Here is a 57,671-nt window from a genome sequence, read left to right on the forward strand (position 1 = left end):
ACGTAATAAAAGTCCTGCCGTACAGCTCTCTCTGGAGTTGTGACGCAAGAGGGTAGGATTTTAAAAGAATAAAATAGAGATTGATAATAAGCAAGTTATAAGAATAATCCGACTAATTTTATTTTTAGTCGGTTAATAGTGAATAAATTTATCTTTCCTGAAATGGTGCGTACCGGTTCTTTTTCTTTCACAAATGAGATATCCATGTTTATATTATTGGCGTCGAACAGTTTTGCTGCTTCATTTTCAGGAATGGAATCCGCCACATAATGAATTTCAATGATACCCGGTTTGATCTGTTTTACCTGAATAAATTTCGAATAATTAAATATTTCATGGTGCCGCCCAAAAATTAATCCCGTGAGATTAATTCTCTTGCCGTCCCTGTCAATCACAACTTCACCCGATCGGCCTCCTTTCATCTGGAAGCTTTTTAATATTCCGTTCTCAATGACCGGTTGTGTGACTTCATCGTTAGTGTTGTATCTGATCAAAGGAGACGCCTGGTTATAATAACCGGTAGCGACTAATTCATCTATTCCATTCTTATTAACCACCTCGGTATAGCCATACGTTTGAAATGGTTCGTATACGAATTTTTGCTTTTTCTCATACGCTAATATACACCTTTCGGTGTGCCCGTACCACGATATAGTATCAATGCCGAATACATTTTCAATGACCGCCCTGTAATGCGGATGTGGAAATTCTGACCCCATGAAAGCGCCTTTTAACTGTGTTGAAAGTAAGTCCTGTAGTTCCTTATCCTGTTCTTTGCAGAAAATCGAGAAATCATAGATAGAAGAGGGGTATCCGTGCAAATATTTCACCGTATGTGTTTTTAGAATCTCCTTCAGTTTTTGGGAAACCTTTTTGTAATCGGAATAAAGATCCAATCCAAAGGTGTTCCTTACAGGGTCATAATCCACATAATTGCGAATATTGCTTCTGCCACCGAAACCCAATTTAAAATCGGACACTTTATAACCCAGTTTGTTCCAGATGGTATGCATGTGCGCCCACTCATGTCCTATAGAGCTTGGCTCAATATAAAAACCGAATGGGGTTCCGGAGGAACCTCCCGTATTGACAATATATCTTCCTTGTTTGGGAAACGATCTCTCTTCCAAAGGATACTTATTCAATATACTCTTGCTTGTCAAAGGGATTTTTCGTAAATCTTCAAAACCCCTTAGTTCTTCAGGACGGAAACCTTCCTGATCATAATACCTCTTATAGGCGGGGACATTTTGATAAGCGAAATCCACAATTTCTTTCATACGTTGAAAGATAAATGATTGTTTCTCTTCGGCAGAAAATGCTTCGTACGATGTAATTTCTTTTTCCCTTCGGCTGTAAATCGCTCCGATTCCCGGCCTGTACTGGTATGGAAGTCTGTTGATAAAACGTCCCATACCGGGCGAAATATTTTTCAGGTTGTTTTTTAAATATACTGCTATGCTCATCTGTCTTTTTAACAAGTAATCCTATCGTCGTATTAATTGTCTAACCCCAACTTGTCTTTCATCTTCGTTATAGTGGGAGATGCGGATATTTTTTGATCGATTTCTCTGCTTAAATCACCATTCAGTGTTATATAAAGAGGAATAGCACTTAATTCTTCTCGCAGTTCTTGCAGTCTATCGACTTTGTTCTTCTCTGATTCAATTGTCTCGTCCGCTTCAATTTTTATTTGCTCCACCTCCTCTTTTATTTTGAGCATTTTATCTAATAACGCACCTAACCTGGCAATGAGTGTGTCCCGGTTTAAGTTTTTCCAGCGCGGGTCATTGACCTGAATATCTTTATATCCATTATTCTTGTATAATCTCCACACAGTACGGGCTTTATTTACTCCCGTAAGTTGGTCTTTATCGTGTGCGAATAAGTACTTTTCCAGTTCTTCAGGATTTTTTTGAAAAACTGGCTCCCAAGAAGTTGACGGGAAAATATTGATTTCATTGTTTATAATAAAAACCGACATATATCCTTGGGAATCAATATCTACAAGTTCCCTCAACTTGGCTGACGCTTTGTCATTCCATAAGAATTTCTGGGATGTTGGTTCAATATCGGCACAATTTACAAACAAGGTTATGCAATCTTCATCCACCATTCCTTTTTCAGCATATTTCATAAAATAAGAGAGTTGCACTTCCTTGAGTAGCGTTTTTTCGAGCACCAAAGGAGAATCGTTGTCCGGATTTGTATAATCGTTGAGTAAATTCGACATCCGGGTCAAATTCTTACATTCTCTAAGGAATTCCTCTATTTTATGTAAACCATCTTGGGTTATTTCTCTCCTGATTTTAGCTTGCAAATTCCCTTTAAACAGTATTCCAGAGATAATGGCAGAATCTCTGACAACTTCAAAAGATGGAATTTTATCCCATAACTGCAATATCTCAAGGTAATAATCCAAGTTCCCATATATCGATTGGGTGAAAATAGGGGAACATGCAGCGGTTACTTCCTCTATCAATTCCTTTTTCTCACTATTCATTACCGCGGATAAAAAAGCCAAGATAGTTTTGTAATAAAATGGTAACTGTTTTTCTTCTTCTTTAGGTGTAGCCTCCCACTTAGAAATAAAGGACTCCACCATGTGAAAAATCTCTCTTTCTCTTTTGTTCGAATAATAATCCTCTATCTGCTGCAACTGTTTTGTAGCATTACTTTCTTGGAGGAGGAGAATCGCCTCCGATACAGTAATATTCTTCTCATCGTAGCGGTACCGGAAATACTGGTCGAATGCTCTTAATCTGGAAATTGAATTATAATCCAGTAACGGTGTTTTGGGAAAGAGATTATCCATACAAACTGAGACCACATTTTCGGGACTTATATATTTGTGCCTCTTATCCGGAAGAATTTTGCTTTCTACAGGAATCTTCTGTAATTTTTCATTTAATGCTGATTGCTCATTCTCTTTTATCTGTCCCTTTTTATATCGATATGTGTCATTATAGATGCCTAATTCCGACAAAGGATCTTGTGAAAGAAGATCATAATAAGCCGGATACCTGTACCTGATTAATTCCAGTTTGAATAAGTCCAGTATATTTATCTCTTGAAGTGATTTAGACAAAGCCTCTATATTTATAATAAATGCATTGGTAAAACGGATTACGTCTCTACGTGTCCTGATTAGTTTCTCGACAGGGAATTCATCTTCAAAACTCTGGAGGAAGCCTCTAATAACATCTTTATATGCCTGTTTATATGCCTGGTTTATTAACTTGGAATTCACTTCCTCCCACAGGAACTCTCGGATAACCCCGGAATCGAATGTGGGCAATGTAATTTCCAGATTAAATATCTTTTCCATATACTTCTCTGGATTGGCAACCTTCAAAGTTTTGATTAAATAATCACGGTCGTATGTGATTACAAATTGCAGATAAGGAAAGTTGGCCGTATTCCTTACTAACCGGAATAATTCAAGTATCTCCTCTTCGGAAAGCCTGTCGGTATCATCTACAAAAATGAGCGTTTTTAGTTTTGACTTTTCAAGTATTTCTTTGATTTTTTCGTACCGGTTTACTGTTGATTCGGATAATCCACGTCTTATTACTTTAAGACCGTTATTGAATATCGGCTCTGTGGCGGTCAAATCAGACAGCGCATCAACATACTTAGTCAATTGATTAGTAAAATTGGGGATATAACCAGATACATCCTTGGATAGTTGTGCAAAAAAATCGGTGATGATATTGTTAGCGGAAGAAGAGAGCCAAGGCTTGAATTCAAATATCACATTCATTCCACTGTTATTATCAGCCGCCGCCCCGACGTCATGATTATCAACATCCGGATGTCCTAATTTTAGTTTTATTAGATTAAGGAAACTGGTCTTTCCTGAACCCCAGTTTCCCGTTATGCCGATTACAAAAGAGCCCTCTTTATGGAAATTATCATTTATTTTCTGTGCCACTATCTCTGCGTATTGTCTCCTTTTGTAAGAGTCCTCTTCTTCTTTTTTAACGGGCGTCTCATAAATCAAAGAACAATTAGAATCCTCTCGTCTTTGTAGAGTATGTCTTCTTTTATAAAGGTACAATTCACCTATCAGGGAAATTGCATATAATAGTGTTACATAATAGGTCAGCATGTTTTTTGAATCGTTGAACGATTTATAGAACCAACCATGCTCATTACTTGTACAACTGTAAATAACACTGGACAAATAAATTATAAACAAGGTACCAAGAATGAGAATACGCGGCTTGGATATAACTCTTTCCCGACAGCAGGATATGTAATATATAATTAACACCAGAGAAGCAGCAATAGAATAGCATAATGCATCTTCGTACATCTTAGACATAAACGGTTTAACCCATATTTTATCGAGTATATCAGCCATAAAGTCTCGTGTGACAATGACAAATATAAGCAACAAAAAAAATATCAGCCAATTATTCCTGTTTTTTAAAAGCCATTCCCGAATAATTTTCAGCCTCTTATTTAAAACCGTAGCGTCCATTATTTCCCTTTCTTAAAACTCACTTTCAGCATCTTGTCCCTTGTCTTGTTCCATTAGATTTCGATCATACTCAAAAAAATGGGAATCGATATTTATCAATTTTAAAGTCCTATTCCAATGCTAATTATTTCAGCAAAGAGACTCATATATTTTTCAGCCCTGCTCTCTGATGTCTCAAAATCTAATATCTGTTTCTTTCCATTTTCAACCAAAGAAGTATATAGCTCTTTATCTTCTGTGAGCTGTATTATTTTATTAGCAATATCCTCAGGATTTAACGGATCAAAATAAAGTGCCGCATCTCTGCAAATATCTTTTGCAAAATCTAAGTCCGACGTAAGAATTGGTTTTCTCATAATCATCGCTTCAGGATAATTAGCACTAAATGTTTCAAGTAATGTGGGTAGAAAGAGAGCATCTGACTTGTTATATAATTCTGGACAGTTTTCGATTTTTTGTGGTCCAAGATTAATGATGTACTCCGATTTTGAAAAATTATTCTTAAAATCCTCCTCTTTTATCGTAAGATAAAAAGTGAATTTCTTTTCTGATTTTTCCTTCAATAATGGAATAACATTATTAATTATCTCAAGGTTTTTATGAGGATAAAATGCGCTCAGTACAAGCAATCTAAAAGTTTTATCAACTAAGTTTTCACCATTCTCAAGTTTATTCCTATACTTAGCATATACCGGATGATAAGTATTACCCACAACAAAAATTTCAGAAGTTGGAATATGAAGGAACTTATTAATTTTATATTTGGCATCCTCTGTCTCAACAATCAGAAAATCAGCTTTTTTAATCTTATGGTTTTTGATTATTCTCGAAAGACGACTATTAATTCTTCTTTTTAAGCTCAAACATCTAAATGCGATGGAGTTAGGGTTATAACACCATCCATTAGCAAAACCGGAAACATGAATTGATTTCGGCTTCCAATAGGCAGGACCAAAAACGGTGAAAACTAAATCCGGCTTAATCTTATTTTCAAGATAGTTTAGTCTTTGCCTAATTTTATATCCTTTTGCGATACTCGCTGGGGAGCAATTAAAGTGATAAAATTTAAAATTATCCGGATATTCATTTTCTTCAATTTGACGAGCTACTGCTTGAGATAAAAAAAGATGATACTCGTTACCTTTGAATTTTCTTAGTTCCTCTATAAAGGAAAGGCTGACCTGAATTCCCCCACCAACAACAATGTTAGAGGTATTAATTATAAGTTTCATTTTATTTTTTTCTTATGAGACAAAAAATACCGAATGTAAGATTTAGGGAAAAAAGATTCTATATGTCTTCTATTTATAACTTCTCCATCTAGAGAGCTATAAAATTTATAATTAGTCCCACTAAAAATATATTTATGATATTTCTTTGTTATCTTCAACGCATTTTCAGGAAAATGCCTTAACTGCCCATATGTCCAAGCAAAATATTCACATTGATAGTCCAATTTTTGCTCTAATATCTTTTTATTTTCTCTTAATTGAAATTCCACGTCATTACTCGACAACTCACTAAAATCCACATGATCGAAATTATGCGACCCTATCAAATGTCCCCTTTCATGTAAATTTTCGACTTGCTCCCATGTCATAGGATTTTTTGTGTAAGTATTAACTCGCTGATGAAATTGTTCCTGATATCTATCGTACGAATCAATGTAATTTGCGTTGATAAAAAACGTGCCCTTCGTATTAAATTTTTCTAATAGCGGTGCAATTATGCCATAGCACTCTTCAAAACCATCATCAAACGTAAAACTTATCAAGACCTTATCATTTGGAAAATCTTTTGCAAATATTCTTCGAGTTGCTTCTTCAAGCGTAATAAAATCACCTATACTCCTCAAGAACCTTAAATATCGTTCAAAGATTTCGGCATCCCTTTTATAATCAACAACAGAAGGTGTCACGTAATGAGAATTAATAATATGAATACCCGGTTGGGGCTTTTTAATACTACCCATCAACTTCAAATAATTATCTCGTAAAAATGCTCTCATGTTCTTAATAAGTATGATAATTTATAGCACTTAATGATAAATTTTCTATATCTCCCCTTGTAATCTTCTTATCATCAATAATTTTGTAACAGATATTGGCCTGATTAGGCACTTTAATAAAAAAATGATTTAGAAGATTCTTCCTTATTGGATTATTCTTAGATATGGAAAAACTCAATATATCATATTGAAATTTCGACTTACAGAGTTTCAGAAAAGAATTCATCTTGAATGAAGCCTTGTTTTTTTCATTCATGAAAAGGACTTGTCCTTCATTTAGATTACCCCTTTTTCCTACTCTGATAACAGCATGGAAATTTTCATTTTCTATAACACGATACTCTGAAACAGGATAAGTGAAAAAGCGCCATTTTAAATACTCCGGAGTAATTACAGAAGTGAGTTGCTTCTTAGGAGATTGGATAAAATCCATTGGAAGGATTAAATTTGTCAAGTTAGATTGATTGGGGTGAAAACCTTTTTTTAAATATTTAAACCCGAGTGGAATTGTATATACATTTCTCCCTTTAATCCAATAATCCGGATTATCAATACTTTTCCATCCTTTTTTTAAAAACCCCCTCAAGCTATTTGAATTAGGGAAATTCAGCATAAAATCAATTTTCTTGGATATTACCTCTTTTTCCCCCAATTCAATCAAATTACTAAATATCCCCTTCCCTTGATATTGTGGGTGTACAAATGTCTCAAAAGAAAGTACTGCTTCTCTTTTTTCTCCTTTCAACCAAAATGGTTGCATGCCATAAGCCACACATCCAACTATTTTTTCATCTTCCTCCGCACAAGCCAATATTGCTTCTCCATAAGGATTATCCCTGAATTTCCATAAAAACCACTCTTTTGTTTTTTGTGGAATTTTATGTGCCAACGAAGCGGATTCCAAGAAACTATCAATTAATTGTTTATCTGTTTCATAATTAAAAATGAAGTAGTTCATATTTATATCACTTTACAAAAATTATCTTTTTAAATAGGTAATAGAAAAACAGCATACCTAAAAACATTGTTGTTGAAGTAATAGGAGAACGAACAAAGAAAAATACATAAGGATATAGCATTGCACCCATAACTATATTAAACCCTTCTTGGCTAAAAACTGCATTTTTATAATTCTCTGCATATTTAAGCAAAACACCAATAAAAAACACAAGAATCAAAGAAATTAGCCCAAAATCTGCATATAAATCTCCAGTAAACCCGAATGACGCACTATGTCCTTCAGCGAACCCTCCCCTATAGAGTCTGATAAACCAATTCCCTAACATTGTAGGCTTATCAGGCCAAATTTGACGAGGCACCCAGAAATAGAATATAAAACTACTAGAAGCTCCGTATAAATGATCATTTGTTTCAAAATGTTTAAACATCAGTGCTGTCATATCCACAATACCCTCGGGACTCATAATAGATGAGGATAATATTGATGGTAGATCAGACCTATTGACACTATTATCAAATAAATGAAATTCTGAATCCTTTGTGGTAGAGGAGCGAAAATGTCTCATTAAGCTAGTTCCATAGCTTAAGGTGATTAATATCAATAACACATAAAAAAAATGCTTTAATGACATTTTATTAAAATGTTTAGCTTGAGTCACGATAAAAAAGCCTAATAAAGAAAACAATAACGGGAAACGAGTACCTTTTAAGAATAAAATTACAAATATCGGTACCGATAAAAAAATCGGAATTAATAAAGATTTCTTTTTGATATAAACGTAATAGTAAGCTAAGACAGCAGGCAAAATAAATCCTATCACACTAAATATAGTATTTACAAAAGAGCCACCTTCTCCTTCTCTAATTACAACATTTCTCCCAACCGTGAAGGTATAAAAAGCTTCTTTAAAATTCATCAAAAAATAGACAATGACTATTCCTATGATTACCGGGGTAATTAATAATTGACTCCTATTTCGAATATCAGGAAACGAAGTTTCAATTATTATTTCCTTATTAGGAAGGAGTGCGTATCCAATATTAACGATATTATTAGCTATTAGAAGATATTTAGAAGCATTGATAAAATATTTATCGGAAGTGTCTAAAAGAATAATTTCAGATAATATAATAAACACAAAAGCTACATTCCACACATCTATTAATTGAATCCTCTTGTTAAGAAATATAGATATTCCTATATAAACTACTATCACATAAAAGTATATTTGTCCAAGTAAGTTACAATCATCTATTAATAATATAATGGATGAAAAAATTAAAAAAAATGAAATAAAAATCAAATCCTTAAACTTCATTTGATTGAATTTACTATTAGTTTTATGCAAATAGAGATGATCATGTTTACTTTCATGAAATAATTGCAGACATTAGTGAAGCAGCCGATATAGGAGTTGTTATCCGATGCCCCAAGCTTAAGCTGTTTTTTTTCATTTGTCTAATTTCCTCTTCTTTTAAATTAAGAATAAATTCCAATTTATCTGCTAAATCTTTCACATTTCCTGTTTGAAAAGTAAAACCATTATATCCTGAAATTAAAAAGTAAGGTATAGCCCCCACTTCATCAGAACATATAATTGGCAATCCAGATAAAGTAGCTTCGTGCATTACCACGCCCCACTGTTCTCTTTTACTTGGTAATATAAGAAAACCTGAAGATTTCATAGCATCATGAATTTCTATGTTTTCCAAATAACCTCTGTAGACAATATCCGGTGCAATGGTATAATTAAAAAACTTACCCTGTCCGATTAACTCTAATTTCCAACCATTTTTCTCTTTTAAAGAAGACCAAGCCTCTAATAAAATATGGGTACCCTTCACCTCTTCCAGGTTACCGACATATAGAATAGTTTTACTATAATCATTGTCTATCTTAATTGTATCATATACATTTGTATCAGCACTTAAATTATTGAATAATATGTCCTTTTTTGAGAAACCAATTCTTCTTGCATATTCAAACTGATATGGTCCTGCAACCATTATTTTTGAAAAAGAGTTTTTTATGTATCTACCTATTAAAAATGCTCCTAATGTCTGCTTAAAATTATTTTTCCACTGAGTATCAGAAACAGCAACAACAATATTCTTTCTTTTCTTTAAACCCCTTGAAATTCTCAAATATTCTTTATCCATCCAACCTGAAGTTCTGATTAAGACAAGTTCTAATCTTAAAACGTATGATTTTAAAGCTTTAAAATCATCAAAACTACTTTTTCCAATAAATTCAACACCATCCAATTTGGGTGGCACATAAGGCGTTTGGGTGTTTTTGTCTTTATATATTACAATAATATTATACCCATAAGTATCCACTATCTCTTTTAAAAGCGAAATATGATAATTATGAATTTCTGATTGAAGAAACAATATTTTTTTTTTCATTTTCTAAACTTCATTAATGTTGCCTTTAAAGGAATATATTTAAATAAAAAATAAATCAAGCATGTATATAGCAGACTGAAGACAACTGTTTGCAATCCCCAAAAGAAAATTTTATTTTCGATATCCAGAAACACAATTCCATATGCTCCACAAAGACTCAAAAGGAATATAGAGAAAAAGGGAAATATAGTTGAAAAAATATTTCCAATTGAGTAATCATATTTTTTATGAATTTGAATAACTGCGTATAAGAACATCAGCAATTGAGATAAGGAAAAAAAATATACTAAATATGTGAAACCTAAAAAAGAAGAGAGAAGAACTAAAACAGTGGAGAATATTCTCGTATACACTATTAGTTTCGAATATAAGTGGGAATCTCCTTGAACCTTAAATACATCAATGCATAAAAAAAAGGGTGCATAAAAAATCATGCCGATCGATAATATCCTAAAAATTGGGACCGATTCCACCCATTTATCACCCATCAAAGAAGTAATTATAAGTTCAGAATTAATAAAAAAAACACCAACTATAAAGATCGTTATATAATTTACAACCTTCAAAATTTTCATTAACAGCTCTTTTGTTTTTTCCAAATTATTACCTTCTTTGGAAGCAATGGGCAAAAAAAGTCTTCTACTTGCTCCTGAAATAAGTCCAACAACTCCATCTATTAACCGCTTTGATTGGAAAAATAATCCTGCATCATGGGGAGAATATAATTTTGCAATTACAACGGGAAATGCATGGTTGTACACAGCTTCCACTCCACTCGACACCAAAAGATTCTTTCCAAAATAAAAATGAGGTTTAAAGTCAGAAAAGCTAAAACGTTGTATTTTAAACATTGGTGTAAAGATAATATATAAAAGATTCTTTATGAAGGAAGATATTATATTAAATACTACCACAGCCATAATGCCATAATTAAATTTTAGCATAATAAAACACACAACCCCCGAAATAATAATTGATATTAGATTTATGATACTTAATAATTTAAAGTTCATCTTTTGTTCAAGTCTAGCATAACGAACAAAAGAAAATGCATTAAAAAAAAGAATTAGAGAAGAAATATTTAAGAAAAAAGATAAATTTTCTACTTCAAAAAAGAATTCGATCGAGTTCGATGTGAATAATGTAAGAACAATTAAGAATATGCTTATTATAAGATTAAATACAAAGATTGCGGAAATTTCCCTATCCGAAATATTTTGATTTCTAATGATTGAAATAGTGAGACCACTATCTACAAAAATATTGAGAAAATAAATATAAGCAGTTATAATTGCTATTGTTGATAACTCGGCAGGAACAAGATATCTTGCTATTATAATGGTAATTGCAAAATTTATGAGTTGAACTAAAATTCTATCAAAGATACTCCAAAAAGCCGCTTTAATCATTCTTATAAAAATACTTCGAATTTACATTTTAAAACTGATGGGCGAGAAATATTTTAGTTATCTAATTCTATGAGTCTCCTCCGAAAATCCCATTTTTCCAATTTCACCCACCTTACAGGGTATTGTAGAGGGGCTATTTTTATAGAAAACGACTTATCGGAGTGGACTCATTCTATTAAATTAAAAATCTCAAAATACACTTACATGCTTCTCCATCCCCATAAGGATTATTGGCTTGCGCCATCATATTGTAATATATTTGGTCATCCAATAATTTGGAAACTTCCGAGACGATAAGGTTATAATTAGCTCCTACCAGTTTCACGGTGCCAGCCTCTAATGCCTCGGGGCGTTCTGTTGTATCCCGCATCACCAATACGGGCTTGCCTAATCCGGGGGCTTCTTCCTGTATGCCGCCACTGTCAGTTAAGACCAAAGTGCTTTGCTCCATTAGGAAGACAAAAGGGAGATATTCCAACGGCTCTATAAAGAAAATATTCGATTCTTCATTATTCACTCCCGATACAACTTCTTCTCCAAATATTTCTTTGATGGGTTTGCGCACATTGGGATTGAGGTGCATAGGATATACAAAGTCCACCTCAGGATATTTCTCCGTAAGAGTTTTAATCGCATTACACATATTGATAAAACCATCTCCGAAATTTTCTCTTCTATGCCCGGTGATTAAGACGAGAGGGCGAGGAGATTGGGAGAGGGGGAGATTGGGAGAAATTGAGATGATGCGTTCAGGAAGACCACTCTGGAGTAATGTCTCCTTTATTTGTGCCTGCAAAACGGCATCACTCTCGATTTTGTCCACCACAAGATACAGAGCGTCGATCACCGTATTGCCGGTAATGGTGATACTCTCTTCTTTTACTCCCTCGGCCAATAAATTCTGTTTGCTTAACGGGGTTGGTGCAAAGTTGTAGGTGGCAATACGGCTGGTAATTTGCCGGTTCATCTCTTCCGGCCAGGGGCTGTAGATATTATGGGTTCGTAAACCGGCCTCAACATGGGCGACCGGTATTTGCTGATAAAAGGCGGCCAGAGCGGCAGCCATCGAGGTGGTGGTGTCACCATGCACAAAGACGATGTCAGGGTTGGCCTCTTTCAATACATCCCGTAACCCGACCAATACACGGGAAGTGACATCGTATAAATCCTGTCCCTGTTGCATAATATTGAGGTCGTAATCCGGAACGATCTCAAACAGGTGCAACACCTGGTCGAGCATCTCCCGGTGTTGTCCGGTGACACAGACCTGCGTTTCAAACTCATCAGCATGTTTTTGAAACTCCTTGACCAACGGCGCCATTTTAATCGCCTCGGGGCGGGTACCAAAAACCAGCATTACCCGTTTTTTATTTTCCATCATCATCTTTTAAATATACCACAAAAATCGAGAATGATCTTATCGTCGCTCCATGCCAACTCTTTGAATTCATCATGTGCCACTAAAAAAGCCACAATATCGGCTTTTTCGTAGGCTTCTTTATAATGGGTCAGTTTGAACACTTTGTGCTCTTTCACATTGGGTTCCACAATCAGGAAATCACCGTTGTTATGTCCTTGCATCACTTTTGTGGCAATATATTTGGCGGGGGATTCCCGCAAATCGTCGATATTGGGTTTAAAGGCAAGCCCCATCAATGCGACAATCGGTTCACGCCCATGATCGATTTCAAACTGTTGAATGGTATTCTGTGTTTTCTCAGCACACCAGAATGCCTTGTAATTGTTTATCTCACGTGCTTTGCCTATGATCTGCGATTCCATGGGGAAATCGGAAGTGATGAAATAGGGGTCTACCGCGATACAATGCCCTCCCACTCCACTTCCCGGTTGCAGGATATTTACACGGGGGTGCTTATTGGCGAGTGCTATCAGTTCCCATACATTGATGCCGGCCTTGTCGCATATCAGCGAAAGTTCATTGGCAAAAGCGATCTGCACATCACGGGAGGAGTTTTCCGTCAATTTGCACATCTCTGCCGTACGGGCATTGGTCTTATGCAGTTCTCCTTTCACAAAACAGCCATAGAACTCCAATGCCTTTTGGGTGGAAGCTTCATTGATTCCTCCAATGACCCGGTCGTTATGGATCAATTCATAAATCACATTGCCGGGCAATACCCGCTCGGGGCAGTAGGCGATATGGAGTTTATCTTTCAATTCAGGGCGATTGGAAAAGATAAGGTTCGCCATTTTCTCGGTAGTTCCTACAGGAGAGGTAGATTCTATAATATAGAGGTCGCCTTCTTTGAGAAAAGGAATTACGCTATGGGTAGCCGCCTCCACGTAAGAGATATCCGGCTCATGATCACCTGTAAAAGGTGTAGGTACAACGATAAGGTATACTTCGCTCTCTTCCGGCGTAAGGGTGGCTATTAATTTCTTTGAGGTAACCACTTCATTACATAATTCCTGCAGGCCGGGTTCCACAATATGTATTTCTCCCCGGTTGATTGTTTCCACCACCTTGGAATTGATATCCACTCCCGTCACATCAATACCGTGACGGGCGGCAATTATAGCCGTGGGTAATCCGATATACCCAAGCCCCATAAAACATGCTTTCATTTACTTTTTATTAATTGATATCCTATTCCTTATCGATATAGCCTGAGCCGTAACCATAACCATAGCCGTATCCATACCCATAGCCGTAGCGGGCATTTTCACGATCGGTGCCGTTGAGGATGACCGCCATATTCTTCAACTTTCCTTCGGTATAGAGCCGCTCGACTTCGGGCAATAAGGCTCTGTCGAGCAGACCCGCACGGACAATGAAGAGGGTCATATCCACCAGCTTGGTGATGATGGAGGTATCGGCCACAATTTCTACCGGCGGACAGTCGATAAAGATATAGTCGTATTCCGCGCTTAACGTTTCAACCAATTGTTCCAACCGCTCATCGAATAGCAATTCGGTGGGATTGGGAGGGATAGTTCCCACGGGAAGCACATCCAGATGATCATGGCTTTCACTTTTCACGATAGCGGATCGCCAATGATCTATCTGATGTCCCAAATAGTCGGCAATACCCGGTTTGGGGGAATCGGCATAAGTGCTCAACAATGCCTTGCGCATATCGAGGTCGATGGCGATCGTTTTCTTTCCTTTGATGGAAAAACCGGCTGCCAGGTTTATGGCGATAAAGGTCTTTCCACTCTGGGGATTGATGGAGGTAAGCATGATCACCTTAGCCTTGCCTTCCTTCCTGGCCATAAACTCAAGGTTAGTACGCACCACCCGGAAGGCTTCGTTGATCACATTGCGGTTTTTCTCCTTGACCACAATCTCCCGCACTGCTTCCTCATTCATCCAGCCTCTCCGTTTCCCCTTGCGGTACATCGGTATCTCGCCCACAAAGGGAACGATCGTCCCTTCCAAATCCTTCCGCCCCCTTACCGTGGTATTCGTCCTCTCCCTGATCACGAAAAAGATCAACGGAAGTAATATGCCTGCCATCAGTGCCACTAACAGGAGAAATGCACGCCGGGGTTCAGTGGGACTGAGAGACCCGTAGGGCGGCGTGATCACACGGGTGTTATAGGCAGTGAATGCCTGGGAGAGTTCATTCTCTTCCCGCTTCTGCAGCAGGTAGAGGTACAATGATTCTTTCACTTTCTGCTGGCGTTCCACCGACAACAGATACCTCGCCTGGTTGGGATTGGAGGCGATCTGTCCCGTCACCCTTGTTTCCTGCCTCTTTGTATTGGCTATCTGGGTATGCAGCGATGTGATCAGGTTATCCACCGAACGGAGTACCGCCTGCTTCATATCGGCCAGCGACTGGGTCATATCGATTACCAACGGGTTCTTTTCACTACTATTGGACAACAGACTGTTGCGCCGGAGCACCAAGGCGTTGTATTCACTGATCTGACTTTCCAAATTGACATTGTCGACGCCCGAATTGGTGGGCAACAGCCGTTCTGCCGATTCAACACTCAGGTTCCGGTGGATATTCTCGGCGATGGCGAGGCGGTTGTTGAGTTCCAGCAACTCACGCCCGCTTTCGGCATATTGCGACAGGTACATACCCGATACCGCCTGTATATCGGGCAGTATATGTTCACTCTTATAACTGGAAATATCCTGATCGACATCCCCCAGCTCACTTTCAATCACATTAAGCCTGTCGTTGATAAATCGCGAAGTGCTGACGGCGATCCGGTTTTTGTCGTTCATCCAGTCCTCATTATAGACGGTGATCAACGTATTGAGGATATCTTCCGCCCGCCGGGGGGATGCGTTTTTGATAGTCAGGTTGATCACGGTGGATTCCTTGCTTCCCAGCACAGCCTGAAGCGCGCCCGAGTACCCATTCACCACACCTTGAAGGCTACCTTTGGCAAAATGCACATTGGAATGGCCGCCCTCTTCGCTGTAAGAGGGTGTGGGGGTAATCATCAGCACTCCCACGGGCGTGGTGATGGTATCGGAGAAGGAACCTTCCACCTCACCGGAGAGCTTCTCCCCTCTCCGTACAAAATTGGAGAGTTTCAGTTTTCCTTCGGGGTGTAACGCTATATCGAACTCCAGTGAATGCTCATCGTACTCTTTAAAGGTAACCAATACCGGTGACGCTTTATAGAGGTCGACCTTCCTTAAGCCTTGTTTTACTATATATTTCTTGTCGAGATCGAGCCGCATGACCACTTCCCGCATCAGCGCCGGCGATTTCAGGGTGAGCAGCTCGTTATTGACATTGGTGTTGGAACTGAAGATCCCCAGATCGTCGAATCCGGTCACATTTACGGCTGACGATCCCTTGGAGTCGTCCTTGATCAGGATGGAGGCATTACGGGTATAGGTAGGCGGCGTCACCATCAGATAAAGGGCAACCAGTGCCAGCGCAGCCAACAGGCAGGCCACAAACCAGTACCATTTGGAGACAACTATATGGATGAGATCCTGAATGCGGATGAAATCGTCGGTCTGTTGCGGTTTTTCTGAAGACATATGAATAAATTAAAAATGAAAATGAGAAGTTGAGAAGGGGTTATTTGACAATCAGGACGGCGACGGAAGTGAGAAGTGACGCCAGCGAGATCCAGAAGGAGGTGGAACGTATGTTGTTGCCATTGACGGTGGACTGCCGTGCTCTTACCGTATTGGGTTCTACATATACCACGTCGTTCTGTTGCAGGTAATAGACCGGGGAGTTATATAATTGCCTGGCGGAAGTAAGGTCCACCCGGTAAGGTATCTGCACCCCCTGCTCGTCGCGCAACACATACACCGTTTCCCGCTTCCCGTAGATGGTAAGGTCACCCGCCATGCTGATAGCATCCAGCAGGGTGAGCCTGTCGCGGTCAATAGCAAACCTGCCCGGATTATTCACCTCTCCCAACACCGAAACACCCAGGTTCATGAACTCGACGGTCACCACCGGGTCCTTGACCAGGTCTTCTTTAATAAGCGTTTGCTTGACATGCTCGGCAATTTCAGTACGCCGCAATCCGCTTACCATCAGCTTGCCCACCACCGGAAAGTCGATATACCCATACTCATCTACCGTATAACCGGATATCTGCTGGGCAGTGCCATACAGCGACTGTTCGGAGGATCTTCCAATACGATGCGATACGATGGGGAGGTTGAAAAGGTTGGAGAGTTCCGCATCCTTGCTGTTCACCACGATGGATATCTTGTCGTTGGGACGCACCCTTATCTCTAACGGCACATCCAATTGTTCCGGCATGCCGGGAACCAGATCCTGAAAGTAACTGACTTTGTCTACAGATCCGCAGGAGCTGAAAAATGCCACCAATAACAGGAGGGGAACAAGATTACACGCTTTTATTTGTTTCATTGTTATTCAATTGTAATTCAGTTGTTATTCAGTTGTTATTCAGTTGTTATTCGATTGTTGCTGCAAATTTAGTTATTTTAATTTTATACCACTATTTTCTGCCATGGCATAATACAAACAAGACGGTTGTTATTCGGTTTTATTCCGGTTCACCTGCTCTACCGTTTTGATATTCTGCGGGGAAGCACTGTGTACCTGCCTTACTCTTCGCCTTAAAAGGAAATCGAGTATAACCCATAACAGGATCACAAGGCCCAGTATCAGGTTGACATTCAGGTAAGGCACCAGGAAGAAAGCAATTGCCCCGAAGAAGATGGCATTGGTAAGCATGATGAGTGTAACCACTTTATGAGAGAATCCCAAGTTCAACAGTTGGTGGTGCATGTGGCTCTTGTCGGGTTTAAAAGGGCTCCGGCCCTTAATCAACCTTAGCAACACTACCCTGAGCGCATCGAACATAGGCACGATCAGCATGGAGAAACCCAACACCAATGCCCGGGGCGATTGATCCGGGCCTATGGAAGCGGAATGATATACTTTCACGGCAATGGCCGCCAGCAACATACCAATAGTCAACGAGCCGCAATCACCCATAAACATCTTACTATGGTTACTCGTCTTACCAAATATATTATAATAAAAGAAAGGAATTAACATTCCCAAAGCGGCGAAAGTAAATATACTGATAACATACAGTTTGAGATAGATAAGGGTTATCCCGAAAAATAAGAAGGCAAGCATCGCTATGCCTGCCGCCAACCCGTCGATGCCATCAATAAAGTTGAAAGCATTGATCACAGAAACGATAATAATGATGGTGAGGGGAATACCTATGACGGGGCTTATCGCATACATGCCAAAGAGGCCATGCAGGTCGTTAATCCATATTCCCGATGCAGTAAACAATACTGCGGCAAGTATCTGGATCAACAATTTACTCCGGTAACGGACTTCGACCAGGTCGTCGGTAAGGCCCGTGAGATACAGCAAAATGACAGCGGAGAGCACCAGTGCCCACTCCAACAAGGAAGAGGCGTTGATAGTTGATACGAGGGAGGTTTGTAAAAGGAGGTTGGCACTCAACACCAGGAGGAAGGAAAGAATCATGGCCGGGAGAAAACCCACTCCCCCCAACCGGGGCACGATACCGTTGTGTACTTTTCTTTCATCGCATGGATCAAACAATTTTTTCCGAAAACATATCCGTTGAATTTCGGGAAGGAAAAACCATGAAAATAGTCCGCTACCAACCAATGCGGCAAAAAGGCTAATATATAGTTCCATTCTGATAAGATTTTGGAGTACTGTCGATACTCGAGATTCTATGATTGTATTTTTTCCAGCAAAGAAGGATGTATATAGTGTGTGGCAACGACCATCACTCCTTTGATTTCCACAACAACGCGCTTGTTGTTCTTTATCCTAACCAATGTCCCCTCCACTCCTTCGAACGGTCCGCCCGTGATACGGACCCGGGTGCCTATCTTCAGTCCCAGTTCACCGGGATCGAGATACACAATACCCTGGTCATAATTACCGGCCACCGTCATGAAGTGCTGCATCTCCGTCTCGGGAACGACAATGGGTTTGCCGGTACCACGATCCATCATATAACGTATGGGGAATTTCAGTTTCAACTCGTTGATGAGCAGCCGGGTGGCCTTTATGAAGATAAGATTATGGACTACAGGTTTCAACTCTTTGATTTTAACACCCTTCCTTTCACTAATTTTGTAAGCCATGGCTACAAAACTAATGATCTGATTGGCATCACAGTATCGTTTGACGATCATTTCCCGGTTATAGGTAACACGCAATGCATACCAATATGACTCTTTGTAAGGTGTCATACCTTTCGTCACACATTCATAATTGATGAAAATTCATCACAACTTCAATTAAAGACATTCCTTGGGGACACCAGAATTACGAATAACGCTGATTTTTTAAAAATTACGTAAAATAAATTCAGATTACAAATCCGAGTTCCTGCTCCAGAAACAAGGCTTTATAACTTTACAAAGATAAGAAAGTCGCTTGATATTACCTTACAAAAATTCACATTTAACAAAAATTTTGAACAACTTTTTCCTTATTTTCAGAAAGTTACAAAAAAAATATCTCAAAAGAGACAATAAGGTTAAGCAAAGCTAAACAAATATCTGGAGGAGCGTACGTAGCAGCTCCGTCGTAACCCGGTTTTGGGGAAGAATGGCCTATTCTTCCCCCTTGTTTGCTTTTTTGGCAGCGGATGACGGCGCCTTTTTGGGCGAGAGCATGATCGACATGCGTTTGCCTTCCATGATGGGCATGTATTCCACTTTGGCATACTCTTCCAGGTCGTTGGCAAAACGCAACAATAACACTTCGCCCTGTTCCTTGAACAGGATTGAACGCCCTTTGAAAAATACGAATGCTTTCACTTTTGAGCCTTCACCCAGGAAGTTCATGGCATGTTTGAGTTTAAAATTGTAGTCATGATCATCGGTTTGGGGACCAAAACGGATCTCCTTGACGGTCACCTTTACCGATTTCACCTTCTGTTCTTTTAGCTTTTTCTTTTGCTGGTATACAAATTTCTGGTAATCGATTACCCTACAGACAGGCGGCTTTGCCGTAGGAGCTATTTCCACAAGGTCTAACTCCTGCTGTTCGGCAATTTTCAAAGCCTCCCGCGTGGGATAGATGCCTTCCTGCACATTGTCGCCTACTAACCGGACTTCCGGTACCCGGATACGCTCATTGATCCGATGTTGCTCTTTTGAGTCTTTTCTCATTCAAAAACTTTAAAAATTAAAAATTAAAAAGGAAGAATTAAAAATGAAGAATGAAGAATTAAAAATGAAAAAATCACTATTCATCATTCACTATTAACTATTAACTATTAACTATTCACTATTCATTATTCATTGCCTCTCCCACTTCGCGGGAAATATCTTCGGCAAATGTAAGCAATTTTACTGAACCTTTGTCTTCCCCTCCCTGTTTTCTTACCGAAATTTCTCCATTTTCTACCTCTTTCTCACCGACAATCAGCAGGTAAGGGATACGTTTCAATTCATTGTCGCGGATCTTACGACCTACTTTTTCGTTGCGGTCGTCCACCTCGGCACGGATATCGAATTTCTTCAATGTCTTCACCACGTCGAAGGCGTAGTCGTTGAATTTCTCGCTGACGGGAAGCACCACTGCCTGGGTAGGCGTGAGCCACAGCGGGAACTTGCCGGCCGTATGCTCGATCAATACCGCCACAAAACGTTCCATTGATCCGAACGGTGCGCGGTGGATCATTACGGGACGATGCTTCTGGTTGTCGGCACCGGTATATTCCAGTTCAAAACGTTCGGGAAGGTTGTAATCCACCTGGATGGTACCCAGCTGCCAGCGGCGTCCCAGCGCGTCTTTCACCATAAAATCGAGTTTGGGTCCATAGAAAGCCGCCTCACCCAATACCACTTTCGCCGGTAACCCTTTCTCCTCGCAGGCCTCCACGATGGAACGCTCGGCTTTTTCCCAGTTTTCATCCGAACCGATATATTTTTCCTTGTCGTTGGGGTCGCGGAGGGATATCTGTGCTTCGAAATTCTCAAAATTCAATGCTTTAAAAATGATGAAGATGATATCCATCACTTTCAGGAATTCATTTTTCACCTGGTCGGGTGTACAGAAGATATGGGCATCGTCCTGGGTGAAGCCGCGCACACGGGTCAGGCCGTGCAATTCTCCACTTTGCTCGTAGCGGTAGACCGTCCCGAATTCCGCCAAACGCAACGGCAGTTCTTTATAGGAACGGGGGAAAGCTTTAAATATCTCACAGTGGTGCGGGCAGTTCATCGGTTTCAGGAGGAACTCTTCACCCTCTTCGGGGGTTTTGATCGGTTGGAATGAGTCCTTTCCGTATTTGGCATAATGTCCTGACGTGACATACAACTGCTTGTGCCCGATATGGGGTGTGATCACCTGCTCGTAATCGAATTCGCGCTGTATCTTCTTCAGGAAATCTTCGAGGCGGAGGCGCAGCTGCGTTCCTTTGGGGAGCCACAGGGGAAGCCCTGCCCCCACGGTCTGTGAGAAATGGAAGAGCTGCAATTCCTTTCCGATCTTACGGTGATCGCGCTTCTTGGCCTCTTCGAGCAGCAACAGATACTCATCCAGCATCTTCTTCTTTGGGAAGGTGATGCCGTAAAGCCTTGTCAATTGCGGACGTTCTACATCACCACGCCAGTAAGCACCGGCAGCCGACAATATTTTTACCGCCTTGATATAGGAGGTGTTGGGGAGGTGCGGTCCCCGGCACAGGTCGGTAAAACTCCCCTGGGTATAGGTGGTGATGGTGCCGTCTTCCAGTTCGTTGATCAGTTCTACCTTATAGTTCTCATGCCGGTTGGAGAACATATCGACAGCATCTGCCTTGGAAATGCTTTTACGCACAATATCTTCTTTGGCGGCGATCAGTTCCATCATCTTCTTTTCGATGGCGGGGAAATCAGACTCCTTGATGGTTACCCCTTCACCCGGATCCACATCGTAATAGAAACCGTTCTCGATGGCCGGGCCAATACCGAATTTAATGCCCGGATATAGTTCCTGCAACGCTTCAGCCATGAGGTGGGCGGACGAGTGCCAGTAGGCATGCTTACCCTCTTCATCTTCCCATTTGAGCAGACGTACGGAGGCATCGTGTCCGATGGGCCTAGTCAGGTCCCACGTCACACCATCCACGCTCGCGGCAAGTACTTCCTGTGCCAGCCTCGAGCTGATGCTGTTGGCTATCTCCATTCCCGTTACTCCCTTTTCATATTCCCTGACCGATCCGTCGGGAAATGTAATCTTTATCATATCCATATTGGTTAAGATTATAACTAAAACTTTCCGTCTGACGATATTTTGTGACCGTTTTAGTTGTAATCATACTATTCACGAAAGTTGAATCTTCAATTTTAAAAATACAAAAATAGTATTTTTGTGCAACGTAAAGAAAAAATAATGAAACTAATTCCCAGCCCTCACTGCATACGTTTGATGATACTATATGCTTGCACGATGCCGAGTTCTCCGGCTTTGCGGAGATCGTCGAGTCCCTCGCGGGTCTCGCCGATGGAGAGCCGCGCTATCCCGCGGTTGAAATAGGCCTCGGCGAATTGAGGTTCGAGTTCTATCGCCTTGGTGTAATCGGCAATGGCTGCGCGGTAATCTTTTTCAAGAGTGAAGATCTCCGCCCGGTTGTAATAGGCATACATAAAATTGGGATCCAGACGGAGAACCGTCTCATACTCCCTGAGTATCTCGTCATACTCAACCGACTTGGCAGATATCTCGGGTAATCTGGATTTCCCGGCCACCCCGCTGCCGGCAGCCCCGGGAAGATCAATCCCTATATTCCTGTCCATCATAAGCGGCTCGCTTTGCAGGCGGTCATATTCAATCTGCTTAGAACGGATCGCGGCCCAGGCAAAATGAGCCACCAACAGGTTTGGGTCCAAGCCGATAGCCCTCCTCATGTCTTTCAACGCATTTTCGTAATCCTGTATCAACATAAAGTCCATTCCCCGGCCGAAATAGAGGGAAGCATCATCCGGCTGCCGGTCGATCCGTGCGGAATAATTATCGATTGAACGGAAATGGGTCTGTACCTGGAATTCATTCAGCGGAGCATCCCTGTTTGTCATTTTCAGCAACCAGGTGAGGGCAAGCTCGCTATTGGCCTGGTCCATCCTATCGGAATAATATACCGGTCGGCGCACTTCAATATCACGTTCGTAATACGTCAACACGAATCGTGGTTCCGGTTCAATGGGCGCACTGATATTCTGTACCCGCCCCCTGCTCTGGCGCTGGTATTTTGTATTTTCCGATTCACCTTTGTCGGCGACCACCAGGAGATTGAACTTCTCAATATCACGGTCAGTCTGCTCACGGGTATCTTTGCTTTCCGATCTTTCCTTTGCCTGTTTGAAAGGTTCGGGATCTACAGTGGCCACCTTGCGGGCTTTCGATTCTTCCGCCCGCGCAAGCATATAATCCTGCTCCGCTCCCCGCAAATCATTCAACTCACGTTTCAGTTGCGAACGCATATAATAACCGGTAAAGAAATCGGGATGTTCACCCAGCACTACATTGAGATCGCTTAAGGCACCGGCCTTGTCACCTATCTCATTGTGCAGCATGGCCCTGTTCAGGTAAGCGATCGTATTTTCCGGATCCAGCTCGATTACCTTGTCGAAATCGCGTATCGCCCTGTTATTATCGGCCACTTGTGCGCGCAGCAAGCCCCTGTTAAAACGGGCAATAAGATTGTTTTCATCCATCTCGATCACCCTGTCGTAATCGGCCATCGCCCCGCGCAGATCGTTCAGATGATATTTCACCAACCCCCGGTTGATATAATTCCCTTCAAAATAAGGATCTAGGCGGATCGCCTCATCCATATCGGCAAGGGAACTGTTATAGTCTTTTTGTTGGAAATACAGCAATCCCCGGGCTGCAAAACTCTGTGCTGTATATGGATCTTTTTCTATCGCCATGTTCAGGTCGGCCATCGCCTCGGTAGTATCCTCCATCTGGATATACATATGTGAGCGGGCCAGGTAACCGGGTGTATAATCGGGAAAACGCCGCAAGAGCACATCAAAGAACTTCCCGGCAATATCATATTGCTTCATCTCGATATTTACGATACCCATGTTGACCAATGTGAGCCTGTCTTCCGGATAGAATTCGAGGCTTCGCTGGTAATCCGTGGCTGCCTCTTCATATTTCTCCTGATTCTGGCGTGCGGCACCACGAAGCTGGTAAGCAGCCGTATAGTAGGGATTACGCACCAGGCAGTCTGTTGCGTCTTCCTCCGCTCCCTTAAAATCATCAAGCATAAACTTGGCTACTGCCCTGAAATAATAGGGATCAGCCAGATAAGGCTTGGCCGTGATTACCTGGTTAAAATACTGAATGGATAGCACGTAATCTTCAAAGTAGAGCGCATTCTTCCCGATCATCATCACACGGTCGGTATTGACCTGTGCCGAAGCCGTGAACGAAGCGAGTAAAATAAAGGCAGCAACGATCGTTTTCTTCATCTTTAATCCTTTCAATGTGCGAATATATAGATTTTGAGTGATTCTTTCATCATTCGTTTAACGGAAATCACCTTATTTCATACGATTATCTTATTTATCTTCAATTTTGCCGGTTTCACTACCTATTCTCTATTATACGGCTTCCGTTGCCGGTTTCACGTATCGACAACCTGACGGTATTCTCCGGTAATACCTGTTCCACCAATTCCGGCCATTCGATAAAGCAGATATAACCACTGTAGAGATAATCTTCATAACCGAAATCAAACACTTCTTCCAATTTGTGGATACGGTAAAAGTCGAAATGATAAATAGGCTTCCCGTCGCCTCCCTTATATTCATTGATAATGGCAAAGGTGGGGCTGGCCACGGTCTCTTTCACTCCGAGCTCTTTACAGACCGCCTTGATGAAAGTAGTCTTCCCGGCCCCCATGCCCCCATAAAAGGCGAAAACGGTATGATTGCCCATTTGGCTGATGAAGTCCCGCGCTGCCGGCTGAAGTGATGCTAAATTTTTTATTTCGATTTTCATTTTTAGTTTTTAGTTTTTCATTTTTAATTCTTAATTTTTCACTTTTCACTTTTAAAGTCTTGGTTCTAAAAAAATCACCGGAATCATCATCTCCTCCATAGAGACTCCCCCATGTTGAAAACTATCTTCATAATAGGACTGATAATGATTGTAATTGTTGGGATAAACAAAAAAATCATCATTCACTGCAAAGATATAACGGGTACTCATATTGGGAGATGGCAACCCGGCATTTTCGGGACGGATAATATCGAATACTCTTTTGGGATCATATCCCAGATTCTTACCCACCTTATAACGGAGGTTAACTCCGGTCTCCCGGTCTCCCAGCACCTTTACCCCCTTTTTCACTCTTATGGAGCCATGGTCGGTGGTGAGCACCGCTTTATATCCCTTTTCCGCTATTTTCGCCAGCAAGGCAGGTAAGGGAGAATGCAGGAACCATGATCTGGTGAGCGAACGGTATGCCGACTCATCAGGAGCAAGTTCTCGGATCATCCTCGATTCCGTACGCGCATGCGAGAGCAGGTCGATAAAATTGAATACCAGCAGATTCAAATCATACTTTTCCAACTCTGCGAACCGGGCGACCAATTTTTCACCTTCCAGACTCCTGTTGATCTTATGATAGGAGAAGTTGCATTTTCTACCATGCCTTTCCAGATGCGACTTAATGAATAACTCCTCATGGAGGTTCTTGCCTTCATCCTCCGATTCATCCACCCAACAGTCCGGGAACATCTCGGATAGCCGTCTCGGCATCAGTCCTGAAAAAACAGCATTCCTGGCATAGGGTGTGGCTGTAGGCAGAATGGAGAAATAGATATCCTCCCGGCATGTAAAACACTCTCCAACAACATCTTTCACCACCTGCCATTGATCGAATCGGAAATTATCGATCAATATAAAAAAGAGCTTTTCTCCTTTATCCACCGAGGGGAATACAAACCGCTCAAACAAGTCAGTACTCAAGACGGGGCGGTCGGGACCGAAGCCGTCTGTCCCCCCTATGATCCATTGCTCATAGTTTTTCCGGATAAATTTTGCAAAGAGACGGTTTGCCTCTGCTTTCTGCACCGCCAGCATCTCCCGTAACGGGCTCTGCGTCTGATCCAGCCTCAGTTCCCAAAGTACCAGTTTCTTATACACCGATATCCAATCGTCTGGAGTGCGGCAATCCTCTATCTCGCCAATCAGGAGATTAAACAGATCGTGGTATTCCTGTGTAAGGACTTCCGTCATGCGTTCATCCTGTTCGAGTATCTTCTTGATGCTCATCAGCACCTGGTTGGGATTGACCGGTTTGATGAGGTAATCGGCGATTTTCTTTCCGATAGCACGGTTCATAATACCTTCATCTTCGCTTTTGGTAACCATCACCACCGGCATCCCGGGATAGGATGAATGAAGCTCCACAAGAGTGTCCAGGCCGGACAAGCCAGGCATCTGTTCATCCAGAAAAACAATATCAAACCGTTGTGAACGGCATAATTCAATCGCATCGCGGCCATTATTGACACATTGCGTCCCGTATCCTTTCTCCTCCAGAAAAAGGATATAAGGTTTCAGGAGATCTATTTCATCATCAACCCAGAGCAACCGTGCTTTGACCATCCGTTTGAATCCTCTTAATCTACTTGTTATCAGAATAGCGACAAATGTATCTATTTCTACTGTATCTCACAATTTTTTGACTTTTTTTGGGGAGTGTCTCCCTCAGAGAGGAAGAATTGGATTTGATGGAAGTATTTAACAGAAACGGACCAAATTATTTCTCAGATTCAACCATTTTACTTAACTTTGATACCAGCTTGGTACGGATTCAATCCGTCAAGTATTCCGGTAGGCCAAAAATGGAAAAAAATTGCCTAAAATCGTTGAATGAGTAGTATATTTTGTAAAAACGTGTAACAATGACGGAACTAATTTTAAAAAAAGAAATTGATGAGGAAAAATTGAACACATTACTCAATTTCCTCAACTCGTGGGGTGTTGAAGTAGAGGTACAATCCAAACCGAGAAAAAGATTGATTAGAAAAAATTCTTCAAAGAAAACATTCTCTCTATCAGTTGGACTTTGGGATGACTACCCTATTGACGGAAGCGCATTGCGTAATAAAGCATGGAACAGACAGTCATGATCTTAGTAGATACAAATATTCTCATTGAGATCTATCGATCGAACAAAAAGATTATCGATGTCATAAAAGAAATCGGACAAGAAAATATTACTGTTTCCGATATCACATGTGCTGAATTATATTTTGGGGCACGCAACAAACATGAATTGAATTCAATATCCAAAGATTTAACAAAGCTGACAGTTATTCCTATAAACCAAGAGATTTCTGAGACAGCTGTTTCTTTAGTTAAAAAATTTGCTCTTTCTCATAAATTATCTATTCCAGACGCACTTATTGCCGCGACCGCCATTATACATGGCCTACCCTTATTTACACTGAATAAAAAAGATTTTTCTTATTTACCAGACTTACAACTAACTTAAATTCATACAGATGCAAACGACAAAACTATCCATTGTTATTTTATTCGCACTATTGTTAATAGGTTGCGGACAACAAGCAAAGAAAATTTTCAATGGGAAAGACCTGAAGAACTGGAATTTCGTGGTGGAAAACAACGCAGTTCCCGGCGACCAGGTGTTTTCCGTCAAAGAGGGGGTGATCTCCATAAAAGGGGAGCCTCTCGGTTACATGTACACCAAAGAAAAATATGGTAACTTCACGCTTGAACTGGAATACCGTTGGGAGGGAGAAGCAACCAACAGCGGCGTCTTTATCCTGATTGAAGATCCTGCCAACCCGTTTCCCAGAGGGATAGAATGCCAACTGGCAGCAGGCAAAGCCGGTGATTTCGTATTGTTGAACGGCTCCGACCTGAATGAGTACACCCTCCCCGAAGGAATAACGGAACGTCCGAAATTTCCCGTGATCGGGAAAATGCAACCCTCAAGTGAAAAACCTACCGGAGAATGGAATAAAATGAAGATTACAGTAGTTGACGGCGCTATTTCGGTCTATGTCAATGACATCTTGCAAAATCAAGCGACCAGTAAGGTGAAAGAGGGACATATAGGGCTCCAGAGTGAAGGGGGAAAGGTTGAGTTCCGCAATCTGGAGGTTAGGTGATGATAAGTGGAAAGGTGGAAAAGCAATATGAAAGATTTATCAGACACAACAAAACAGTATATCGATCTGGAAGATAAGTACGGGGCACACAACTATCATCCGTTGCCGGTAGTGCTGTCAAAAGGGAAAGGATGTTATGTATGGGACGTGGATGGGAAGAGATATTTCGATTTTCTGTCTGCCTATTCCGCCGTGAACCAGGGACATTGCCATCCTAAGATCGTAGCAGCATTGAAAGAGCAGGCGGGGAAACTTTGCCTTACTTCCCGCGCCTTCTATAACGATTCGTTGGGACCGTTCGAAAAGTTTATCCATGATTATTTCGGATATGACAAAGTATTGCCGATGAACAGCGGCGCCGAGGCGGTGGAGACAGCGTTGAAGCTGACCCGGAAATGGGCTTACCTGAAAAAGGGAATCCCTGAAAACGAAGCGATCATTGTGGCATGCGAAGGGAATTTTCACGGGAGAACCATCTCTATTGTCTCGGTCTCCACCGATCCCGATGCCCGTGCCGATTATGGGCCTTACACGCCCGGGTTCGAGGTTATCCCCTATAACGATCCGGAAGCGCTGGCTTCGATCCTGGAAAAGAAAGCGAATTCCATTGCCGGGTTCCTGGTAGAGCCCATTCAGGGGGAAGCAGGCGTAAACGTGCCGGACGAAGGTTATCTGAAGAATTGTTATGAGCTTTGTAAAAAACACAATGTACTTTTCATTGCCGATGAGGTACAAACCGGTATTGCCCGCACGGGTCGCAAACTTTGCTGCGATCATGAAGACATCCGTCCCGACATTGTGATCCTGGGAAAAGCGATCTCCGGGGGTGTATTACCCGTTTCTGCAGTACTTGCCGACGATGAAATCATGCTCACTATCCAACCCGGGCAACATGGATCCACTTTCGGGGGATTCCCTTTGGCCTGCAAGGTAGCAACCGCGGCGTTAGAGGTGGTGGAAGAGGAGAACCTGGCAGAAAAAGCTGAGTATCTGGGACAAATCTTCCGGGAAGAAATGAACGGGATCAAAAGCCCTTTTATCCAACAGGTCAGAGGGAAAGGATTACTCAATGCCGTTGTAATTGAACCGCATAACGGTAAACAAGCATGGGATGTATGTCTCAGGATGGCAGAAAACGGGCTGTTGGCGAAACCGACCCATGATCATATCATCCGGTTTGCGCCGCCATTAGTAATCACAGAACAGGAGCTACTAGAAGCGGTTCGTATTATCAGGGAATCACTCAAAGCATTGGAAACTGAATAATGTGCCGATGGGACTAAAAGGTGGAAAGGTGCCTAAGTGGTTAGGTATCTCTAATAGTCTTGAATCTTGGTTCTAAAAGTCTTTACTCTTTACTCTATCTTATGCAAACAACATCCAAAATATTGATGGTTCGACCCTTCAGGTTTGCTTTCAATGAAGAGACGGCACAAAACAACTATTTCCAACAGGGCGGAGAATCCGGAGCTGTAGCTGTCAAAGCGCTTGAAGAATTTGATGCTTTCGTGAATCAACTGCGGGCTAAGGATGTAGATGTGACGGTTGTACAGGATACCCCCGAGCCGTGGACTCCAGACTCCATTTTCCCGAATAATTGGTTTTCATCCCATTTTACAGGAGAATTGGTACTCTATCCCATGTTTGCCGAAAACCGCAGGCAGGAAAGGAAACAGGAGGTGGTTGACCTGCTTACCCGGAAAATGAATCACCGCAAAGTGGTTGATCTGACACACTGGGAGAAAAAAGATGAATTCCTGGAAGGAACGGGGAGTATGGTCTTAGACCGGGATAAAAGGATTGCGTATTGTTGCCGATCGCCACGTACTTCGGAGAAGGTGCTGGCGGACTTTTGTGCCCGATTGAATTATGACGCAGTAGTATTCAGCGCAACCGACAAGAACGCCAACCTCATCTACCACACCAACGTGATGATGTCTGTGGGCAACCAGATAGCGATCATTTGCCTGGAGTCGCTCAAAGACAAGAATGAACGAGATAAAGTGGTGTCCCGGTTGACCTCCACCGGGAAGATCATTGTCGATATCTCCCTGGATCAGGTAGTACGGTTCGCAGGGAATATGCTTGAGGTAAAGAGCAGGAATGGTCACCCCATTATGGTCATGTCGGCCGCGGCACGCAGTGTCCTGACTGCGGCACAAGAAACCGCCATATCCACCTATAACACGATCTTGTCTGCTCCATTGACTACCATCGAAACGAATGGAGGAGGATCAGCACGCTGTATGTTGGCCGAAATTTTTTATTAAAGCAGGGCCTTTTACATTTTTTTTATTTACTTTGTAAAAAAACTTTTTCATTCAACATGCGTTATAATATTTTTCACCCCTATTAATCAAAAAAACTATGTCATTCAGATCAGAACTAAAAGAATTCTTAATGCGCGGCAGCGTAGTGGATATGGCTGTGGGTATCGTTATCGGCGGTGCTTTCGGAAAAATCGTCACATCTTTTGTGAACGACATCCTGATGCCACCCATTGCATTGGTCTCGGACCAAGGCCAATTTGCAGACCTGAAGCTTGTTTTAAGACAGGCCGTAATGGATGGAGCGGAAGTGGTTGCACCTGCCGTCACCTGGAATTACGGCGCTTTCATTCAGACGGTTGTCGATTTCTTGATCATCGGCACGTCCATTTTCATGGTGATTAAAGCGATGAACTCATTCAAGCGGAAAAAAGAAGAAGCACCCGCACCTCCTGCCGAACCAACCAAGGAAGAGACATTACTGACGGAAATCCGGGACTTGCTGAAAAACAAGTAATTTACTGGATCTCGGTGAGATACTTCCAGTAGTGCTTTGGCATGTGCTGGCGTTGCAGTTTAAGATTGATACGCTCTTTGATAGTAATACTCCGGAAATATTCTTTCCATAACTGCTGAAAAAAGGCCTCCTCGCCGGAAAGTTTTTCATTATCGAGTTTGCCTGATTTCAGTTCTGCGAGGTCTTTTTGCGAGAAAGAGATTTCCTGCACCGTACGTGTATCGTAATAGAGGCCGACATTTCGCCCTGTATCGTAAATGATCCAGGGCTGTGTTGTATAGCGTGATTTGAAATGCGGCACGATCAGTGAAAGTACATTGTAACGCGGCGACACCGGCGCGAACCAGATACCGTCGGCCGTTTCCTGAAAACGGATGAACTGGATCAGCTTCCGGGCATCGGTACCTACTTTCTGCGCGATATCCTTGATACGGAGCACATCGTCGTCGCCGAAATTCATCTCTATTCCCTGCGGATGATCGATATTCTTACGGAAATAGCGGAACAGCAACATGGCTGTTTCCGGCAATTCCGATAACCATACGCTCAGCATCATATTCCGGGCGAACTTCGATAATTTTTTCTCCAACGCCTTCCACACTCGGGTCGATTTTTCCTTTTCAGTAGTCACATAATACTCTTCATCTGCAAACAGAGGCTTCTGATCCGATTCCGAAAGGATCAGGTCTGGAAACTTCTTCTGCTCATACGCGAAAAACACGCATGAAAGCAATCCGTCGAAAGTATTATCATACGTGAAAATGATCATTTTAGAACCAAGACTTTTTTTAATTAAAAGTGAAAAATGAAAAATTAAGAATGGAGCACTACACATTAATCATCAAATCATCAAATCAACCTATTCTCCCCAGTCGATTGAATACTGCAACAGCTCCGCCGCCGCTTTTTTATGCTTCTGCGACACCTGACGACGGACATATTGGGGAGTAAGCTCATTCACGGTCTGCATAGGCAATTCACGGCACGCAATAAAATACTGTGCACGCTTCATCACCACACCAATCTTCTTCAGTTGTTCGGAATTCAACCTGCCATACCGCCGCGAGGTGACGATCAGCTTGGCCGACTTCACCCCGATGCCCGGTACACGAAGGATCATCTCGTATGGCGCCGTATTGACATCGATCGGAAAAAACTCAGGATGCCGCAGCGCCCAACCCATTTTCGGATCGATATCCAAGTCCAGATCAGGATGATTGTCATCCACCAACTCTCCTGCTTTGAACTCATAGAACCGCATCAGCCAGTCGGCCTGATACAAGCGGTTCTCTCGTACCAATGGTGGTTTGGCCAGTACGGGCAGGCGGCTGTCGTCGGAATTTACAGGAATATAACCCGAGTAATAGACCCGTTTAAAAGAAGGACGCTTATATAATGCCGAAGCCAATGAGAGTATCTGTTTATCATTGTCGGGCGTAGCGCCGATAATCACCTGGGTACTCTGCCCTGCCGGCACAAATTTGGGGGCGGAACGAAATTTCTTACGATCCTCGGCACTTTCCAGCATCCCCTGCTGGATAAACCGCATGGGAGCAAACACGCTTGGATAATCTTTTTCGGGTGCCAGCAACTTCAGGTTCTGTTCCGACGGGATTTCGAGATTTACACTCATCCGATCGACCAGCACCCCTGCCTGGGCGACCAGTTCACTACTTGCACCCGGGATAGTCTTCATGTGAATGTATCCGTTGAAGCGATGTACCTCCCGCAATAGCTTCACCACACGCACCATCCGTTCCATTGTATAATCGGGATTGCGCATCACGCCGGAACTGAGGAAAAGCCCTTCGATATAATTTCTACGATAAAATTCGATGGTCAGCTCAGCCAGCTCTTCAGCCGTGAAAGCCGCACGTTTCACATCGTTACTGCGGCGATTACCGCAATAGGCGCAATCATAGATGCAGTGATTGGTAAGTAATATCTTAAACAATGAGATACAACGCCCGTCGGGAGTAAAGCTATGGCAAATACCCCACCCTGACACCGTACCGATCCCTCCCTTCACGTTGTTACGTGAGGTGCCACTCGATGCGCAGGATACGTCGTACTTAGCGGCATCGGCAAGGATTTTCAGTTTTTCGAGCATCTTTTCGTTCATCCCAATTGCAAAGGAAAGAAATAGAAATCAGATTGCCGAATTTAAAATCTTAAAAAACACAGCTTTGTCAATAAGTTATCAACATGTTGATTTTCAGATAAAACAAACATATAACTAAAAAAACAGTTATTTTTGTAACCGATCCGCCGAAGTGACAGTCCTATGGATGTAAACAAATTATTAATTCAATAACATTAGTCGTTTTCTGCACTCGGCAAAACAAATAAATTTGTTCTGTACTTGTTTAACGAAAACGTTCACTTTTTACATTAAAAGATTATGGAAGATATTTTGGTCCCAATTGTTGCAATTGTCGGTGTTTTTGGATTTCCGGTCGCCCTCCTTTGGGTGATCATGGAATTAAGAAAAGTCAATTTGCGGAACAGAGAACGGATGTCACTCATTTCGCAAGGTATTATTCCCGAGGAAGAAATAAAACAGAAAACGAACCCCAATAGATTTGTGTCACTTCGCAACGGAATTGTCCTTATCGGCATCGCTGTAGGAATCCTTGTAGGATTCTCTATCACCGAAGGAATGAGCCTGTCGGATGAAAAAGCATTCTGGATTTACACCTCATCCATTTTACTTTTCCTGGGGATAGGCTATCTGGTCTACTTCTTCACCACCAGAAATATGAAAGCAGTACCCGAGACGGCCGGTTTGCTACAGGAATAATCACCATGCGATGGACGAACAATTGTATGTGAAGCAGATACTCTCTGGCAATACTTCCGCGTTCAGCTACTTTGTCGACACCTATCAGGACATGGCGATCACCATCGCCTACCGGATATGCGGCAACCGGCAGGACGCGGAAGATGTCGTGCAGGAAAGCTTCGTGAAGGCATACCGCAATCTACATGGTTTCCGCGCCGACAGTAAGTTTTCGACATGGCTCTACCGTATTGTGTATAACACAGCGGTTACACTCACGAAATCGAAAATGTGGACCGGCTACAATGAAACAGATATAGAAAACGCATCCCATTTATCCGGCAACTCGGTAGATATCAATATAGAGGATATTGAACAAAAAGAAATGGTAGGGAACATCCTGCAAAAAATGCCCAAAGGCGATGCTTTATTGCTTACGCTATACTATTTGGAGGATAATCCGGTCAAGGAGATCGCGAAAATAACAGGGTTGAACGAAACCAATGTGAAAGTGAAGATGTTCAGGGCAAGAAAGTTATTCAAGGAAATGCTCATCCGATATTACGGGCAAACCGTCGAGGATCAATTCTTAGTGTCTTTCTAAAAAAGTGAAAAATTATGGCTGAAAAGAAGAATATAGAAAAAGAAGACGAAATCATTGGCCAGATGATGCAATCCACAAAGATCCAGGCTCCGGAGAACCTGAAATACCGCATCATGCAGCAAATTGAAACAGAAAAAGCACTCATGCCGCAAAAAATGAAACGGGCAACGACCCACGGAGACGTGTTGGCAGATTTCAGAGGCATTTTCGGTACTATGTACGTGCTGCTTTTCGTGCTATCTCTCCTGACGATCATTTTCGGCGGAAAAGAAGCTATCCTGTCCCCTCAATATATACTTACCGCACTCCTTATCGTGATAACATTATCCTCTTTCTGGGCGCTCACACGATTGGATGCCTTTTTAAGGAACAGGAAGAAAACGAAATAAGCAGATATTGAGTTACTCCCTCATTAATATCTCCCGGGCTTTCTCCAGTGTCCCGGGCGATTCGGCAGGAGGGAAATGCAGGTCGAGCGACTTGAACAATTCAATGATGAGGTCACCCACCGCCACACGGGCAAAGAATTTCTTGTCGGCCGGGATCACATACCATGGTGCATAGGGCCTGGAGGTCTTTTCCAGCATCTCCTCGAATGCCCTGTCATAATCATCCCATTGCGTACGGGCCTGCAAATCGGCAGAGCTGAATTTCCAATTCTTATCCGGCTCATCGATGCGGGAAAGAAAACGTTCTTTCTGCTCTTCTTTCGATATGTTCAGAAAGAATTTAAGGATACGCATCCCATTCCGGTGAAGATGCTGCTCAATGGCGTTGATATCTTCATAGCGGGCATCCCAGAACTGCGGGTCTATATTTTCCACGGAGCCGTATCCCGGAATCCGTTCATTGAGTATCCATTGAGGATTGACCTTTGTGGCCAGTACATTTTCATAATGCGACCGGTTGAAGATCTCTATCATCCCTCGCTCAGGCAAAGCCAGGTAATGACGCCAGAAATAGTCGTGTTCCAACTCGTTCTTGGTAGGGGTCTTAAAACTGTGCACACGGCAACCCTGCGGGTTAATGCCCGACATCACGTGACGGATCACCCCGTCTTTCCCGGCGGCATCCCGTGCTTGTAGGATGATCAACAGGGAATACCGGTCGTCGGCATAGAACATTTCCTGAAACTTCTTCAATTCCTTGATGTTCTTCTTGATTTCCTCTTTAGCGGTCTTCTTGGTGTATCCCCCGTCTTCACAGGTAGGAAAATCTTTCAGTCTGATGGTAGTACCTTCCTGTACACGTAGCTTGCTGTAATCAAAATTCATAGTATTCCGCTATCTGTCCTGATCTATGTTACTGCCTGTACCTTCTAATAATCCCTGATAACGGCTATCATCGGAAATGATCTTCAATCCTTCCATAAAGATATCGTTTTCTTTATTGATGATCCGGAAAAATGCCGACGAGTCGTATAAATCCCGAGCCATCAAGGCTTTTAACTGTGCAAATATCAATGGGCGGGAAGAGGCGAATTGTTCTTCATCCCATTCAATCTTTTCTTCAGAAGCAAGTTTCTTCAATTGGAGAATCATCGCCGCCGTTACCTGGTAATCGGCATTGAAACTATTGACATCCGGATATTTTTGCAATAACTCCTTTCGGGAATTATCCACTTCGAATATCGCCGCCCTATTGATCACATTCATACCGTTCATCCGGGCATGCAGCACGGTACCCCTTGTCGTATCCATCGGCACGAAATAATCGGGCATGATCCCCCCGCCGCCATATACTGTGCGTTTGTTTACCAGCGTGGTATATTTCAACGAGTCGGGAAAATGGATGCTATCGGCCCGGAAGAGTTCACCGTGATTATAGCGATTGACAAAATCCATGTTATATGAGTCCTGGTCCCCGTTTTCATACGGTTTCTGGATGCTTCTGCCACTGGGGGTATAATACCGTGCTACGGTCAACCGGATCATCGTACCGTCGGGAAGCGGCAACTGGCGCTGCACCAATCCTTTTCCGAAAGTCCTTCGGCCGACGACCACCCCCCTGTCCCAGTCCTGGATAGCTCCGGCAAGGATTTCACTGGCCGAAGCCGAAGCCTCATTGACCAGTATCACCAGCTTTCCACCTTTCAGTTCATCGTCGCCGGTGGCATTCATTGTATAGCGGGGTTGGTTTTTTCCTTCGGTGTAAACGATCAGCTTCCCATCACCCAGAAACTCATCCACGATATCATTGGCTGTCTGGAGGATCCCCCCGCCATTATCGGTCAGGTCCAGGATAAGGTGCTTCATACCTTGTGACCTCAATTCCTTTTCCGACTGCCGGAACTCATCGCCCGAGGAAATACCGAACCGGCTCAGGCGGATATATCCTATATCTTCTGTTACCATATAAGATGCATCAATACTGGTGATGGGTATCTTGTCGCGTACAATCCGGAAAGGTATCAATTCGGGCACACCGCGACGGAGCACTTTCACGTTCACCTGCGTCCCTTTAGGGCCACGGAGCATAGATACCACATCCTGATTGTTCTTCTTCACCCCGGCAATCAGCGTATCGTTCACAAAGATGATCTTGTCTCCCGGCATAATACCTACCTTTTGCGACGGACCACCGGCAATGACCTCCATCACATAGAGCGTGTCGGTCAGCATATTGAACGATATACCGATCCCGTCAAAATTCCCCTGTAACGGCTCGTTCATGGCCTTCACTTCGTCCTTGTTGAGATAGGTGGAATGCGGGTCCAGTTCTTTCAACATGCCACGTATGGCCGCTTCTGTCAGTTCCTGTGAATTTACGTCATCCACATACAAGCCCTGGATCAGCTGGAGCGTCCTCTCAAACTTGACACCGTCGGGAGACGGCCTGAATTGCGCATATACACACCCGGTTAAAAACAAGGTACCTAAAACAATCGGGATTATTTTTTTGAGCATTTTTATTCTTTTGAGGAGTTTGAATTTTTTACTTCGATTCATCAGACAATATCTTTCTTTGTTAGGGTCATTCCTTCCGGGATAAAACCACTCACGTCGTAGCCGTAACGCAACAGTTCCCTCACATGGGATGAGCTTACGTGGGTCAGGGCAGGTTCCGTGAATAGTACAAACGTCTCAATTCCCGAAATAGTTCGGTTCATATCTGCGATCGTTTTTTCATATTCGAAATCTATTACCGAGCGGATCCCCCGTAAGATATATTGAGCGCCTGTCTTTTGGGCAAACTCTATGGTAAGGGAGTCGTAACTCTCTACCCTTACACGCGGGTCTTTTTCATATAATCCGCTGATCATCCTGAGCCGTTGATCCACCGTGAAGAATGATTTTTTCGCTTCGTTGATCCCTATGGCGATCACAATCTCATCCACCAGCGACAAGCCCCTGCGCACTAACGACTCGTGCCCGATAGTGAATGGGTCAAAAGTTCCCGGAAACAGGGCAATTCTTTTTGTGGAATTATATTGTTGTTCCATTGGGGTTCGGTTGTTATTCGGTTGTTATTCAGTTGTTATTCGGTTGTTATTCATTTGTTATTCAGTTGTTATTCGGTTGTTATTCATTTGTTATTCAGTGGCCATTGAGCTACATGCGAAGCACAAATAACAGCGAAGCTGAATAACGCGAAGCGAATAACGGCGAAGCCGAATAACTACTGTTTTACGCGACCTCATCCTCCTCAACCACCAGGTTTTCAATAATAAACGACTGCCGCTCGGGAGTATTCTTACCCATATAGAATTCAAGCAATTCCTTCAGAAGATCCTCTTTGCGCATGGTCACCCTGTCGAGCCGGATATCTTCACCGATAAAATTACGGAACTCGTCGGGCGATATCTCACCCAACCCTTTGAAGCGGGTTATTTCGGGATTGGGTCCCAGCTCTTCCACTGCACTGAGGCGTTCTTCCTCCGTATAACAATAAAGCGTTTTCTTCTTGTTACGCACCCGGAAAAGCGGAGTTTGAAGAATATAGACATGTCCTTTTTTGATCAGGTCAGGGAAAAATTGCAAAAAGAAAGTAAGCAATAACAGGCGGATATGCATGCCATCGGTATCGGCATCGGTAGCAATAATCACTTTATTATACCGCAACCCGTCCATATTTTCTTCAATATTGAGTGCTGCCTGAAGGAGATTAAACTCCTCGTTCTCGTAAACGATCTTCTTTGTCAATCCAAAACAATTGAGAGGTTTTCCCCTCAGACTGAATACCGCCTGAAGGTTCGGGTCACGGCTTTTAGTGATGGATCCGCTGGCCGAATCCCCTTCGGTGATGAAGATCGACGTATTATCCCTGTCATCGCCTTTGGTATCGTTGTAATGGATACGGCAGTCCCTCAGCTTTTTATTGTGCAGGTTGGCTTTCTTTGCCCGTTCACGGGCCAGTTTGGTTACTCCTGCAATGGCTTTGCGCTCTTTCTCCGAGTCGAGTATCTTTTTATGCAACACCTCTGCCGTATCGGCATTCTTGTGCAGGTAATTATCCAGTTCTTTCTTGAGGAAATCATTGATATGCTTGCTCACCGAGATGCCATTGGGGGTCATCTCTTTGGATCCCAGCTTGGTTTTTGTCTGTGACTCGAAGACCGGTTCTTCCACCTTGATACTGATGGCGGCCACCATGCCGTTACGGATATCGGAATACTCAAAGTTCTTATTGTAGAACTCTTTGATCACGCGTGCGGTCGCCTCACGGAAAGCGGCAAGGTGTGTACCACCCTGGGTGGTGTGCTGCCCGTTTACAAACGAATAATATTCCTCTCCGTACTGGTTGGTATGGGTAATGGCCACCTCTATATCTTCACCAAAAAGGTGGATGATAGGATAAAGTTCTTCGGATGTGAGATTTTCGTTCAACAGGTCTTCCAGCCCATTTTTCGAAGTGAATTTTTTATCATTGAAAACGATGGTCAACCCGATATTCAGGAAAACATAATTCTTCAGCAACGGCTCGATATGTTCGTCGCGGTAATGATACTCACCGAATATTTCCACATCGGGGGTAAAGTTCACATAAGTTCCGTTCGCACTTGTAGTCGCCGTAATCGCCGGATCATTCGAGAGCACACCCTGCACGAATTCCACCTCCTTCATTTGTCCCTCGCGGAAACATTCCATTGCAAAGGAAGAAGAAAGCGCATTCACGGCTTTAATACCCACCCCATTCAATCCCACCGATTTTTTAAATGCCTTGGAATCATATTTGGCACCGGTATTCATTTTAGAGCAGACATCCTTCACCTTTCCCAGAGGGACGCCACGTCCATAGTCCCGGACCGTCACGCTTTCATTCTCGATGGTCACTTCAATGGTCTTTCCGTAGCCCATCATGAACTCATCGATAGCGTTGTCCAGTACCTCTTTCAGCAGGACATAAATACCATCATCATAAGAAGAACCGTCGCCCAACTTCCCGATATACATTCCGGGACGCCGACGGATATGTTCCTGCCACTCTAACGTGACAATATTCTCTTCCTGATAATTATTTTCAACTATTTGTATATCTTTTTCTATTTCGCTCACTTTTTTCTATAGATTTTTAATAAACGCCCTGCGTCTTTTGTGCTGTTTGGTTTCCCAATCGCTCCACATGGAGTGCACTTTATTGTTCATTTCCAACTCGGGATTACTCTCGGCATACTCAAAACCAAGCGTATTGGCTGCCGATATAAACTCAGTGAACATCAACGCATTCAACCCTTTACCCTGATATTCGGGATCTACGGCAACCATTAACAGGTCGAGCACATTGGTTCCTTTTCCTTTTAACGCGTTGTAAATATGATACCACCCGGTAGGCATAAATTTGCCTTTTGCTTTCTGTAATGCCCTGGCGATGCTGGGAAGCCCTATTCCCACCCCTACCAGTTTATTGTCTTCCTGACGGATCACCAATGTAAGGAATTCCAGACGCAGCATCGGGATATACATATCCACATAATAGTCGATCTGCCGTTCGGTCAGTTCCACATACCCATAGAGATCTTTATAGGCACGGTTGATCAGTTTAAAAATATCCCTCGCGTAAGGTAATACATCCTTCTTACTCTCGAGATGCTTCACATCGAGTCCCGAACGTTTCTTTACGATCTCCGAAGCACGTAAAAAACGCTCGGGCATCTCCCTGGGAATGGTGATGAGAAATTCCACCCAATCCTGATCCTTTATATACCCCATCCGCTCCATGTGATCCACATAGTAAGGATAATTGTATATGGTGGAGAGGGTACTAATCTGGTCGAATCCCTCTACCAGCATCCCTTCATGGTCAAGATCGGTAAAGCCGAGCGGGCCGTGTATCTTCTCCATCCCCCGGGAACGCGCCCAACTCTCAGCCGCACCAAAAAGGGCATCCACCACCTCGCTGTCATCAATAAAATCGACAAAGCCAAAACGGGCATTCCGCTCATTCCATTTTTCATTTGCCTTGTGATTGATGAACACACCGATCCTTCCCACTATCTGATCGTCGCGACAGGCCAGGAAATAGTTGGCATCACAATGATCGAATGCGGGATTTTTACTCGGACTGAGCGTGGCCCTCTCATCGTAAATCAACGGTGGAACAAAATACTCATTCCCTTCATAGAGATCGATACCGAACTGGATGAATTTCTTCAAATCCTCTTTCGTCCTGACTTTATTGATTATGACTGACATGTTTTGCTTTCTGTAAATATGAATTTTACACCGATGGCAAAGATAGTGATTTTTTGTATATCTCCCACCTGTCAATTACATCACGTACATATTTGATTGTTTCATCCGCCCTGAAATAGCCATTTTTACAAACCGGGTCCGAATAGTATTGCTCTAAGCGTTTTAGCTGGAGATACCGCTCCACGTTACCTTCCCACACCTCTTTATCACCCCCGTATTTTTCGGTGAGCGCCATCGCATCGAAGACATGGCCGATCCCTCCGTTATAAGCTGCCAGCGCCATCTTTGTCCTCTCATCAGGATTATCAATAAAACGAAAAATATGAAGCAGGCTTTTCAGGTATTCAGTACCTGCCCGTATGTTTTTCTCAGGATCAAGAAGCTGTTCACCCTCAGCTCCTAATGATGCGGCAGTGGCCGACATCAGCCCCATCAGTCCTATGGCGCCCGCCCATGATTGTCCCTCCGTCTCGAAATTGGACTCCTGGTAGGAAACCGAAGCAAGCAACCGCCAGTCAATACCGGTTTCCTCCCCATAGCGCTTGAAATAGGAATCGAAAGGTGAAATAATACCATGACCGGAAATTTCCCTGAAAGAGGGTCTCCCGACGTAAGAATATCCCTTCGTTTCTTCGAAATAGCGTTTGACGATCCGCAGGAAAGCAGGTCCGGAAGAGCGGTTTTCAATCCAACTGTCGAGCGAATCGGCAAGCACAGGGGTATCTTTCCTTACCACCCACGAGGAGCGCTGGTCGAAGCTGACCGGAAGGTCCACATTCAGGTTTCCGAAATAAGTATGATTGAGCATGGCCAGATCATCATCGGCTACCGTATAGGCGATCTCACCACGGGAAACCATCCGGATGAGGTCTTCCACCACGATGGTGTCACTGTCGATCCTGTCAATCAGGATACCTCCACCCAACTCATTATTCAGGTTGTTTATCCTGTCGAGGTATTTCGACTGGTCGATCACTGTCACCTGTCTACCGATCAAACCGGTCACATCCGTCAACAAGGTATCTCCCCGTCCGGCACGTTGCACCAGCACCTGATGCGAGATCTGCTGAAGCCCGCAATACCGCATTGAGTCCTTCAATGCATTGGTGACCGGCACTCCGTAGGCAATCAGGTCGGCTTCCTTATCCTGCAGCATCTGCAGCATGGCACCTGTATTTCCCGCGACGATGATCTCGGGAACCAGTCCGTGATGGCTACAGAAATCCCGGATCATATCATAATGATATCCCATGGGTTGATCCCGGTATATGAAATAGGACGTGGATGTGTTCAGGGTAAGCACGCGCAATGTATCCGCCTGCAGGATCTGGGGGAAATCATACACACCCGCCCGCCTGCTCCATTTCCCGCATGACAGGCACAGGATGGCGAGAAGCAGTGAAAGCAACAACACCCTGTTCATATAATTTGAACTATTCATTTTTCATTAACGCCATCTATTAAGAGAATGAAGCGGCAATATACTAAAAAATTCCAAGGTATCCGGAAAAACAATAAAAACCACCTGCATGGCTCAATGCAGGCGGCAGGTGTGATAAGAAACTAAACGTCAGGAAACGGTTAGTGAGCCTAATTTATCAGCCATATCCTTCAGGGCGAAATTGAGCGTCTCCTTATCTTTATTAGACAAATAACGAGGTTTTCCGCTTACCACGTGTCCATGAATTCGCTGGCTTAACCATGTCTTAGACTTATGAAAGTAATTCTCGGCAATGTAAGACAGATTCACGAACTTTGCCACTTCAGCAAGCTGATCCCTCACTAGAACTTCTTCTTTAATTTGTTTCAATTCACTTTCGATTTCATCAAATCCGGAAGCAATAAAACCGTGAATTTCAGCAATTTCTTCCGCAGAAGTGTATATCTCTTTCATTTCAGCAGCTTTCCGGGCAAAAGCAATACCAGAAAGTTTTTTCAGTTCAGCTAAATCTTTTTTTAAGTTATTCATATCCTATCCTGTTTTAATCCCTCCCTGATAAGGGGCGGGTGGGTATTTTACTTCTTTTTTTCTCTTTTGTCAATGAGTTTTTTCAAATCCTCAAGCATCATATTGACCTGGATTTCCTTCTCCTTCTTCGGAAAATCATACATTACAGAAATGTTGATGTAATCCGTAATCTTTTGCTTTAAAGCTTCAATCTGCTTGTCTAAATCTGTCATCGTTTCCTGGTTTTAAATGTTAGTTATTTGTTCCTTATCACAATACAAATATATATAAACGTTTGTTTATACGCAACCCTTTTGATAAATTACTCCCCCCCAACATCGAATAATTTAAGTATTTTTAATGCTGATAGAAGGAGAGGCAGACATCCAATTTCGAGCAAATTACCTGTAAAAACCGGGAATTTCTTTGCTGCTTTTACCGTTCATCGCTATTGTTGTAAGGAATGTGTAATTGTTCTCTAATGTATGACCAAAAAAACAAGCTGCCCCTCTCGAGACAGCTTGCACCTATTCAAAGGCCGTTTTACCATGCCGAATATTATTCATACGCGATCTCACCGTGTTCGGAGATATCGAGTCCGACGGATTCGCTTTCCGCGGTTGCCCTGATACCGACGATAGCGTCTACGATCTTGAATAATATCCATGTCATAATTGCACTGAAAGCGATAGTGGCCACAGTTGCCACGACCTGTATCCATAACTGGTTCCAATCGCCATACAGCGCGCCCTGTGCTCCCCCTTCACCGGTAATAACCTGTGTGGCAAAGACACCGATAAGAATAGAACCGATGATACCGCCTACACCGTGCACACCGAAGGCATCCAATGAATCATCGTAGCCCAATTTGGGTTTCACATACGCTACCATAAAGAAACAGATCAAACCGGCGACTATCCCTATGACAAAAGCTCCCAATACGCCGGAAGAGCCGGCAGCAGGTGTAATGGCAACTAACCCTGCGACTACGCCCGTACAAAAGCCGACCACAGTCGGTTTTTTGTTGATAACCCAGTCGAGCGCAGTCCAAGTCAGCGCCGCAGCTGCCGCGGCTATGTTGGTAACCAGTAACGCACTTGCCGACAAGCCGTCTGCTGCCAGGCCGCTTCCGCCATTAAATCCCAGCCATCCCAACCACAGCAAAGCCGTACCGATCACCACAAACGGCACATTATGCGGAGTAATGGGAGTAGCTCCTTTCACATTCCATCCTTTTCTTTTGCCCAGCAATACAGCCATCACCAATGCAGATATCCCGGCGTTGATATGTACCACGGTACCACCTGCAAAGTCAATGGCTCCCATCTCACCGATCCAGCCGCCACCCCATACCCAGTGGGCCAACGGATTGTAAACCACCAGCGCCCATAGCACTGAGAACAACAGGAAACCGCTGAATTTGATACGTTCGGCAAATGCACCGACGATTAAAGCCGGGGTAATCACAGCAAACATTCCCTGAAACGACACGAATAAAAGTTCGGGAATAGTATATCCCTCGAGCAAGTCCCCGATTCCGATTCCCTGCAGGAATATTTTATCGAAACCACCTACCACAGCATTCAAACCTCCTTCTACCGAAGTAAAGGCTATGCTGTAACCGACCACTACCCATTCTATAATGATTACGGCAGTAAGGATAAGACATTGCATCAATACACTCAGTACATTCTTCCGGCGTACCAGACCCCCATAAAACAGGGCTAACCCGGGAATGGTCATCATCATGACCAGAATAGTAGCCACTATAATCCACGCTGTATCACCACTGTTCAACACGGGTACCGGTTCGTCCTGCGCAAAAGCAATGACAGGCATGGAAAACAACGCACAAAACATCAGTATATATTTTATTATTTTATGTTTCATAATCTGTATAAGTTAATGTGTATACTCTGTTCCTGAGAATCTTCAAGCATCTTTCTGCTCTTTGTCATACAATGACTCATCACCACGGTCGCCCGTGCGGATACGGATGGATTGCTCGATGGCCGACACGAAAATCCGGCCATCACCGCTTTCCCCCGTATAAGCAGATCGTAAAATAGCATCGATCGATTTTTGCACATTTACCTCCCTGACCACGAAAGAGAGATAAATACGCTCGATAGCATTGACATCGTAGGCGATCCCCCGGAAAATAAGACCTTGTTTTGCTGTTCCCTGACCTTTTACTCCCCACCATGAAAGGAAGTCTATGTCAGCCTCATGCAAGGCAGCCCGAACCTCATCGAACTTCGACTTGCGGATAATTGCTTCAATTTTTTTCATTTTTTATCATTGTTATAATTAGAGTAATTAAAAACTCACTCCGAATACCAGAAAGACATCCTTTGTGTCAGGATTCACTATTGCCTGGGTAAAAACCGGAAGCGAGAACGAATCGGTGATTACGATTTCCTTGCTGGCTTTTATAGACGCGTTGACCAGCGCGAAGCCGTCAGAATAAGCGCCCTCCCAGGGAGTCGCCCCCAATATCAGATCAATATTCACCCCTTTTACCGGCAAGGAATAGCTTGCCTCAATGTAGGTGGAATAATCGTCGTCTCCTGCGAAATTGGTATTCCAGGCCAATGAGAGGGGGAATGATTCTCCAAACGAGTAACCCAGTGTACCCTCGAAAACATGATCGGCATATTTAAAATAGCCGCGGTCCTCACCATCCGGAAGGTCACGGGGGAAGTAATAATCCGTCACCAATACCGAAAAATTGCCCATCGAGTAACCGGCATACAAGTCAAATTCTCTCCAGCCACTTTCGAAACTGGTCGATCCCCATGCTCCAATTGAAAAATTACCAGCCGAAAGCGAAATACCCGGTTGTACGGCGGCCGGGCCACAATATTGGCCACGCCAGATATACGAACTTACAATATCGGCCCCGGCTGAAACTGTTACTTCCTGCCCTTTGATCCCACTTACAGCACTTGATACTGCGAACACCACAATGAATAATTTCATCTTCTTCATCCTTTTAGCTTTTTTAAATGAATAACCGTCAATCTTTAATCTATATGAAACCTAAACCTAAGCCAGTCAATCTTTTTGAAATCAAATACAAGGAAATAAAATCTTTTTGACAATATTACGATGCAAAGATAATCGAAAAGATTATAAAACAAACAAAAACAAAACATTTTGATTAAAATACATCAAGAAACATAGCATTAGCACAAAAACAAGGGGATATTCTCATCAAAAAGATAATTTATCAATTCATAATCAAATATTTAGGAAATAAAGAAAAAGATCGTTATTTTTGCAGGGAATAGGATATGAGAGTAATGACAATGAGTGTGTCATTTATAGCGAGCCATTGAATTGAGAAGTAAAATATTGAGAATAAGATTAATATGTTACAATCAAACATCAAACCCGATGAAACCCTGTCTCTTGACCCTTCTCTTAGCCTTAGTTCTCGTTTCCACAGGCATAATACAGGCACAGCAGCCCGGGGATTGGCGTAAAATCGTGGAACAACTGGCCGAGGAGGAAATGAATGAAGCTGCCATTGAAAACATGTATGAAGACTTGTTGCAACTGGAAAACAATCCCATAAACCTGAACACGGCCACCCGTGAGCAATTGGAAAATTTCCCATTGCTTTCCATGGAAGACGCCGACGCCATTTTTCGTTTTTTAGAAAAAAACCGTCCTGTTTATACTTTGTTCGAATTGAGGAACGTACCGCTTCTTGATATCAAGACCATAGAGATGATCCTTCCTTTTTTCTATGTAGGTGAAACGGATGCCAAAGCAGCCCGCCCACAGGTATCCGATATCCTGAAAAACGGCCGCCACGAACTCCAGTCCCGTTTTGACAAAACGCTGACACAGCGGGCCGGCTACGGTGAGTTTCCGGACAGCATCCTTGAACGGTATCCCAACCGTAAATACCGCGGGGAAGATTTTTACACCTCCCTCCGTTATTCTTTCCGTTACCGGAACAAGGTGCAGATGGGGGTCACGGCAGAAAAAGACGCGGGAGAGCCTTTCTTCAAACGGGACTATCCGAAAGGATATGACCATTACGGTTTTCACCTGATTATAAACGATATAGGTTGTCTAAAAACGGTCGTATTAGGGGATTATCGGCTCTCTTTCGGCCAGGGGCTGGTGCTGAACAACGATTTCATGATCAGCAAGTCATGGAGCACCGGCAATATTGCCCGGCGGACCTTACAACCCAAACGCCACTTCTCCACCGCCGAAGACGGTTTTTTTAGGGGAACTGCCGCGGTGACGGAATTCGGGAATTTCGCCGTCACCGGTTTTTATTCCAATAAAAAGATCGACGCCAACCTGTCGGACGACGGCCATATCACCTCGTTCAAGGTAGACGGCCTGCATCGCACCCCGCTTGAAATCGGGAAGAAGAGGAATACGCGGGAGCAGGTGGCGGGAGGCAATATCAACTTCCGAAAAGACCGCTTGCAGGTAGGTATCAGCGGTGTATATTATCAATATGACAGGATGTACAATCCCACACTCCGGGATTACAACTATCACTACCTGAGGGGGTCTTCCAACTACAACGCGAGCATCGATTACTCCTATCAACTCCCCGGATTGATTTTTGCGGGTGAGACATCCTTTGCCAAGAATGGGGCCGTCGCCACGTTGAATACCCTGCAGTACCGCTTCTCCGGCAACCTGTCGTTTTCGCTGTTACACAGGCACTATCCTATCTCTTATAATGCTTTTTATGCACAGGCATTCTCTGAAGGGAGCGACGTGCGAAACGAGCGAGGATTGTATATGGGCACTGAATTCCGTCCTTTTCCCAAATTCTCGGTGACCGCCTATGCCGATTTTGTCCGCTTCCCATGGCTGAAATATGGAGTGGATGCCCCATCGAACGCAGTCGATCTCTATTTTCTGGGAACGTACACCTTCTCGCGCCAGTCATTCCTGGAAGGACGATACAAGTACAAACAAAAGGAGAAGAATAGCGCCCTCCCTTACGCCACCCATAAATTCCGTCTCAGGTACTCCCATAATCTGCGGAGCGGGTGGAATTTCCGCACTACCGCTGACATGGCGCATTACAAGGAGAAGCATGTCCCGACCGAAAACGGATTTATGCTCTCGCAAAATATCGGTTACCGGGGAAAAGGCCCGTTAACCGGGGATGGCTACCTGGCATGGTTCACCGCCGACACCTACGAGGCACGGCTCTATTCCTACGAGCGGAACCTGCTCAACACCTTTTATATGCCCTCGTTTTACGGGAAGGGTTGCCGAATAGCAATCTCCGCAAAATACGCGATCAGGGATAACCTCTCTTTCTCGGTGAAATTCGGGCATACCCGTTACTTCAACCGCGACACCATTGGCAGCGGCACCGAACTGATCGACGGAAAACGCCGCTCCGATCTTTTCAGTTACCTGAGGTGGACGTTTTAAATATTATCTGTTCCGCAGCTCTCCCGCAAGGATGTTCCTGAAACGAAGAAAAACTCATTTTGAACAAAGTCTATTCACCGGTCTCCTCGAAACCAAATGACCCTGCAATGCACTGGCAAGATAAAGGTGTTACCGAAATAGTTTGTACATTTGTACGCAAAAATCAGACAAGGCATGCCCACACCTCTTCTTCAAATTGACCGGCTGACCAAAAGTTTCGGTGACCTGGTATTATTCAACGACATCTCTTTCGGCATCGCGGAAGGAGATAAGATAGGTTTGATCGCCCCCAACGGATCGGGCAAGACCACCCTGTTGAATATCCTTGCCGGAAAAGAACCATACGACGATGGAAGGGTGGTATTCCGCAACGACATCCGACTGGCCTACCTGGAACAATCGCCTGCTTTCGATCCCGAAAAGACCGTATTAGAGACCTGCTTCAGTACCGATAATGAAACAGTGAGGCTGATCGCCCGTTATGAAGAGATGATCTCCTCCGGGAATCAGGAGGGATTAGACCAATTGCTTGCCGGGATGGACCTGCATAACGCCTGGGATTACGAGCAGCGCATCAAACAGATATTGACGCAATTAAAGATTACCGATTTTCAACAGAAGATAGGGAAACTCTCGGGCGGACAAGTGAAACGGGTGGCGCTGGCCAATGTGCTGATCAGTGAACCGGAACTGCTGATCATGGACGAGCCGACCAACCACCTCGACCTGGAGATGGTGGAGTGGCTGGAAGAGCATCTTACCCGCAACAATATCAGCCTGCTGATGGTCACGCACGACCGCTATTTCCTCGACCGGGTCTGCAACCAGATATTGGAGATTGATAACAAACAGTTTTTTTCTTATAAGGGCAATTACTCCTATTATCTGGAGAAAAGGGATGAGCGGGTCACGACACAAAATGCCGAAACCGAAAAAGCCCGGAACCTGCTGAGGAAAGAACTGGACTGGATGCGAAGGCAACCACAGGCAAGGGGCACCAAGGCCAAATCGCGTGTCGATGCATTTTATTCACTCGAAGAAAAAGCGCAGCGGAAAAAGGATGAGCAGAATATTCGCCTGGCAGCAAAGGGCAGCTATATCGGGAAAAAGATCTTCGAAGCCAAAGAGGTCGGCAAACGGTTCGGCAACATCCGGATCACCGAAAAATTCAACTATGTTTTCACCCGCTATGAAAAAATGGGTATCGTGGGAAATAACGGTACCGGAAAGTCTACTTTCGTGAAGATGCTGCTGGGTTTGGAAAAACCCGACAGCGGCAGTTTCGATATCGGAGAAACGGTCAATTTTGGCTATTACAGCCAGGAGGGACTGCAATTCAACGAGCAGACAAAAGTAATTGACGTGGTACAGGCTATTGCCGAGGTGATCGATCTGGGCGACGGTTACCGGCTGACCGCATCCCAATTCCTGCAACACTTCCTCTTTCCGCCGGAAAAGCAACATAACTATGTATACAAGCTCAGCGGGGGTGAAAAGCGGCGCCTCTACCTCTGCACCGTACTGATCAAAAATCCCAATTTCCTGGTGCTGGACGAGCCGACCAATGACCTTGACATCCTCACGCTGAACATATTGGAAGAGTATCTTGCAGGCTTCAAGGGATGCCTTATCGTGGTGTCGCACGACCGTTATTTTATGGACAAGGTGGTGGATCACCTGCTGGTCTTCCACGGTAACGCCCAAATTCAGGATTTTCCGGGCAATTACACCCAGTACCGGGAATGGAAGGCGGTGAAAGAGAAAGAGGAAGCTGAAAAGGCTAAGGCATCCGCACCGCCACAAGAAACAATCAGCCACCGAAAAAAAAATGAAGAGAATAAAAAACTCTCCTTCAAGGAAAGGCAGGAATTCGAGTTCTTAGAAGGGGAAATCGAACAAATGGAGGCAGAAAAAGAGGAAATCAGTGATGCACTCTCCTCCGGCAATCTATCCACAGAAGAGTTGATGCACCAATCGAACCGGCTCTCAGAACTTATCGCCCTCATCGATGTAAAGACAATGCGATGGCTCGAGCTCAGCGAGCGCGAATGAATAGAGAATGGAATACAACGAATTATTTGCCCGTACGGAGTTGTTGATCGGCAGGGAAGCGATGCAGTCGCTCGCCGGGAAAAAAGTGATCCTTTTTGGTGTGGGAGGTGTAGGCAGCTGGTGCGCAGAAGGGTTGATCCGTAGCGGGATCATGCACCTGACGATGGTCGACTCCGACAGAGTAGCCGTTGCCAACAGTAACCGGCAACTACCCGCCACTACCCAAACCATCGGCGAGCTGAAAGTGGATGTCTTGAAAAAGCGATTACAGGAAATCAATCCTTTTGCGACCATCACCGCCGTTCCTGAAATCTATAATGCCGAATCCTCCGCATCGTTCCGGTTAGAAGAATACGATTACGTGATTGATGCTATCGATTCGCTTTCCCACAAGGCGCATTTACTCGCGGCAGCTTCCGAGAGCGGAGCGACCGTCTTCTCCTCCATGGGAGCGGCACTTAAAATGGATCCCCAACAGATCCGGGTAGCGGAATTCTGGAAAGTACGCGGCTGCAAGTTGGCATCAGCATTGCGTGACCGCTTACGGAAAGGGGGTAAACCACAGAGACCGATCCTCTGCGTATACAGTGAGGAGCGGCTTTCCAACAAAGGGATGGAAGCTTTGCCAGATGCTGATGAAAAAGGCAGTTTCCACAAGGCGCAGACCAACGGCACCATGGTACAGGTGACTGCTGTATTTGGCTTCACCCTGTCGGGCTTGGTGATTCAAGACGTTGTTGGAATGAAAAACTAAAAACGAAGAGTGAAAAACGAAGAGTGAAAAACAAAAAACGAAGAACGAAGAACACACCTTAAACTAAAACCAAAAGAAGATATTCTTTTTTCTGTATTTTTAGTTCGGTCAATAGCAATATCTTTACTATTTTTGTGACTTTAAAACAGCTATCAAGATATGCAGATCGAGAATAATCTTCAGGAAATCATTATCCGTGCGATAAAAGAACTTTACCATGCCGATATGGAGGCATCGCAGATCACACTTCAGAAAACAAAGAAAGAATTCAAAGGCCACTATACACTGGTGACCTTCCCCTTGCTAAAAATATCCCGGAAAAAACCGGAAGATACAGCAGAGGAAATAGGCGACTGGCTTGCGGAAAATGCCGGTATCGTCTCCGGATACAATGTGATCAAAGGATTTCTAAACCTGGAGATAGCATCCAAAGCATGGCTCGGGTTACTTGAAGGAATAGATGCACAACCCGAATATGGTTTCACTGCCGTAACTGATGCCGCACCTCTCTATATGGTGGAATACTCCTCCCCCAACACCAATAAACCGCTGCATTTGGGTCATGTGCGGAACAATCTCCTGGGGCATTCACTGTGTGAAGTACTGGCTGCCAACGGCAAGCGGGTGGTAAAAACCAATATCGTGAACGACCGGGGCATCCATATCTGCAAATCGATGCTGGCTTGGCAGAAATGGGGAAACGGAGAGACGCCCGAGTCATCCGGCAAGAAAGGGGATCATCTGATCGGCGATTACTATGTGCTGTTCGACAAAAAATATAAAGAAGAACTGGCCTCATTACAGGAGGAAGGCATATCGAAAGAGGATGCTGAGGGGCAGTCACAACTGATGGCGGAAGCCCGGGAAATGTTACGCAAATGGGAAGCCGGCGATAAAGAAACCGTCAATCTGTGGGAGCAGATGAACGCCTGGGTATATGCCGGATTCGACGAGACCTATCACCGCATGGGGGTATCATTTGATAAGATTTATTACGAATCGCAAACTTACCTCGCCGGAAAAGAGGAGGTGCTGCGGGGCCTCAACGAAGGACTTTTCTACCGGAAAGAGGATGGATCGGTATGGGCCGATCTCACTCCCTACGGGCTGGATCACAAGCTGCTGCTACGTGCTGATGGCACATCAGTCTATATGACACAGGATATCGGTACGGCTAAGCTACGGTTCGACGATTATCCTATCGACACCATGATCTACGTGGTAGGAAACGAACAGAATTATCACTTCCAGGTGCTTTCCATCCTGCTCGACATGCTTGGTTTTGAATTTGGAAAGGGATTGGTACATTTCTCTTACGGCATGGTGGAGCTTCCCGAAGGAAAAATGAAATCGCGGGAAGGGACAGTGGTGGATGCCGACGACCTGATGGCCGAAATGGTGGAAACCGCTCGTGAAACATCAAAAGAGCTGGGCAAATTAGAGGGTATATCTACCGAGGAAGCCGACAAGATCGCGGAGATGGTGGGCATGGGTGCCCTGAAATACTTTATCCTGAAAGTTGATCCGAAAAAGAACATGACCTTCAATCCGAAGGAATCGATCGACTTCAACGGAAACACAGGCCCATTCATTCAATACACGCATGCGCGGATACAGTCCGTCCTGCGCAAAGCGGGTGACCAGGGAATCTCCCTACCAGAAAAACTGGAAAAGAAACTCACCCTTTCCGAAAAAGAAGAGGGACTGGTACAGTTACTCTCCGAATTCGACGCCGTAGTGAAACAAGCAGGTGCCGAATACAATGTTTCCCTTATCGGTAACTACGTCTACGAACTGGCAAAAGAGTTCAACCAGTTCTATCACGACTTCTCCATTCTCCGTGAGGAGAACAATTCGTTACGTGATTTCCGGTTGTTATTGTCTAAAAATATCGCACTCACCATAAAAAAAGGGATGAAACTGTTTGGGATAGAGGTACCGGAAAGGATGTGAAATTTACCATATTGGAGGCATGTGTAAAATAATAATCAGTAGAGGTGCGTTGTTACTCTTCCTCATCTGTTTTGGGACGATGCACAACGTGCTGTCGCAGAACCCAACCGATTCGCTCGCCCATAACGGGAGAAAGTTTATTCACCGGTTGGAGATAGAAGGGCGCCCCGGCTACATTTTTCCTACCAATAATTTTCTCAAAGGAGAGAACGGACAATCCCGACCGATCAAATATACCCGTTCCTCCCATCTCAAATACGCTTTCCAGTTTCATCCCGATAGCCGTGCCGGCCAAATATACCGGGGAGCCTACCAGGGAATTGGCTTCGCCTATTACAGTTTCGGTAATTGGCACGAGATAGGCGACCCGAAAGCGGTTTATCTGTTTCAGGGAGCCACACTTTTCAATATGGGCCGCCGGTTGTCGTTCGATTACGAATGGAATTTCGGGGTGTCGGGCGGATGGCATCCCTACGATTATTTTAACAACTCCTATAACGGGATGGTCGGATCGAAAGTCAATGCCTATATGAATATAAATTTGTACTTCAGGCAGTACCTCTCCCGCCATTTCGACCTGATCGGGGGAATCACCCTTACCCATTTCTCCAACGGGAACACCAAGTTCCCCAATGCAGGATTGAATACGGCAGATGCGAAGGTGGGGATCAGCTACAATATCAACCGGCAACAGAACTACCTCACAAACGGCATACGCGATATCAACTGTACGCGCGATTTCCCTCGCCATATCAGTTACGATGTGGTATTATTCGGCTCCTGGAGACGTAAAGGAGTTGTCTTCAACGACAATCCCCCCATGGCTTCACCCGACAAATACACCGTACTTGGATTTAACTTCAATCCCATGTACAACGTGGGATACAAATTGCGGGTGGGACCGTCCCTCGACGGCGTCTATGACAGCAGTGCCAATGTATATACCGAAGATTATATCGTTGGAGGAGGATATGATCCCGGCTATACTTTCTATAAACCCGCTTTGAGAAAGCAACTGGCACTGGGACTTTCCGCGCGGGCTGAGTATGTGATGCCCTATTTCGACGTGGGAATCGGCATCGGCGCCAACCTGCTGCATGGCGGAGGTGACTTTAATGGGTTGTATCAAATAGTGGTACTAAAAATAAAAGTAACGCCCCACTCATTCATCCACATAGGGTATAACCTGCAGAATTTCGACACCCCCAACTACCTGATGTTAGGCCTCGGAGTGCGGCTAAATAACAAGTCCCCCCGACACTGATTAGGTGGTTAGGTGGTAGTACAATGAAAATCATCGGACTTTGCAAGATAAGTAAATAAAACAATAACAATTCAATAAAAGATAGTATCTTTATTCCATTCAATAAATTTAGGAGAATAGTTTTTTCACAACTATTCTCCAGTTTACATAATTCTTACTACAGATCCCTACTTCAGATACTTCGCCAGAAATCCCAGCATGGTACCGTAAAAGTCCATGCGGTTCTCTTCGCGATAGAAACCGTGGCCTTCGTTATATTTCACCATATAGGGGATTTCCAGACCTTTCGCACGCAACGCCGTTACAATCTGGTCGGATTCGTTGATATTCACACGCGGGTCATTGGCTCCCTGCACCACATAGACCGGTTTGGTGATCTTGTCGATCTGGTAGACCGGTGAAGCCTCGCGGGCTATAGCCTTCTCTTCGGGATTATCCAGGTCGTACCATATCTGTTTCACCATCTCAGTCATTGGTTTCCAGTACTCGGGGAACGATGAGAAGAATGTTTCGATATTGGATACACCCACATAATCTACCCCGCAGGTATAGAGATCGGGCGTTTTTACCAATCCCATCAGGGTAGCATAACCACCATGACTACCGCCATAAATCGCAATTTTGCTTTCGTCTGCCCAACCCTGGGCGATGGCGTAACGCACACCGTCTTCCACGTCGTCCATCACTTTCCGGCCAATCTGTTTGAATCCGGCACGCAGGAATTCCTTGCCATATCCGCCAGAGATACGGAAGTTCACCTGCAGGGTGGCATAACCACGACTGGCGAACAATTGCGTTTCGGGATTAAATCCCCATGAATCGCGGATTCCCTGTGGCCCGCCATGAGGATTGACCACCATAGGTACTTTTTTGCCCTGGAGAGCCTCTTTCGGCAACGTGATATAGCCGTGGATCGTCAACCCGTCGCGGCTCTTAAAGGTGATAGGACGCATTTCCGCCATATCTTCTTCCTTCAGTTGCGGCATCAGGTCATATAAGAGGGTAAACTGTTTTGTTTTTACATCATATTCGTAATAGGTGCCATACAACTTATCACTCTGGAGGATGATCAGGAAGGTATTTTCGTCATCATCATAATCGGCAATACCATAAATTTTTCCGGGAAAATGCTGCTTCACTCCGGCATCGATTTCCTTGTAGAGATCACTCACCGGGATAATTTCCGATTTTTCTCCCTCATAACTGAAATAATCAATTTCGTAGTTCCGTTTACGGGAAAGACCCATATCGGACACATCATACTGGGGATTCGAAAAAATTTCTTTGATTTCACGGTTATTCTTCAAATCATAAAGAACGATGCGGGCTTTATCTCCATCGAGATTGGTAACCACATAAGCATCATCGGGATCGGATGTATTGTAATTGAAAGCAACGATCCCGAAGCTGTCGTCCCAGTTGGTCTTTTTCTTTAATTCGAATTCATCCGTTTCCTGATTTTTATAATAGAATTCCATCTCCACCCCGTTTACCATCCTGGTGTAACCGCGTAAATTTCCGTCTTTATCAAAATCATATCCCTGGATAGGGTTGGCTACGTCACTGTTTTCATAAAGTTTTTCCAGTTCTCCCGTCACCACATTCAGTTTATAAGGCTCGAATATCTGCGGATTATCTTTATTCATCGAGATGATGATGTAATCTTTCTGGTCTTTCAGGATAGAAATAATACCTGCCCTCACATTCTCAAAGGGAGTGAGGTCGCGTGGATTTGCGCCATCGATATTTGCCGCGTAAATATGATAGTTCTCGTTTCCACCGTTGTCCATCACATAAAACAACCGCTCATCGTTGATCCATCCATACCCTTTGATCGGTTCCTCTTTTTCCTCGATGGCACGGATCACCTCTCCGGAGGTTATATTTTTGATATAGACATGGTTCTTAAGCCCATCCTTTTCCTTGTATGACAGATATTTGCCATTGGGTGATAACTGGAAAGCGGAAGCATTCGGCCGGGCAAAGTAATCGGCTACACTGTATGTATAGTCTCCCTTATCAAGGCCGGCCAGTTTACCCAACTCCTCTTCGCTCGTCACCAGGGAAGAATTACCCGGGAGTTTGCTTTCAAAGCGTTGTAAGGTAAGGGGGAGAGTCATTCCGGCCTGTTCGTAATTTCCTGTAATACTGTCTCCCTGCAGTTCTCCATTATAAATGATCTGCGCCGCAGTCACTCCCAGTTTCAAGCGGTTATCGGAAAATTCCATCTTATCGACCGGAATGCCAGACGCACCCTGCATCGGCACGTCCATCGTTCCTGATAGATTCCCGTCTTCTCCTGCGAAATGGAAGATCAATTCCAGATCTATTCCCTGCACCGATAAAGTGCCTTTCCAATCCCCTGCAATAGTTTGTGCATTCAGACTCATAGTTGTTACAATCACGGCGATCAATACGCCAGCCTTTTTTATTATGTTCATACAATTCATTTTAATGTAAGACAAACAGAAAACAGGGACAATACGAATCCCCATCGTCAGACAAAATAATCATGGACAAAAATAATGAAATAAAATCAGCCATGCATGTAATTTTCAAATAAATCAACCGGAGATTAAAGAATGAACAAAGTTTTTTTTGTATTGTTATAAACATATTCATTTACAACAGAAAAATTAAACAGGAAAGCAAAAACATGAGGGGCAATATTCTGGGTTTACACCACATTACGGCCATCCCCGACAACGCAAAGAGAAACCTCGATTTTTATACGGACGTCCCGGGATTAAGACTGGTCAAAAAAACCGTCAATTTCGATGATCCGGGTACCTATCATTCCCATTTTTTGGAGATGAGTAGGGAACGTCCGGCACGATCATTACTTTCTTTCCATGGGAAGGAATAGGCGCCGGAAAGAACGGGGCGGGTATGGCCACACATATAGGATATGCCGTTCCGGAAGGAAGTTTCGGTTTCTGGAAAGAACGCCTTGCGCAACATCATGTCACAACGGAAGAAAATGAAATCTTCGGCGAGAAGCTGCTTTCCTTCAACGATCCCGACGGGATGCAACTGCAACTCATCATTTCCGCACATCCCGACGGCAGAAAGCCGTGGACTACGCGGGACGTTTCACAAGATGCCGCAATCAGGGGATTCCACAATGTGACACTCACACTGAGATCGGCAGATGCCACTGCAAAAGTGCTGACCGACATATTGGGATATTCATTAAAGAAACAGGATGGTAACAGGTACCGTTTTGCAACGGGTACCATCGATACAGCCAACATCGTGGATATCATAGAAGACCCTGCGACCCCGGCAGGACGGAATGCGGACGGAACAAACCATCAAAAATCGCTTTCCGGGTGGAAAACGACGATATCCTGATGGAAATGAATGCCCCCGTCACCGAAAAGGTGTACGCAAACCGCGGGCATATCATCTCCGAAGACAAAATAGAACAGGTAAACCGGATCATTTTATGAAAAAGATCAATACATTCGTTGTCATGCTCTTGGCCATCCTATTTATACAGGGTTGTAATAACAATACCGTAAAAAAGGATGAGAGTACCATTTCTGTCTATGGTACCGGTACGGTGATGGTTAAACCGGATATGCTCCGGATGAATATCTCTCTAAGCAAGATGGCAT

50 protein-coding genes (1 of these 50 running past the window's edge) are annotated in these 57,671 nt (G+C 43.8%); 17 read left to right on the forward strand and 33 right to left on the reverse strand.

The window, feature by feature from the left end; genetic code table 11:
• Positions 1-95 precede the first annotated feature (95 nt).
• From ABV001_RS05405 to porX, 19 genes are all read right to left on the reverse strand, one after another.
• A complete protein-coding gene (locus ABV001_RS05405) occupies positions 96-1,466 on the reverse strand; it encodes a phenylacetate--CoA ligase family protein (protein WP_352421862.1) in 1,371 nt (456 codons plus the stop codon).
• Positions 1,467-1,498: 32 nt separating this feature from the next.
• A complete protein-coding gene (locus tag ABV001_RS05410) occupies positions 1,499-4,486 on the reverse strand; it encodes a P-loop NTPase fold protein (RefSeq protein ID WP_352421863.1) in 2,988 nt (995 codons plus the stop codon).
• A gap of 101 nt (positions 4,487-4,587) precedes the next feature.
• Entirely contained in the window at positions 4,588-5,718 is a 1,131-nt protein-coding gene (locus tag ABV001_RS05415) for a glycosyltransferase (protein ID WP_352421864.1), read from the reverse strand.
• Positions 5,715-6,494 (reverse strand): polysaccharide deacetylase family protein, encoded by a 780-nt coding sequence (locus ABV001_RS05420; protein ID WP_352421865.1) that lies wholly within the window; start codon positions 6,492-6,494, stop codon positions 5,715-5,717. The genes ABV001_RS05415 and ABV001_RS05420 overlap by 4 nt, the downstream gene beginning before the upstream one ends.
• 4 nt (positions 6,495-6,498) lie before the next feature.
• Positions 6,499-7,452 (reverse strand): GNAT family N-acetyltransferase, encoded by a 954-nt coding sequence (locus tag ABV001_RS05425; RefSeq protein WP_352421866.1) that lies wholly within the window; start codon positions 7,450-7,452, stop codon positions 6,499-6,501.
• A 7-nt stretch (positions 7,453-7,459) separates the two neighbouring features.
• The gene (locus tag ABV001_RS05430; RefSeq protein WP_352421867.1) at positions 7,460-8,611 is read right to left on the reverse strand and encodes an O-antigen polymerase; all 1,152 of its coding nucleotides are present in this window, start codon (positions 8,609-8,611) and stop codon (positions 7,460-7,462) included.
• A gap of 214 nt (positions 8,612-8,825) precedes the next feature.
• On the reverse strand, positions 8,826-9,863 hold the full coding sequence (locus ABV001_RS05435) for a glycosyltransferase family 4 protein (RefSeq protein ID WP_352421868.1): 1,038 nt from the start codon (positions 9,861-9,863) through the stop codon (positions 8,826-8,828).
• The gene (locus tag ABV001_RS05440) at positions 9,860-11,272 is read right to left on the reverse strand and encodes an oligosaccharide flippase family protein (protein ID WP_352421869.1); all 1,413 of its coding nucleotides are present in this window, start codon (positions 11,270-11,272) and stop codon (positions 9,860-9,862) included. The genes ABV001_RS05435 and ABV001_RS05440 overlap by 4 nt, the downstream gene beginning before the upstream one ends.
• Positions 11,273-11,447: 175 nt before the next feature.
• Complete coding sequence (gene wecB / locus ABV001_RS05445; protein WP_352421870.1) at positions 11,448-12,656, reverse strand: non-hydrolyzing UDP-N-acetylglucosamine 2-epimerase; 1,209 nt, start codon at positions 12,654-12,656, stop codon at positions 11,448-11,450.
• The gene (gene wecC, locus ABV001_RS05450; protein ID WP_352421871.1) at positions 12,653-13,858 is read right to left on the reverse strand and encodes a UDP-N-acetyl-D-mannosamine dehydrogenase; all 1,206 of its coding nucleotides are present in this window, start codon (positions 13,856-13,858) and stop codon (positions 12,653-12,655) included. Before wecC ends, wecB begins: the two co-directional genes overlap by 4 nt.
• Before the next feature lie 22 nt (positions 13,859-13,880).
• Positions 13,881-16,247, reverse strand: a complete 2,367-nt coding sequence (locus tag ABV001_RS05455; protein WP_352421872.1) for a GumC family protein — start codon at positions 16,245-16,247, stop codon at positions 13,881-13,883.
• A gap of 40 nt (positions 16,248-16,287) precedes the next feature.
• The gene (locus ABV001_RS05460; RefSeq protein WP_352421873.1) at positions 16,288-17,100 is read right to left on the reverse strand and encodes a polysaccharide biosynthesis/export family protein; all 813 of its coding nucleotides are present in this window, start codon (positions 17,098-17,100) and stop codon (positions 16,288-16,290) included.
• Positions 17,101-17,229: 129 nt separating this feature from the next.
• On the reverse strand, positions 17,230-18,384 hold the full coding sequence (locus ABV001_RS05465; RefSeq protein ID WP_352421874.1) for a glycosyltransferase family 4 protein: 1,155 nt from the start codon (positions 18,382-18,384) through the stop codon (positions 17,230-17,232).
• Between the two features lie 38 nt (positions 18,385-18,422).
• Complete coding sequence (locus ABV001_RS05470) at positions 18,423-18,950, reverse strand: UpxY family transcription antiterminator (protein WP_352421875.1); 528 nt, start codon at positions 18,948-18,950, stop codon at positions 18,423-18,425.
• Between the two features lie 366 nt (positions 18,951-19,316).
• The gene (infC, locus tag ABV001_RS05475) at positions 19,317-19,877 is read right to left on the reverse strand and encodes a translation initiation factor IF-3 (RefSeq protein WP_352421876.1); all 561 of its coding nucleotides are present in this window, start codon (positions 19,875-19,877) and stop codon (positions 19,317-19,319) included.
• Positions 19,878-19,995: 118 nt separating this feature from the next.
• Complete coding sequence (gene thrS, locus ABV001_RS05480; RefSeq protein WP_352421877.1) at positions 19,996-21,939, reverse strand: threonine--tRNA ligase; 1,944 nt, start codon at positions 21,937-21,939, stop codon at positions 19,996-19,998.
• 167 nt (positions 21,940-22,106) lie between these two features.
• Positions 22,107-24,173 (reverse strand): tetratricopeptide repeat protein, encoded by a 2,067-nt coding sequence (locus ABV001_RS05485; protein ID WP_352421878.1) that lies wholly within the window; start codon positions 24,171-24,173, stop codon positions 22,107-22,109.
• 118 nt (positions 24,174-24,291) lie between these two features.
• The gene (gene tsaE / locus ABV001_RS05490) at positions 24,292-24,705 is read right to left on the reverse strand and encodes a tRNA (adenosine(37)-N6)-threonylcarbamoyltransferase complex ATPase subunit type 1 TsaE (protein ID WP_352421879.1); all 414 of its coding nucleotides are present in this window, start codon (positions 24,703-24,705) and stop codon (positions 24,292-24,294) included.
• A 51-nt stretch (positions 24,706-24,756) separates the two neighbouring features.
• Positions 24,757-26,319 carry a T9SS response regulator signal transducer PorX gene (gene porX / locus ABV001_RS05495; protein WP_352421880.1) on the reverse strand — a complete coding sequence of 521 codons (1,563 nt, stop codon included), beginning with the start codon at positions 26,317-26,319 and terminating at the stop codon, positions 24,757-24,759.
• 299 nt (positions 26,320-26,618) lie between these two features.
• On the opposite strand from porX, the gene ABV001_RS05500 reads away from it, so the two are divergent.
• The 6 genes from ABV001_RS05500 (at position 26,619) to mscL (ending at position 30,638) form a co-directional block, all read left to right on the forward strand.
• Positions 26,619-26,846: a hypothetical protein gene (locus ABV001_RS05500; protein ID WP_352421881.1), complete on the forward strand. Its 228-nt coding sequence runs from the start codon at positions 26,619-26,621 to the stop codon at positions 26,844-26,846.
• Positions 26,828-27,211 (forward strand): type II toxin-antitoxin system VapC family toxin, encoded by a 384-nt coding sequence (locus ABV001_RS05505; RefSeq protein WP_352421882.1) that lies wholly within the window; start codon positions 26,828-26,830, stop codon positions 27,209-27,211. Before ABV001_RS05500 ends, ABV001_RS05505 begins: the two co-directional genes overlap by 19 nt.
• Positions 27,212-27,221: 10 nt before the next feature.
• The gene (locus tag ABV001_RS05510) at positions 27,222-27,854 is read left to right on the forward strand and encodes a 3-keto-disaccharide hydrolase (RefSeq protein ID WP_352421883.1); all 633 of its coding nucleotides are present in this window, start codon (positions 27,222-27,224) and stop codon (positions 27,852-27,854) included.
• Between the two features lie 27 nt (positions 27,855-27,881).
• Complete coding sequence (gene rocD, locus ABV001_RS05515; protein WP_352421884.1) at positions 27,882-29,120, forward strand: ornithine--oxo-acid transaminase; 1,239 nt, start codon at positions 27,882-27,884, stop codon at positions 29,118-29,120.
• A gap of 101 nt (positions 29,121-29,221) precedes the next feature.
• Positions 29,222-30,124: a citrulline utilization hydrolase CtlX gene (ctlX, locus tag ABV001_RS05520; RefSeq protein WP_352421885.1), complete on the forward strand. Its 903-nt coding sequence runs from the start codon at positions 29,222-29,224 to the stop codon at positions 30,122-30,124.
• Between the two features lie 97 nt (positions 30,125-30,221).
• Complete coding sequence (mscL, locus tag ABV001_RS05525) at positions 30,222-30,638, forward strand: large-conductance mechanosensitive channel protein MscL (protein ID WP_352421886.1); 417 nt, start codon at positions 30,222-30,224, stop codon at positions 30,636-30,638.
• A gap of 1 nt (position 30,639) precedes the next feature.
• Here mscL and ABV001_RS05530 read toward each other — a convergent pair whose 3' ends face one another.
• Together ABV001_RS05530 and ABV001_RS05535 are read right to left on the reverse strand one after the other, a co-directional pair.
• Positions 30,640-31,407, reverse strand: a complete 768-nt coding sequence (locus ABV001_RS05530) for a TIGR03915 family putative DNA repair protein (RefSeq protein WP_352421887.1) — start codon at positions 31,405-31,407, stop codon at positions 30,640-30,642.
• A 90-nt stretch (positions 31,408-31,497) separates the two neighbouring features.
• Complete coding sequence (locus ABV001_RS05535; protein WP_352421888.1) at positions 31,498-32,760, reverse strand: putative DNA modification/repair radical SAM protein; 1,263 nt, start codon at positions 32,758-32,760, stop codon at positions 31,498-31,500.
• Between the two features lie 279 nt (positions 32,761-33,039).
• On the opposite strand from ABV001_RS05535, the gene ABV001_RS05540 reads away from it, so the two are divergent.
• Genes ABV001_RS05540 through ABV001_RS05550 form a run of 3 tightly spaced genes read left to right on the forward strand, consistent with a single transcriptional unit; the run spans position 33,040 to position 34,410 of the window.
• The gene (locus tag ABV001_RS05540; RefSeq protein ID WP_323425429.1) at positions 33,040-33,438 is read left to right on the forward strand and encodes a DUF6249 domain-containing protein; all 399 of its coding nucleotides are present in this window, start codon (positions 33,040-33,042) and stop codon (positions 33,436-33,438) included.
• Positions 33,439-33,448: 10 nt separating this feature from the next.
• Positions 33,449-34,021 carry an RNA polymerase sigma factor gene (locus tag ABV001_RS05545; protein WP_323425430.1) on the forward strand — a complete coding sequence of 191 codons (573 nt, stop codon included), beginning with the start codon at positions 33,449-33,451 and terminating at the stop codon, positions 34,019-34,021.
• 14 nt (positions 34,022-34,035) lie between these two features.
• Entirely contained in the window at positions 34,036-34,410 is a 375-nt protein-coding gene (locus ABV001_RS05550; protein WP_323425431.1) for a hypothetical protein, read from the forward strand.
• 12 nt (positions 34,411-34,422) lie between these two features.
• Here the strand turns inward: ABV001_RS05550 and ABV001_RS05555 are convergent, their stop codons facing one another.
• The 11 genes from ABV001_RS05555 to ABV001_RS05605 form a co-directional block, all read right to left on the reverse strand.
• Complete coding sequence (locus tag ABV001_RS05555) at positions 34,423-35,295, reverse strand: polyphosphate kinase 2 family protein (protein ID WP_323425432.1); 873 nt, start codon at positions 35,293-35,295, stop codon at positions 34,423-34,425.
• 9 nt (positions 35,296-35,304) lie between these two features.
• Positions 35,305-36,927, reverse strand: coding sequence for a S41 family peptidase (locus tag ABV001_RS05560; protein WP_352421889.1), 1,623 nt, complete (start codon positions 36,925-36,927; stop codon positions 35,305-35,307).
• Between the two features lie 41 nt (positions 36,928-36,968).
• Positions 36,969-37,463: a pantetheine-phosphate adenylyltransferase gene (coaD, locus tag ABV001_RS05565; RefSeq protein WP_352421890.1), complete on the reverse strand. Its 495-nt coding sequence runs from the start codon at positions 37,461-37,463 to the stop codon at positions 36,969-36,971.
• Between the two features lie 184 nt (positions 37,464-37,647).
• The gene (locus tag ABV001_RS05570; protein WP_502929856.1) at positions 37,648-39,516 is read right to left on the reverse strand and encodes a DNA topoisomerase IV subunit B; all 1,869 of its coding nucleotides are present in this window, start codon (positions 39,514-39,516) and stop codon (positions 37,648-37,650) included.
• Between the two features lie 6 nt (positions 39,517-39,522).
• Entirely contained in the window at positions 39,523-40,653 is a 1,131-nt protein-coding gene (locus tag ABV001_RS05575; protein ID WP_352421891.1) for a GNAT family N-acetyltransferase, read from the reverse strand.
• Between the two features lie 25 nt (positions 40,654-40,678).
• Positions 40,679-42,094 (reverse strand): MltF family protein, encoded by a 1,416-nt coding sequence (locus ABV001_RS05580; RefSeq protein WP_352421892.1) that lies wholly within the window; start codon positions 42,092-42,094, stop codon positions 40,679-40,681.
• A gap of 129 nt (positions 42,095-42,223) precedes the next feature.
• Positions 42,224-42,622 carry a DUF5053 domain-containing protein gene (locus ABV001_RS05585; RefSeq protein WP_352421893.1) on the reverse strand — a complete coding sequence of 133 codons (399 nt, stop codon included), beginning with the start codon at positions 42,620-42,622 and terminating at the stop codon, positions 42,224-42,226.
• A gap of 47 nt (positions 42,623-42,669) precedes the next feature.
• Positions 42,670-42,834, reverse strand: a complete 165-nt coding sequence (locus ABV001_RS05590; RefSeq protein ID WP_323425438.1) for a hypothetical protein — start codon at positions 42,832-42,834, stop codon at positions 42,670-42,672.
• A 325-nt stretch (positions 42,835-43,159) separates the two neighbouring features.
• A complete protein-coding gene (locus tag ABV001_RS05595) occupies positions 43,160-44,440 on the reverse strand; it encodes an ammonium transporter (protein WP_352421922.1) in 1,281 nt (426 codons plus the stop codon).
• Between the two features lie 93 nt (positions 44,441-44,533).
• The gene (locus ABV001_RS05600) at positions 44,534-44,893 is read right to left on the reverse strand and encodes a P-II family nitrogen regulator (RefSeq protein WP_323425439.1); all 360 of its coding nucleotides are present in this window, start codon (positions 44,891-44,893) and stop codon (positions 44,534-44,536) included.
• A gap of 27 nt (positions 44,894-44,920) precedes the next feature.
• Complete coding sequence (locus ABV001_RS05605; RefSeq protein ID WP_323425440.1) at positions 44,921-45,592, reverse strand: TorF family putative porin; 672 nt, start codon at positions 45,590-45,592, stop codon at positions 44,921-44,923.
• 408 nt (positions 45,593-46,000) lie between these two features.
• On the opposite strand from ABV001_RS05605, the gene ABV001_RS05610 reads away from it, so the two are divergent.
• The 5 genes from ABV001_RS05610 to ABV001_RS05630 all read left to right on the forward strand — a co-directional run bounded on the left by ABV001_RS05610 (position 46,001) and on the right by ABV001_RS05630 (position 54,051).
• Positions 46,001-48,028, forward strand: a complete 2,028-nt coding sequence (locus ABV001_RS05610; RefSeq protein WP_352421894.1) for a ComEA family DNA-binding protein — start codon at positions 46,001-46,003, stop codon at positions 48,026-48,028.
• Positions 48,029-48,202: 174 nt separating this feature from the next.
• Complete coding sequence (locus ABV001_RS05615) at positions 48,203-50,080, forward strand: ABC-F family ATP-binding cassette domain-containing protein (protein WP_352421895.1); 1,878 nt, start codon at positions 48,203-48,205, stop codon at positions 50,078-50,080.
• 7 nt (positions 50,081-50,087) lie between these two features.
• Entirely contained in the window at positions 50,088-50,834 is a 747-nt protein-coding gene (locus tag ABV001_RS05620; protein WP_352421896.1) for a tRNA threonylcarbamoyladenosine dehydratase, read from the forward strand.
• A gap of 159 nt (positions 50,835-50,993) precedes the next feature.
• Positions 50,994-52,787 carry an arginine--tRNA ligase gene (gene argS, locus ABV001_RS05625; RefSeq protein ID WP_352421897.1) on the forward strand — a complete coding sequence of 598 codons (1,794 nt, stop codon included), beginning with the start codon at positions 50,994-50,996 and terminating at the stop codon, positions 52,785-52,787.
• A 19-nt stretch (positions 52,788-52,806) separates the two neighbouring features.
• Positions 52,807-54,051 carry an acyloxyacyl hydrolase gene (locus tag ABV001_RS05630; RefSeq protein ID WP_323425445.1) on the forward strand — a complete coding sequence of 415 codons (1,245 nt, stop codon included), beginning with the start codon at positions 52,807-52,809 and terminating at the stop codon, positions 54,049-54,051.
• Between the two features lie 167 nt (positions 54,052-54,218).
• On the opposite strand, the gene ABV001_RS05635 is transcribed toward ABV001_RS05630, so the two are convergent.
• Positions 54,219-56,492 (reverse strand): alpha/beta hydrolase family protein, encoded by a 2,274-nt coding sequence (locus ABV001_RS05635; RefSeq protein ID WP_352421898.1) that lies wholly within the window; start codon positions 56,490-56,492, stop codon positions 54,219-54,221.
• A 215-nt stretch (positions 56,493-56,707) separates the two neighbouring features.
• On the opposite strand from ABV001_RS05635, the gene ABV001_RS05640 reads away from it, so the two are divergent.
• From ABV001_RS05640 to ABV001_RS05650, 3 genes are all read left to right on the forward strand, one after another.
• Entirely contained in the window at positions 56,708-56,917 is a 210-nt protein-coding gene (locus ABV001_RS05640; protein ID WP_352421899.1) for a VOC family protein, read from the forward strand.
• Positions 56,918-56,940: 23 nt separating this feature from the next.
• Positions 56,941-57,405 carry a VOC family protein gene (locus ABV001_RS05645; RefSeq protein ID WP_352421900.1) on the forward strand — a complete coding sequence of 155 codons (465 nt, stop codon included), beginning with the start codon at positions 56,941-56,943 and terminating at the stop codon, positions 57,403-57,405.
• 94 nt (positions 57,406-57,499) lie between these two features.
• Positions 57,500-57,671, forward strand: the 5' portion of a protein-coding gene (locus ABV001_RS05650) for an SIMPL domain-containing protein (protein WP_352421901.1). 566 nt of this gene lie beyond the right edge of the window; 172 of the gene's 738 nt are visible here — the first part of the coding sequence; it begins with the start codon at positions 57,500-57,502; its stop codon lies beyond the right edge, outside the window.

Origin of the sequence: Proteiniphilum sp., from assembly GCF_040307845.1 — a bacterium.
In the GTDB taxonomy this organism is placed as follows: domain Bacteria; phylum Bacteroidota; class Bacteroidia; order Bacteroidales; family Dysgonomonadaceae; genus Proteiniphilum.

What these genes read in the sequence shown, in the direction of transcription:
- ABV001_RS05405 (WP_352421862.1), bottom strand. Translation starts at nt 1,466, where the DNA reads ATGAGCATAGCAGTATATTTAAAAAACAACCTGAAAAATATTTCGCCC.
- ABV001_RS05410 (WP_352421863.1), bottom strand. Translation starts at nt 4,486, where the DNA reads ATGGACGCTACGGTTTTAAATAAGAGGCTGAAAATTATTCGGGAATGG.
- ABV001_RS05415 (WP_352421864.1), bottom strand. Translation starts at nt 5,718, where the DNA reads ATGAAACTTATAATTAATACCTCTAACATTGTTGTTGGTGGGGGAATT.
- ABV001_RS05420 (WP_352421865.1), bottom strand. Translation starts at nt 6,494, where the DNA reads ATGAGAGCATTTTTACGAGATAATTATTTGAAGTTGATGGGTAGTATT.
- ABV001_RS05425 (WP_352421866.1), bottom strand. Translation starts at nt 7,452, where the DNA reads ATGAACTACTTCATTTTTAATTATGAAACAGATAAACAATTAATTGAT.
- ABV001_RS05435 (WP_352421868.1), bottom strand. Translation starts at nt 9,863, where the DNA reads ATGAAAAAAAAAATATTGTTTCTTCAATCAGAAATTCATAATTATCAT.
- ABV001_RS05440 (WP_352421869.1), bottom strand. Translation starts at nt 11,272, where the DNA reads ATGATTAAAGCGGCTTTTTGGAGTATCTTTGATAGAATTTTAGTTCAA.
- wecB (WP_352421870.1), bottom strand. Translation starts at nt 12,656, where the DNA reads ATGATGATGGAAAATAAAAAACGGGTAATGCTGGTTTTTGGTACCCGC.
- wecC (WP_352421871.1), bottom strand. Translation starts at nt 13,858, where the DNA reads ATGAAAGCATGTTTTATGGGGCTTGGGTATATCGGATTACCCACGGCT.
- ABV001_RS05455 (WP_352421872.1), bottom strand. Translation starts at nt 16,247, where the DNA reads ATGTCTTCAGAAAAACCGCAACAGACCGACGATTTCATCCGCATTCAG.
- ABV001_RS05460 (WP_352421873.1), bottom strand. Translation starts at nt 17,100, where the DNA reads ATGAAACAAATAAAAGCGTGTAATCTTGTTCCCCTCCTGTTATTGGTG.
- ABV001_RS05465 (WP_352421874.1), bottom strand. Translation starts at nt 18,384, where the DNA reads ATGGAACTATATATTAGCCTTTTTGCCGCATTGGTTGGTAGCGGACTA.
- ABV001_RS05470 (WP_352421875.1), bottom strand. Translation starts at nt 18,950, where the DNA reads ATGACACCTTACAAAGAGTCATATTGGTATGCATTGCGTGTTACCTAT.
- infC (WP_352421876.1), bottom strand. Translation starts at nt 19,877, where the DNA reads ATGAGAAAAGACTCAAAAGAGCAACATCGGATCAATGAGCGTATCCGG.
- thrS (WP_352421877.1), bottom strand. Translation starts at nt 21,939, where the DNA reads ATGATAAAGATTACATTTCCCGACGGATCGGTCAGGGAATATGAAAAG.
- ABV001_RS05485 (WP_352421878.1), bottom strand. Translation starts at nt 24,173, where the DNA reads ATGAAGAAAACGATCGTTGCTGCCTTTATTTTACTCGCTTCGTTCACG.
- tsaE (WP_352421879.1), bottom strand. Translation starts at nt 24,705, where the DNA reads ATGAAAATCGAAATAAAAAATTTAGCATCACTTCAGCCGGCAGCGCGG.
- porX (WP_352421880.1), bottom strand. Translation starts at nt 26,319, where the DNA reads ATGGTCAAAGCACGGTTGCTCTGGGTTGATGATGAAATAGATCTCCTG.
- ABV001_RS05500 (WP_352421881.1), top strand. Translation starts at nt 26,619, where the DNA reads ATGACGGAACTAATTTTAAAAAAAGAAATTGATGAGGAAAAATTGAAC.
- ABV001_RS05505 (WP_352421882.1), top strand. Translation starts at nt 26,828, where the DNA reads ATGGAACAGACAGTCATGATCTTAGTAGATACAAATATTCTCATTGAG.
- ABV001_RS05510 (WP_352421883.1), top strand. Translation starts at nt 27,222, where the DNA reads ATGCAAACGACAAAACTATCCATTGTTATTTTATTCGCACTATTGTTA.
- rocD (WP_352421884.1), top strand. Translation starts at nt 27,882, where the DNA reads ATGAAAGATTTATCAGACACAACAAAACAGTATATCGATCTGGAAGAT.
- ctlX (WP_352421885.1), top strand. Translation starts at nt 29,222, where the DNA reads ATGCAAACAACATCCAAAATATTGATGGTTCGACCCTTCAGGTTTGCT.
- mscL (WP_352421886.1), top strand. Translation starts at nt 30,222, where the DNA reads ATGTCATTCAGATCAGAACTAAAAGAATTCTTAATGCGCGGCAGCGTA.
- ABV001_RS05530 (WP_352421887.1), bottom strand. Translation starts at nt 31,407, where the DNA reads ATGATCATTTTCACGTATGATAATACTTTCGACGGATTGCTTTCATGC.
- ABV001_RS05535 (WP_352421888.1), bottom strand. Translation starts at nt 32,760, where the DNA reads ATGAACGAAAAGATGCTCGAAAAACTGAAAATCCTTGCCGATGCCGCT.
- ABV001_RS05540 (WP_323425429.1), top strand. Translation starts at nt 33,040, where the DNA reads ATGGAAGATATTTTGGTCCCAATTGTTGCAATTGTCGGTGTTTTTGGA.
- ABV001_RS05545 (WP_323425430.1), top strand. Translation starts at nt 33,449, where the DNA reads ATGGACGAACAATTGTATGTGAAGCAGATACTCTCTGGCAATACTTCC.
- ABV001_RS05550 (WP_323425431.1), top strand. Translation starts at nt 34,036, where the DNA reads ATGGCTGAAAAGAAGAATATAGAAAAAGAAGACGAAATCATTGGCCAG.
- ABV001_RS05555 (WP_323425432.1), bottom strand. Translation starts at nt 35,295, where the DNA reads ATGAATTTTGATTACAGCAAGCTACGTGTACAGGAAGGTACTACCATC.
- ABV001_RS05560 (WP_352421889.1), bottom strand. Translation starts at nt 36,927, where the DNA reads ATGCTCAAAAAAATAATCCCGATTGTTTTAGGTACCTTGTTTTTAACC.
- coaD (WP_352421890.1), bottom strand. Translation starts at nt 37,463, where the DNA reads ATGGAACAACAATATAATTCCACAAAAAGAATTGCCCTGTTTCCGGGA.
- ABV001_RS05575 (WP_352421891.1), bottom strand. Translation starts at nt 40,653, where the DNA reads ATGTCAGTCATAATCAATAAAGTCAGGACGAAAGAGGATTTGAAGAAA.
- ABV001_RS05580 (WP_352421892.1), bottom strand. Translation starts at nt 42,094, where the DNA reads ATGAATAGTTCAAATTATATGAACAGGGTGTTGTTGCTTTCACTGCTT.
- ABV001_RS05585 (WP_352421893.1), bottom strand. Translation starts at nt 42,622, where the DNA reads ATGAATAACTTAAAAAAAGATTTAGCTGAACTGAAAAAACTTTCTGGT.
- ABV001_RS05590 (WP_323425438.1), bottom strand. Translation starts at nt 42,834, where the DNA reads ATGACAGATTTAGACAAGCAGATTGAAGCTTTAAAGCAAAAGATTACG.
- ABV001_RS05595 (WP_352421922.1), bottom strand. Translation starts at nt 44,440, where the DNA reads ATGCCTGTCATTGCTTTTGCGCAGGACGAACCGGTACCCGTGTTGAAC.
- ABV001_RS05600 (WP_323425439.1), bottom strand. Translation starts at nt 44,893, where the DNA reads ATGAAAAAAATTGAAGCAATTATCCGCAAGTCGAAGTTCGATGAGGTT.
- ABV001_RS05605 (WP_323425440.1), bottom strand. Translation starts at nt 45,592, where the DNA reads ATGAAGAAGATGAAATTATTCATTGTGGTGTTCGCAGTATCAAGTGCT.
- ABV001_RS05610 (WP_352421894.1), top strand. Translation starts at nt 46,001, where the DNA reads ATGAAACCCTGTCTCTTGACCCTTCTCTTAGCCTTAGTTCTCGTTTCC.
- ABV001_RS05615 (WP_352421895.1), top strand. Translation starts at nt 48,203, where the DNA reads ATGCCCACACCTCTTCTTCAAATTGACCGGCTGACCAAAAGTTTCGGT.
- ABV001_RS05620 (WP_352421896.1), top strand. Translation starts at nt 50,088, where the DNA reads ATGGAATACAACGAATTATTTGCCCGTACGGAGTTGTTGATCGGCAGG.
- argS (WP_352421897.1), top strand. Translation starts at nt 50,994, where the DNA reads ATGCAGATCGAGAATAATCTTCAGGAAATCATTATCCGTGCGATAAAA.
- ABV001_RS05630 (WP_323425445.1), top strand. Translation starts at nt 52,807, where the DNA reads ATGTGTAAAATAATAATCAGTAGAGGTGCGTTGTTACTCTTCCTCATC.
- ABV001_RS05635 (WP_352421898.1), bottom strand. Translation starts at nt 56,492, where the DNA reads ATGAACATAATAAAAAAGGCTGGCGTATTGATCGCCGTGATTGTAACA.
- ABV001_RS05640 (WP_352421899.1), top strand. Translation starts at nt 56,708, where the DNA reads ATGAGGGGCAATATTCTGGGTTTACACCACATTACGGCCATCCCCGAC.
- ABV001_RS05645 (WP_352421900.1), top strand. Translation starts at nt 56,941, where the DNA reads ATGGCCACACATATAGGATATGCCGTTCCGGAAGGAAGTTTCGGTTTC.